Origin of the sequence: Rhizobium sp. SL42 (assembly GCF_021729845.1) — a bacterium.
In the GTDB taxonomy this organism is placed as follows: domain Bacteria; phylum Pseudomonadota; class Alphaproteobacteria; order Rhizobiales; family Rhizobiaceae; genus Allorhizobium.
This window is the reverse complement of sequence record NZ_CP063397.1, coordinates 1,681,020-1,737,739: the sequence shown is the minus strand read 5'-3', so window position 1 is coordinate 1,737,739 and position 56,720 is coordinate 1,681,020. Positions and strand designations below refer to the sequence as shown.

General features: G+C 59.6%; 55 protein-coding genes and 1 tRNA gene (2 of these 56 cut by a window edge). 27 read left to right on the top strand and 29 right to left on the bottom strand.

Annotation, left to right across the window (positions count from 1 at the left end; all coding sequences use genetic code 11):
• From IM739_RS08085 to IM739_RS08050, 8 genes are all read left to right on the top strand, one after another.
• Positions 1–550: the 3' end of a DegT/DnrJ/EryC1/StrS family aminotransferase gene (locus tag IM739_RS08085; RefSeq protein WP_237370664.1), read on the top strand. Its footprint begins 560 nt before the window's first position; only the last 550 of its 1,110 coding nucleotides appear in the window; its start codon lies off the left edge, out of view; the stop codon is at positions 548–550.
• A gap of 110 nt (positions 551–660) precedes the next feature.
• Entirely contained in the window at positions 661–1,944 is a 1,284-nt protein-coding gene (locus IM739_RS08080; protein ID WP_237370663.1) for a hypothetical protein, read from the top strand.
• Between the two features lie 175 nt (positions 1,945–2,119).
• Positions 2,120–3,274 (top strand): glycosyltransferase, encoded by a 1,155-nt coding sequence (locus tag IM739_RS08075; RefSeq protein ID WP_237370662.1) that lies wholly within the window; start codon positions 2,120–2,122, stop codon positions 3,272–3,274.
• 16 nt (positions 3,275–3,290) lie between these two features.
• Entirely contained in the window at positions 3,291–4,379 is a 1,089-nt protein-coding gene (wecB, locus tag IM739_RS08070) for a non-hydrolyzing UDP-N-acetylglucosamine 2-epimerase (RefSeq protein ID WP_237370661.1), read from the top strand.
• Positions 4,376–5,593, top strand: a complete 1,218-nt coding sequence (locus IM739_RS08065) for a glycosyltransferase family 4 protein (protein ID WP_237370660.1) — start codon at positions 4,376–4,378, stop codon at positions 5,591–5,593. Before wecB ends, IM739_RS08065 begins: the two co-directional genes overlap by 4 nt.
• Positions 5,594–5,895: 302 nt before the next feature.
• The gene (locus IM739_RS08060) at positions 5,896–6,897 is read left to right on the top strand and encodes a hypothetical protein (RefSeq protein ID WP_237370659.1); all 1,002 of its coding nucleotides are present in this window, start codon (positions 5,896–5,898) and stop codon (positions 6,895–6,897) included.
• A complete protein-coding gene (locus IM739_RS08055; RefSeq protein ID WP_237370658.1) occupies positions 6,894–8,168 on the top strand; it encodes a DCC1-like thiol-disulfide oxidoreductase family protein in 1,275 nt (424 codons plus the stop codon). Before IM739_RS08060 ends, IM739_RS08055 begins: the two co-directional genes overlap by 4 nt.
• A gap of 195 nt (positions 8,169–8,363) precedes the next feature.
• A complete protein-coding gene (locus IM739_RS08050) occupies positions 8,364–10,301 on the top strand; it encodes a hypothetical protein (RefSeq protein WP_237370657.1) in 1,938 nt (645 codons plus the stop codon).
• A 12-nt stretch (positions 10,302–10,313) separates the two neighbouring features.
• Here IM739_RS08050 and IM739_RS08045 read toward each other — a convergent pair whose 3' ends face one another.
• Genes IM739_RS08045 through IM739_RS08005 form a run of 9 tightly spaced genes read right to left on the bottom strand, consistent with a single transcriptional unit; the run spans position 10,314 to position 20,630 of the window.
• Positions 10,314–11,645, bottom strand: coding sequence for a hypothetical protein (locus IM739_RS08045; RefSeq protein WP_237370656.1), 1,332 nt, complete (start codon positions 11,643–11,645; stop codon positions 10,314–10,316).
• Positions 11,642–12,619 carry a lysylphosphatidylglycerol synthase transmembrane domain-containing protein gene (locus tag IM739_RS08040; RefSeq protein WP_237370655.1) on the bottom strand — a complete coding sequence of 326 codons (978 nt, stop codon included), beginning with the start codon at positions 12,617–12,619 and terminating at the stop codon, positions 11,642–11,644. The genes IM739_RS08045 and IM739_RS08040 overlap by 4 nt, the downstream gene beginning before the upstream one ends.
• A gap of 20 nt (positions 12,620–12,639) precedes the next feature.
• Positions 12,640–13,227 carry a formyltransferase family protein gene (locus IM739_RS08035; protein ID WP_237370654.1) on the bottom strand — a complete coding sequence of 196 codons (588 nt, stop codon included), beginning with the start codon at positions 13,225–13,227 and terminating at the stop codon, positions 12,640–12,642.
• Positions 13,224–14,000, bottom strand: coding sequence for a class I SAM-dependent methyltransferase (locus tag IM739_RS08030; RefSeq protein ID WP_237370653.1), 777 nt, complete (start codon positions 13,998–14,000; stop codon positions 13,224–13,226). Before IM739_RS08030 ends, IM739_RS08035 begins: the two co-directional genes overlap by 4 nt.
• Positions 14,001–14,022: 22 nt before the next feature.
• Positions 14,023–14,880: a class I SAM-dependent methyltransferase gene (locus IM739_RS08025; RefSeq protein ID WP_237370652.1), complete on the bottom strand. Its 858-nt coding sequence runs from the start codon at positions 14,878–14,880 to the stop codon at positions 14,023–14,025.
• Positions 14,877–16,055, bottom strand: a complete 1,179-nt coding sequence (locus tag IM739_RS08020; protein ID WP_237370651.1) for a DegT/DnrJ/EryC1/StrS family aminotransferase — start codon at positions 16,053–16,055, stop codon at positions 14,877–14,879. The genes IM739_RS08025 and IM739_RS08020 overlap by 4 nt, the downstream gene beginning before the upstream one ends.
• A complete protein-coding gene (locus IM739_RS08015; protein WP_237370650.1) occupies positions 16,052–17,599 on the bottom strand; it encodes a hypothetical protein in 1,548 nt (515 codons plus the stop codon). Before IM739_RS08015 ends, IM739_RS08020 begins: the two co-directional genes overlap by 4 nt.
• Positions 17,599–19,506, bottom strand: a complete 1,908-nt coding sequence (gene asnB / locus IM739_RS08010; RefSeq protein WP_272911334.1) for an asparagine synthase (glutamine-hydrolyzing) — start codon at positions 19,504–19,506, stop codon at positions 17,599–17,601. Before asnB ends, IM739_RS08015 begins: the two co-directional genes overlap by 1 nt.
• A complete protein-coding gene (locus IM739_RS08005; protein WP_237370648.1) occupies positions 19,506–20,630 on the bottom strand; it encodes a glycosyltransferase family 2 protein in 1,125 nt (374 codons plus the stop codon). The genes asnB and IM739_RS08005 overlap by 1 nt, the downstream gene beginning before the upstream one ends.
• A 217-nt stretch (positions 20,631–20,847) precedes the next feature.
• Between IM739_RS08005 and IM739_RS08000 the strand changes: the two genes are divergently transcribed.
• Entirely contained in the window at positions 20,848–22,083 is a 1,236-nt protein-coding gene (locus IM739_RS08000) for a lipopolysaccharide biosynthesis protein (RefSeq protein ID WP_237370647.1), read from the top strand.
• 136 nt (positions 22,084–22,219) lie between these two features.
• Here IM739_RS08000 and IM739_RS07995 read toward each other — a convergent pair.
• Positions 22,220–22,294: transfer RNA gene (locus tag IM739_RS07995), tRNA-Gln, on the bottom strand.
• 171 nt (positions 22,295–22,465) lie between these two features.
• Here IM739_RS07995 and IM739_RS07990 point away from each other — a divergent pair.
• The 3 genes from IM739_RS07990 (at position 22,466) to IM739_RS07980 (ending at position 25,623) form a co-directional block, all read left to right on the top strand.
• Positions 22,466–23,026, top strand: a complete 561-nt coding sequence (locus IM739_RS07990; protein WP_237370646.1) for a type 1 glutamine amidotransferase domain-containing protein — start codon at positions 22,466–22,468, stop codon at positions 23,024–23,026.
• Between the two features lie 265 nt (positions 23,027–23,291).
• A complete protein-coding gene (locus IM739_RS07985; protein WP_237370645.1) occupies positions 23,292–24,533 on the top strand; it encodes a hypothetical protein in 1,242 nt (413 codons plus the stop codon).
• Between the two features lie 145 nt (positions 24,534–24,678).
• Positions 24,679–25,623 carry a DUF1499 domain-containing protein gene (locus IM739_RS07980; RefSeq protein ID WP_237370644.1) on the top strand — a complete coding sequence of 315 codons (945 nt, stop codon included), beginning with the start codon at positions 24,679–24,681 and terminating at the stop codon, positions 25,621–25,623.
• A 21-nt stretch (positions 25,624–25,644) separates the two neighbouring features.
• On the opposite strand, the gene IM739_RS07975 is transcribed toward IM739_RS07980, so the two are convergent.
• Both IM739_RS07975 and IM739_RS07970 read right to left on the bottom strand, forming a co-directional pair.
• Positions 25,645–26,595, bottom strand: coding sequence for an MBL fold metallo-hydrolase (locus IM739_RS07975; RefSeq protein ID WP_237370643.1), 951 nt, complete (start codon positions 26,593–26,595; stop codon positions 25,645–25,647).
• Positions 26,592–26,888: a cupin domain-containing protein gene (locus IM739_RS07970; RefSeq protein WP_237370642.1), complete on the bottom strand. Its 297-nt coding sequence runs from the start codon at positions 26,886–26,888 to the stop codon at positions 26,592–26,594. Before IM739_RS07970 ends, IM739_RS07975 begins: the two co-directional genes overlap by 4 nt.
• Positions 26,889–27,105: 217 nt before the next feature.
• Between IM739_RS07970 and IM739_RS07965 the strand changes: the two genes are divergently transcribed.
• Both IM739_RS07965 and IM739_RS07960 read left to right on the top strand, forming a co-directional pair.
• A complete protein-coding gene (locus IM739_RS07965) occupies positions 27,106–27,573 on the top strand; it encodes a MarR family winged helix-turn-helix transcriptional regulator (RefSeq protein WP_237370641.1) in 468 nt (155 codons plus the stop codon).
• A gap of 56 nt (positions 27,574–27,629) precedes the next feature.
• Positions 27,630–28,031 (top strand): DUF1398 domain-containing protein, encoded by a 402-nt coding sequence (locus IM739_RS07960; protein ID WP_237370640.1) that lies wholly within the window; start codon positions 27,630–27,632, stop codon positions 28,029–28,031.
• 76 nt (positions 28,032–28,107) lie between these two features.
• On the opposite strand, the gene IM739_RS07955 is transcribed toward IM739_RS07960, so the two are convergent.
• The 3 genes from IM739_RS07955 to ppdK all read right to left on the bottom strand — a co-directional run bounded on the left by IM739_RS07955 (position 28,108) and on the right by ppdK (position 33,734).
• Complete coding sequence (locus tag IM739_RS07955) at positions 28,108–30,450, bottom strand: hypothetical protein (protein ID WP_237370639.1); 2,343 nt, start codon at positions 30,448–30,450, stop codon at positions 28,108–28,110.
• A gap of 216 nt (positions 30,451–30,666) precedes the next feature.
• Positions 30,667–30,954 carry an addiction module antidote protein gene (locus IM739_RS07950; protein ID WP_237370638.1) on the bottom strand — a complete coding sequence of 96 codons (288 nt, stop codon included), beginning with the start codon at positions 30,952–30,954 and terminating at the stop codon, positions 30,667–30,669.
• A gap of 113 nt (positions 30,955–31,067) precedes the next feature.
• On the bottom strand, positions 31,068–33,734 hold the full coding sequence (gene ppdK / locus IM739_RS07945; protein WP_237370637.1) for a pyruvate, phosphate dikinase: 2,667 nt from the start codon (positions 33,732–33,734) through the stop codon (positions 31,068–31,070).
• Positions 33,735–34,002: 268 nt separating this feature from the next.
• On the opposite strand from ppdK, the gene IM739_RS07940 reads away from it, so the two are divergent.
• From IM739_RS07940 to IM739_RS07930, 3 genes are all read left to right on the top strand, one after another.
• Positions 34,003–35,001 (top strand): VOC family protein, encoded by a 999-nt coding sequence (locus IM739_RS07940; RefSeq protein WP_237371007.1) that lies wholly within the window; start codon positions 34,003–34,005, stop codon positions 34,999–35,001.
• 162 nt (positions 35,002–35,163) lie between these two features.
• On the top strand, positions 35,164–36,330 hold the full coding sequence (locus tag IM739_RS07935; RefSeq protein ID WP_237370636.1) for an MFS transporter: 1,167 nt from the start codon (positions 35,164–35,166) through the stop codon (positions 36,328–36,330).
• A gap of 29 nt (positions 36,331–36,359) precedes the next feature.
• The gene (locus tag IM739_RS07930; RefSeq protein WP_237370635.1) at positions 36,360–36,509 is read left to right on the top strand and encodes a hypothetical protein; all 150 of its coding nucleotides are present in this window, start codon (positions 36,360–36,362) and stop codon (positions 36,507–36,509) included.
• Here the strand turns inward: IM739_RS07930 and IM739_RS07925 are convergent.
• From IM739_RS07925 to IM739_RS07910, 4 genes are all read right to left on the bottom strand, one after another.
• Positions 36,470–36,886, bottom strand: coding sequence for an Ivy family c-type lysozyme inhibitor (locus tag IM739_RS07925; RefSeq protein WP_237370634.1), 417 nt, complete (start codon positions 36,884–36,886; stop codon positions 36,470–36,472). The two genes, IM739_RS07930 and IM739_RS07925, sit on opposite strands and share 40 nt — an antisense overlap.
• 1 nt (position 36,887) lies before the next feature.
• Entirely contained in the window at positions 36,888–40,352 is a 3,465-nt protein-coding gene (locus IM739_RS07920) for a chromosome segregation SMC family protein (protein ID WP_237370633.1), read from the bottom strand.
• 315 nt (positions 40,353–40,667) lie between these two features.
• Positions 40,668–41,348, bottom strand: coding sequence for a DsbA family protein (locus tag IM739_RS07915; protein ID WP_237370632.1), 681 nt, complete (start codon positions 41,346–41,348; stop codon positions 40,668–40,670).
• A gap of 167 nt (positions 41,349–41,515) precedes the next feature.
• On the bottom strand, positions 41,516–42,010 hold the full coding sequence (locus IM739_RS07910) for a DUF721 domain-containing protein (RefSeq protein WP_237370631.1): 495 nt from the start codon (positions 42,008–42,010) through the stop codon (positions 41,516–41,518).
• Positions 42,011–42,103: 93 nt separating this feature from the next.
• Here IM739_RS07910 and mutY point away from each other — a divergent pair, with 93 nt between their 5' ends.
• The 3 genes from mutY (at position 42,104) to IM739_RS07895 (ending at position 44,391) form a co-directional block, all read left to right on the top strand.
• Positions 42,104–43,210: an A/G-specific adenine glycosylase gene (gene mutY / locus IM739_RS07905; protein ID WP_237370630.1), complete on the top strand. Its 1,107-nt coding sequence runs from the start codon at positions 42,104–42,106 to the stop codon at positions 43,208–43,210.
• 3 nt (positions 43,211–43,213) lie between these two features.
• Complete coding sequence (locus IM739_RS07900; protein ID WP_237370629.1) at positions 43,214–43,828, top strand: HAD family hydrolase; 615 nt, start codon at positions 43,214–43,216, stop codon at positions 43,826–43,828.
• A gap of 200 nt (positions 43,829–44,028) precedes the next feature.
• Positions 44,029–44,391 carry a nuclear transport factor 2 family protein gene (locus tag IM739_RS07895; RefSeq protein WP_237370628.1) on the top strand — a complete coding sequence of 121 codons (363 nt, stop codon included), beginning with the start codon at positions 44,029–44,031 and terminating at the stop codon, positions 44,389–44,391.
• A 136-nt stretch (positions 44,392–44,527) separates the two neighbouring features.
• Here IM739_RS07895 and IM739_RS07890 read toward each other — a convergent pair whose 3' ends face one another.
• Positions 44,528–45,658, bottom strand: a complete 1,131-nt coding sequence (locus tag IM739_RS07890) for a site-specific DNA-methyltransferase (RefSeq protein WP_237370627.1) — start codon at positions 45,656–45,658, stop codon at positions 44,528–44,530.
• Positions 45,659–45,895: 237 nt separating this feature from the next.
• Here IM739_RS07890 and IM739_RS07885 point away from each other — a divergent pair, with 237 nt between their 5' ends.
• Complete coding sequence (locus IM739_RS07885; protein ID WP_237370626.1) at positions 45,896–46,489, top strand: DUF6680 family protein; 594 nt, start codon at positions 45,896–45,898, stop codon at positions 46,487–46,489.
• 28 nt (positions 46,490–46,517) lie between these two features.
• Here IM739_RS07885 and IM739_RS07880 read toward each other — a convergent pair whose 3' ends face one another.
• The 7 genes from IM739_RS07880 to IM739_RS07855 form a co-directional block, all read right to left on the bottom strand.
• Positions 46,518–46,904 (bottom strand): MmcQ/YjbR family DNA-binding protein, encoded by a 387-nt coding sequence (locus tag IM739_RS07880; RefSeq protein ID WP_237370625.1) that lies wholly within the window; start codon positions 46,902–46,904, stop codon positions 46,518–46,520.
• A gap of 44 nt (positions 46,905–46,948) precedes the next feature.
• Complete coding sequence (locus IM739_RS07875; RefSeq protein ID WP_237370624.1) at positions 46,949–47,428, bottom strand: DUF1284 domain-containing protein; 480 nt, start codon at positions 47,426–47,428, stop codon at positions 46,949–46,951.
• Positions 47,429–47,435: 7 nt separating this feature from the next.
• Entirely contained in the window at positions 47,436–48,026 is a 591-nt protein-coding gene (locus tag IM739_RS07870; RefSeq protein ID WP_237370623.1) for a biotin transporter BioY, read from the bottom strand.
• 230 nt (positions 48,027–48,256) lie between these two features.
• Positions 48,257–48,925 (bottom strand): GntR family transcriptional regulator, encoded by a 669-nt coding sequence (locus IM739_RS07865; protein WP_237370622.1) that lies wholly within the window; start codon positions 48,923–48,925, stop codon positions 48,257–48,259.
• A 13-nt stretch (positions 48,926–48,938) separates the two neighbouring features.
• Complete coding sequence (locus IM739_RS24035) at positions 48,939–49,067, bottom strand: hypothetical protein (RefSeq protein ID WP_272911333.1); 129 nt, start codon at positions 49,065–49,067, stop codon at positions 48,939–48,941.
• Positions 49,060–49,404 carry an antibiotic biosynthesis monooxygenase family protein gene (locus tag IM739_RS07860; protein ID WP_237370621.1) on the bottom strand — a complete coding sequence of 115 codons (345 nt, stop codon included), beginning with the start codon at positions 49,402–49,404 and terminating at the stop codon, positions 49,060–49,062. The genes IM739_RS24035 and IM739_RS07860 overlap by 8 nt, the downstream gene beginning before the upstream one ends.
• Positions 49,401–49,730, bottom strand: a complete 330-nt coding sequence (locus tag IM739_RS07855; RefSeq protein WP_237370620.1) for an NIPSNAP family protein — start codon at positions 49,728–49,730, stop codon at positions 49,401–49,403. Before IM739_RS07855 ends, IM739_RS07860 begins: the two co-directional genes overlap by 4 nt.
• 142 nt (positions 49,731–49,872) lie before the next feature.
• On the opposite strand from IM739_RS07855, the gene IM739_RS07850 reads away from it, so the two are divergent.
• From IM739_RS07850 to IM739_RS07835, 4 genes are all read left to right on the top strand, one after another.
• Positions 49,873–50,559 carry an ArsR/SmtB family transcription factor gene (locus IM739_RS07850; protein ID WP_237370619.1) on the top strand — a complete coding sequence of 229 codons (687 nt, stop codon included), beginning with the start codon at positions 49,873–49,875 and terminating at the stop codon, positions 50,557–50,559.
• A gap of 154 nt (positions 50,560–50,713) precedes the next feature.
• Positions 50,714–51,058 carry a DMT family transporter gene (locus IM739_RS07845; RefSeq protein ID WP_237370618.1) on the top strand — a complete coding sequence of 115 codons (345 nt, stop codon included), beginning with the start codon at positions 50,714–50,716 and terminating at the stop codon, positions 51,056–51,058.
• 1 nt (position 51,059) lies between these two features.
• Positions 51,060–51,635, top strand: a complete 576-nt coding sequence (locus tag IM739_RS07840) for a TetR/AcrR family transcriptional regulator (protein WP_237370617.1) — start codon at positions 51,060–51,062, stop codon at positions 51,633–51,635.
• 135 nt (positions 51,636–51,770) lie between these two features.
• Positions 51,771–52,460, top strand: coding sequence for an HAD family hydrolase (locus IM739_RS07835; protein WP_237370616.1), 690 nt, complete (start codon positions 51,771–51,773; stop codon positions 52,458–52,460).
• An 85-nt stretch (positions 52,461–52,545) separates the two neighbouring features.
• Here the strand turns inward: IM739_RS07835 and IM739_RS07830 are convergent, their stop codons facing one another.
• Together IM739_RS07830 and IM739_RS07825 are read right to left on the bottom strand one after the other, a co-directional pair.
• Positions 52,546–53,466 (bottom strand): diacylglycerol/lipid kinase family protein, encoded by a 921-nt coding sequence (locus IM739_RS07830; protein ID WP_237370615.1) that lies wholly within the window; start codon positions 53,464–53,466, stop codon positions 52,546–52,548.
• Between the two features lie 147 nt (positions 53,467–53,613).
• The gene (locus IM739_RS07825; RefSeq protein WP_237370614.1) at positions 53,614–54,210 is read right to left on the bottom strand and encodes a hypothetical protein; all 597 of its coding nucleotides are present in this window, start codon (positions 54,208–54,210) and stop codon (positions 53,614–53,616) included.
• A 302-nt stretch (positions 54,211–54,512) separates the two neighbouring features.
• On the opposite strand from IM739_RS07825, the gene thrC reads away from it, so the two are divergent.
• Positions 54,513–55,919 carry a threonine synthase gene (gene thrC / locus IM739_RS07820; RefSeq protein WP_237371006.1) on the top strand — a complete coding sequence of 469 codons (1,407 nt, stop codon included), beginning with the start codon at positions 54,513–54,515 and terminating at the stop codon, positions 55,917–55,919.
• A 20-nt stretch (positions 55,920–55,939) separates the two neighbouring features.
• On the top strand, positions 55,940–56,720 hold the 5' portion of the coding sequence (locus IM739_RS07815) for a M16 family metallopeptidase (protein ID WP_237370613.1). It continues 518 nt past the right edge of the window; 781 of the gene's 1,299 nt are visible here — the first part of the coding sequence; it begins with the start codon at positions 55,940–55,942; the stop codon falls past the right edge of the window.

The window sequence follows — 56,720 nt, the reverse complement described above, 5'->3', positions numbered from 1 at the left end:
GAGCAAGCCGCTTGGATGTTACGGCGATGGTGGCGCGATCTTCACAAATCGTGAAGATCTGGCCAAGATCATGCGACAGATCCGTGTTCACGGTCAAGAACGTCGCTACTACCATACGCGGATCGGAGTCGGCGGGCGCATGGATACGATCCAGTGCGCCGTAGTTCTGGCAAAGCTGGAGCGTTTCGAGTGGGAGGTGGAACGCCGCATTGCAATCGGACAGCGCTATATAGAATTGATCGCCAGCAATAACCTAGTCCGTCCGGTAACCGTCCGTGCGGAACGTACGTCGGTCTGGGCACAATTCACGGTGATCAGCGAGCAACGGGAAAAGCTCCTAGACGCCCTGAGCGCCAGCGGCATACCGACCGCCATTCATTATCCAACACCGCTGCACCGGCAGCCTGCATACAAAGATCTCTGTCGGATCTCCGGAAGCCTGACCAATACCGAATATCTGTCGGATCGGGTCTTCAGCTTGCCGATGCACCCTTATCTCACCAGCGATGATCAGGCGCATATCATAAGCGCAATGGACAAGGCTTTCTGAGCGGCGCAGAAAATCGCACCGAAGCTACATAAGGATCCTTCTTTGGATCTATCCGCACGTCAATGCGTTGACTTTCCTCAATTCAATTGCGCACCTACAAGGCTATCGAAATGATGAAGGCAGAGCTTAGACCACGATTGATTATTCTTTCGGCATCCTATCTGATGCTAATGTCTTTAGTCTGGATAGTCGCGCTTTCAGTCGGCGAATACGTGCGGCCTGAGCATTTCCTGACGCATTTTTTGGGCTTCTGCGTCACCATCGTCATCCTGCTTGTGATCGTTCATCGCTTAGCACCCACGAATTACTCTATATTCACAGGTCTGAATATTGAAAAATATGCCTGGGTCTTGGTTTTAACTCCCGTCGTTCTGCTAGCGACATACGTAATACTACTCGGCAACGTTCCTCTGATCGACGCAATTCGGGCGAATGAATACTACGCCGTCACCAGAATACGAACAGACATATCAAAATCCGGTTTCCCCGAATCCTACATTCCGGCACTTGTCACTCGATCGATTGCGCCGGCCATCATTGTCTACTTTCTGCATCAGAACAAATTCATGACAGCCTTTTTCGTCTTCCTCTCCGCGGCAGCCGTGGGGCTCCTGACCATCACGAAAGGTCATGTTATTTTCGCAACCTTTCCGGTTATTCTATATTGCGCACTAACCAAACGATTTCTCCAGGCAGGTCTGTTTCTGGTCACAGCTGGTGCCATTATCTACGCCGTAATGGTCGTAACGAATCCCGCTGCCAACGCGGCTTGCAAATTTTCCACCAATACGTCGGATCCTGCTTGCCAAATGATCGTCGAACCGTTGCCTGACGATATTGAGGGCGTGGAAAAGGCTCCCGCCGCGGAACGGCTGGCAAGGGCGCTTGTCAGACGCGCGTTCCTTGTACCCGGTCAGGTAGTAGCAGAATGGTTCGAAATCTTTCCGGCGAAAGTTCCATTCGAACAGGGCTGCGGCTATCGGTTTCTGGCCCCCATAGTCGGCTGCAAATTCGAGCAGAACGCACGCCTTGTCTATGCTATCCAGTACCCAGATCGAGTCGCTCAAGGCATACGCGGCAGTAAAAACGCTGCACATTTCATGGAAGAATATGCCAATTTTGGACTTCCCGGCCTGTTTCTGGCCGGCGCGCTCGCTGCCATGGTAATCAGCGTCGCGACGCTATTGATGAGCAAAGTCAGCCGACCGGCATTTCTCTCCATCAATCTTATATTCATCCTAATGATGGCATCGACTGCGCTGCATACCACACTTTTGTCAGGCGGGTGGCTCATGGCAATGATCACATCTGCATTTCTGATCGGAGGGACAGGCCTTTCACAGCTCGACCTGAAATCGTCTCCCGACCCGAGGTCTCAGCCCGTAACGAGATAAATTCACCGCCACATGGCTCTGTTCCACACCCGCCTTCACCCATGAGCACGGTGAAGCGGGCAATTGGCGAGGGTGAATATCAGATCGATGAAGGACGTTTTACATTGAAAAAAAGCGAGGAATTCATCGTTATCTACCGCGGACATTTGTCCGCAGCCTGAACTGGAGACACATCTTGCCCACGACCCGCACAGTTGACGATACCAGTCCGGTGATCATTCACTTCACTACCGTGCATCCACGCAGTGACACCCGTATTCGCATCAAGGAAGTAACCACGCTCGCGCGTGAATGGCCCAATGAGATTGCACTATTCGTGCAGGACGGCAAAGGTGACGAGGTGGATGCTGGTAACGGATTTTGTGTCCACGATACAGGCTCCGTAGCGCAAGGCAGGCTTCGGCGCATGACATTCGGAGCATGGAAAATGTACTCGGCCATCCGCGCCGCGCGTCCGAAGATTGCGCATTTCCACGACCCTGAACTTTTGCCTTGGGCTGCGCTTTTAAGGCTTTCCGGAATACAGGTTATTTACGACGCTCATGAAGATCTGCCGGCCGCCACCTTGAGCAAACCCTATATCAAGCCTGCCCTGCGAAAGCCGCTTGCGGCCACCGTTGCGATAGTTGAAGGATTTTTTGCAAGACTGTGCACCAAGGTTGTGGCTGCAACCCCTGCAATAGGCCAGAATTTTTCCAACTTGAACCCGAAGCTCGTGCAGAACTTCCCGCTCCTCGACGAACTCCAGATCGACGAGGTAACCCAGGGCACTCAACTGCCACATCACTTCGCATATGTCGGCGGAGTCACCCGCATTCGCGCAGCTGTTGAGATGGTAAAGGCAATTGAACTCGTTCGCGACGAGACAATCCGACTACAGATGGCTGGCACGTTTTCAGCTAGCTTGGGCCAGGAGCTAGAGCGGATCGAGGGCTGGAAACGTGTCGATCTTTATGGCTGGGCTGACAGAACAACAGTATCAAAGGTGCTGGCGCAATGCAGAGCGGGCCTCGTCCTCTACTATCCTGAACCCAACCATATACGTGCACAGCCCAATAAACTGTTTGAATACATGTCCGCAAGTCTGCCTGTGATTGCTTCCGATTTTCCGCTCTGGCGCGAAATCGTTGATGGTGCGGGCTGCGGCCTGCTCGTTGATCCTAGAGATCCACAGGCAATTGCTGGCGCGATGCAATGGATCGTTGACCATCCCGCTGAAGCGGCCGAAATGGGCCGACGTGGCCGCATGGCTGTGGAAGAGCGTTACAACTGGGATGCGGAGAGCGAAAGCCTGATCGCGCTCTATCGAGACTTGTTGCCGGCCACTTGATACTGGAGACACTTTAATGCCCCAAATCCTCACCGTCATCGGCGCTCGCCCACAATTCATCAAGGCCGCGGCGGTCTCTCGCCAGATCGCAGAGACTCAAGGACTCAATGAGATGTTGGTCCATACGGGACAGCACTATGATGCCAACATGTCGGATGTCTTCTTCGACGAGTTAGAGATACCGCATCCAGCGCATCATCTTGGAATCGCCGGTGGCGGACACGGTGCCATGACCGGGCGAATGCTCGCGGCCATTGAAACCTTGTTGCTTGAAGTACGTCCTGACATCGTGATGGTGTATGGAGACACAAATTCCACTCTCGCCGGCGCGCTTGCGGCAGCAAAGCTGCACATTCCGGTCGCGCATGTGGAAGCAGGACTGCGTAGTTTCAACAAGCGCATGCCGGAGGAAATCAACCGTATATTGACAGACCAGTGCTCGGACTTGCTGCTCACGCCGACGGCAACAGCCACACAGAATTTGCTGCGCGAAGGGGTTCCAGAAGCACATATTGTAGAATGCGGCGACGTGATGTTCGATGCTGCTCTGCATTTCGGCAGGAAGGCAGAAGCAGATCATGCCGGGCCGGCCCGTTTTGGCCTAACGCCCGGACAATATGCGTTGGCAACGGTTCACCGTCAGGAGAACACCGATGATCCGATTCGTCTTGCCGCCATTCTCGATGGGCTGGCAGCGGTGACTCGTGATCTAAAGGTCGTGCTCCCCCTGCATCCGAGGACACGGGCCCGCATTGACGCGGCAGATCTTACAGACAGGCTCGAAGCGCTCCACATTATTGAGCCTGTAGGCTACCTCGATATGGTTGCGCTCGAGAAGCATGCCGCTGTGGTCGCGACCGATTCAGGCGGCGTGCAAAAAGAGGCTTTCTTCTACGAAGTCCCCTGCATCACCTTGCGCGACGAAACCGAATGGGTTGAGCTGGTCGAGGCAGGATGGAACCGTCTTGTCATCCCGAATGATCCGTCAGCAATCCATCAGGCAATTCTTGAGGCCCGTGGAACAAGGGGGTTGGACATCGCGCCGTATGGCAGCGGCAATGCCTCAGGGATCATCGTGGATAGACTTGAAAGGATGCTGGGTTGAGCCGCATCTGGTTGATAAATCCCTACTCCTCAACACCTTCGACAGGAATGGGCGGGCGGCACCATTATCTGGCAAAGGCGCTCAGCCGACTTGGACACCAGGTAACACTCGTCGCGGCAAGACGGCATCATCTGCTGCGTCAGGATGTGGACGCAGACAGACTGCCGACTGAAGAAATTGTCGACGGCTATCGCTTCGTGCGGATCGATGTGCCGCGCTACTCCCATGCGCATGATAAGCGGCGAATCCTCGCCTGGTTCGTTTTTGCTGCACGGTTGCTTCAACTGCGCCGCCGGCTAGGCGAAAAGCCTGACGCGGTGCTGTATTCATCGCCGCATCCCGTGGGATATCTGGCAGCCGAAAGGCTCGCACGTCGCTGTGGAGCGCGACTGGTGTTCGAAGTTCGTGATATCTGGCCGCTCACCCTGGTCGAGGTCGGCGGTTACAGCCCCCGCCATCCCTTCATCCGCTTTCTGCAATGGATTGAAGATCGCGCCTACAACAACTCCGACAGAGTGGTCTCAAATCTGGAGGGGGCAGTTGGGCACATGACATCGCGCGGGATGAACGCCAGCAAGTTTACCTGGGTGTCAAACGGTATCGCTCTTGACGAAGTTGCAACTCCGGCCCCCTTGCCAGCAGAGGTCACCGCGCAAATCCCTAAGGACGGCTTGCGCATTGCCTACACCGGCACGCTGGGAGCGGCAAATGCACTCGAGACCCTGCTCAACGCGGCGGCGATGCTGAACGATCTACCGGCTGTGCATTTCATCCTCGTAGGGCAAGGCCGCGAACGCGCATTTCTGGAATCAAGACGAGACGAACTCGGGCTGAACAATGTGCATTTTCTAAACGGCGTACCGAAAAAACAGGTCCAGTCTGTGCTGGGCGCTTGCGACGCCTGCTACATCGGCTGGCTAAATTCGCCACTCTATCAATGGGGAATTGCCGCTAACAAGATTCCTGAATATCTGTTTTCAGGAAAGCCCATTGTTCATAGCTTCAGCGGCGGAAGTGATCCCGTCATGAAATTCGACTGCGGCATCACAGTACCCGCAGAGGAACCAAAGGCTCTTGCCGAAGCCATTCGCCGCCTCCATGGCATGCCTGAGGATGGACGCCGGCGAATGGGCGAAAACGGCCACAAAGCGGCGGTGGAACACTATGACTACGCCCAGCTTGCCCGGCGGATGGAGCAGGTGTTGCTGGGATGAGCAGCAGTGCTTCCACCTTACAGAGCCGTATGGCAGGAAAACCTCAGGGCGCCTTCTCTTTAGAAGCAACTCAGTCTTGGCCAGGCACTATGCAAAGCGTCCCTACGCAAATTGATATCGCCACACCGTATTTTTGGATTTCAATGCGAATATGCCGATCCAATATTGGGGACCGGCCAGTGCGGCCCTCGCCGTCTTTGCCGGGACCTCAATGCAGAAATGCAAATGCAGGCTTTCTTGTCATTTGACACGGGGGCACCAACTGTTCATCTGGAGCCACGAAAACTTTGGAGCAGGACTGCATGCCCAGCGACTCTTTGATTGATCGGGGCTTTTCTCGGTTCACTACAGCCTACAACGCATCAGGATTCGAATTCAACGCGAACGCAGCTCGGCTCATCGTCTGCGCATTCTTCATCTGGAAGTTGTTAAGTCGTGACTATGGATTCTTTGGAACGCTTCCGGAAGAGGTATTTTACTTCTATCCGTACCAAATATACTCAATAAAAGCCGGACCAATATTAACTGGCCTGCCAATCATACAGGAATTACTCACGTTCCACTGGGTTCACTGGTTTCTGCCGCACCCCGGACTGATGCTAATGCGCGTTGTGCAGGGCCTCGCGATCGTAAGCCTGATATGTCTCGCGGTATTTGGTTGCGGCCCCCGGAAATCTATCCTCGTAGTCACTTACGCTCTTCTAATCTATCTCTGGGGATATCTGTTCCTGCTCGGGCAGGAAATCGATGCCGTCGATCTGTATTTCGGCATGCTGCTTGCGCTTGGTATCAGTTCGTATGACGACGTACCGATATGGAAGTTATCGGAACTTTATCATCACCGGCCGTCACGCGATGGTGGGCGCAGCATGTCGAACCTCGTGCTCGTGTTTGTCTTCTACTACTTCGCATCAGGGATCAAGAAGCTCACTGATATCTACCCCAGCGAATGGTTCAAGTACGATCTAGTCGGGGAAATCGAGCAGCATACAATAAGGGCGGCGCATAGCACGCTGGATACAATTTATTTATTTCAATACATGCATGGGCTAGGTTTTTTGAGTTATATTGGACCACCACTGGTCTACATCTCACACCTTTTGGTTCCCATGGTATTCTTTCGAAGAACACTGATACTAAAGTTCTTTCTGTTTTATTGCGCTTTTCACCTCATGACATTCGGGGTCGGAATCAGCTTTACAGGCTACATTTTCGTCTGGGCGGTTCTTTTTCCTTGGCGCCAGATCATAGCGCGACTTGCCGGGAGTAAAGACGACAACGACCTGATTGGTGAAACACCATGAAAATATTCTATGATGGCGACTGCTATTTCTGCACTAATTTTGTCAGATTGCTATCTCTCCGGCATGCTGTTGGCGAGGTGCAACTCATGTCACTCAGAGAGGACAACGAAGATGTCAGGCGAATTCTGTCCTCGGGGCTTAACGTCAATACTGGCTTCGTGGTCGAACATGACGGCAAGGTTCTCTATGGCTCGCATGCATTCCACTACCTGACAACACTTGCGGAACCGCGAAACTTTTTGAGCCGCATGCTGTTCCTGATCGGCGAGCATCCGCAGGCCGCGCGCCTTCTGTATCCGGTCATGGTGTTTGGTCGCTATCTCGTCCTTATCGCCCAAGGAGGGACCTTGATCGAGTACGAGCGTCAGCCTTGGCAAGAATCAACGCAAGAAGGTCTTGGGCCGCGTCTCGTCAGAATGTCGGCGCTACTGCTGACCGTCCTCGGGCTCACTCGGCTTGGGGTCTTCGGATCTTACCCAATGAAGGCGCTTCAGCTACTCCCGGTTCTTCTCCTTACAGTAACCGCCGTAGCCGCCTGGACTCGTTTTTTCTACAAAGCCGCCTATGCCCGCCAGATATACAACCGCATCAGGCAGGCGGACTGGTCAATTGTGATTGCCTATGTTGCCATATTGCTTCTGATCGTGAACACGCTGGATATAGTTCTTTTTCGCAGGCTCGCTGCTTTCATAACCATTCTTCCGCTACTCGCAGTGGCGGTCGATCTATACCGGAAATACGGTGCGGATCCGCAGATTGGGAAAATCCCTGCCATTGTTCCATTCGCGATTCTTGTGTTTGCGTTCTTCCCAGGCCTGTATATGGCTCCGTTTTATGGCGGAATTTTCGGATGGACCGCACACGTAGACCGGTCGCGGCCGATCGTGGTCAGCGGTTACAAGCTGGTAAATCAAGACGGCGACGAGATTTGGTACAATCATGCCTTCTTTCAGCCTGTGACTATGAATGGACGCTTCCGTCGGGCTTTTAGCGACGCAATACCCGAGACCGAAAAATTCGTGCAATTCATGTTCGACAACTACAAACGAATCTATCCCATGCTGGAAACCGGTCGAATGCCGCACGAATGGGCTTTGGGTCGTTTTGCCTATCCATCTCACAATCTATCGGACAACAATTCGCTCGACTATGTCGGGAAATTTGAGCCGAGCAAGATCATAGGCATGGAAACAGTTGTCGAGACTTACAATTTCGATGGCACGTTCCTGGAGGCAAAGAAAGGTGTGCTGATCCCTGTAAATGGCAACTAACCAGCATGTCAGTGGGGATTCAATTCATGGTTCTCGCACGCTGGTGACATTCAGAGAACGGCACTTCGAATATGAGGTTCCCGCGCCGGTGTCATTGGGTTAAGAGTCCAAATTGACAGCGTCGAACACTTTGGTGGTGCGCTGCGATTTCGCAGAAGTGCGATACTTGACAGCCGGCGTGCAGGATCTGACTGAATGAAATCCCTTAAATCGATCTCTTCCTCAACCCCTGTCATTCTATCGGTTCTGGGCTTTTTGGTCGCGGTCGCCATTGCCTGGTTCACCCAGCGCAACGTCGTCCTCTACACAGCGTTGAACGGCTATACGCCAGTCGGCATGATGCATTCGGTCACCGATTTCGCCGATTTCGGAGGGAACTTTCCCAACGGCGAGGCCGAGATGATGAAATCTCTCATCGGCCATGTTTACGAAATGCTGGGGCAGGCAGGGATTTCGGACTTTGCCGGCGCTTTCCTGGTTGTGGTGGCAGAAGCGCTCACCCTTTTTGCAGGGGGCTTCTATTTCGCGCGACGGACCAACCCAGACCTACCGCTCTGGACCGCTTTCGCAGCAGCGATCCTGCTCGGCGCCAGCGGCATTGCCAGCGCTGATTTCGGACGATGGGGACACCCCGTCTACGGATCCGTCTACAATTTTGCATTCGGGCTTGGACTCGCGGCAGTGGCGGCGGCTCTTGGACGGCGTCTGTGGCTCAGCGGCCTCCTTTTGGGATTGGCAGCCACCATTCATCCGATCATCACGCTGTTTTTCGCAATACCCGCCGGGATCGTGGTCCTTGGCAGGCTGCGCAGCTACCATCCTGCCCAGTTCGTCGTATCCGCGCTTCTCGCCACCGGCCTTGCAGGCGCCTGGTTTCTCTTCGCCTACAAGGATACGAACATCTCCGGAGGCGCAATCGATGGCCAGCTATTCGTTACATTGACGCGGCTGATGAGTTCGCATTGGCACCCCGTCTACATCGGCGTCTTCGGCGAACGTGCATGGGAAAGCATCCTGCCGGCATCGGCACTTGGGGCTCTCTGTGCCGTAATGATGGCAATCGCTCCCGCGAACAACCTTCCAGTCGACCGATCGATTGCAACAGCAATATTTGTCCTTCTCCTGACTTCGTTGATCGGCGTTTATCTATCCGACACCTCGCAAAATCCGTTCCTTGTCAAACTGGCGCTCCAACGCGCCAGTTTGATTGCATTCTTGATGGCTGCCGGGCTCAGCATCCCGCGCTTGCTTGTGCTCGCATCAAAAGGACCGATTGGACTTTCAATCTTTGCTGCCGCCCTTATCGCCCTGACATTCGTTAGGTCACATGGTCTACCGATCGGTGGCTTGATCCTGTTTATCAGCCTTCTTCTACTACAATCGCGTAGATTGGTGACTGACCTCTCGGAGATGAGAAGGCGCATCATCTGGCTGTCTCTTTCAAGCTGCGTCGCCGTACCTTTGATCCTATCCGTAAACGGCCATTTCCAACCGTTTGCGTTCGACAGCCTGTTGACGCTCGGGACACTGGCAACGATCGGCTTCATCCTTCCATTCGTGCTCTTGATCCTGGGGCGCATCAGCGGCTCACCGGTCCCTGCAATCGCCGCCATTTGTGTGGGCGCCTTGCTTTGGAGCAAGACAGCCGACCCAGTCAAGAAACCTGCCGATATTGCGTTTGCAGGCGACTTCCTGGACGTTCAGCTCTGGGCACGAAACCACACTGAGCCGGGCTCAGTGTTCATGGTCGAGCCGACGATGTCCTATGGTTGGCGACAGTACTCGCAGCGCCCATCCTTCGGTACCATGCGGGAATGGCTCTATGCCGGCTGGATCTACAAGTCCGACCGTGCTGTACTGACCGAAGGTTTGCGGCGAGCAGCCCTTCTCGGCGTGTCACAGGAAGACTTACAGAAAAATGCCTGGACGATGGAACGGGCGCCAGCATATTTGAGCCTGACAACCAAGCTTAGGTCTACCTACAACAATTTTGATGGGAAAGCGCTGGCGCAACTCAGCCGTGAGAACGGGATTGCGTATTTTGTCTTCAACCGCAGTTTTCGGAGTGAAGTTTCCGGGCTCGACATCGTCTACGAAAATGAGAGTTTCGCGGTTGTCAGACCTGCGCTCTGATGTAGCGAGGCCTTATGACAGCAGTTCCAGAAGTGTCTCGAAACCATTGCCCCAACCGTATACAGGGGTAATGGTGTGGGGATGCCAATTCACCGACGCGATACCTCGGACTGCCCGTACCTCATCCAACCACGGCTTTATCGCCTCTTCTGGGCCAACTCGATTGACGCCGGCATAGTCATAAACGTGCGAATCCATAAGGATCATAGGCACGGTTTCTATCGCCAATGTCGCCTGAGCGGCGCTTGGGGGTGGAGAAACGGAGAGAGCGTGACTTGCGCGAAATCCAGCACGATCATTAAAACCAAGTGTGCTGTCGAACCGTAGGCCCGCATCGTGCTGAGCGGCCCAGGTCTTGGCAAAGGAAAAATGCAGCCAGTGTTGGCGGCAATGGGTTATGACACTTCCTAGTGCCCTCTCGACCCGGCACTTTTCCATCTCCATGGCAGCGGCACTTTCCCAGGCATCAAAAGACTGGTGCAAGCCAACCTCGTGTCCCTCATCCCGAAACCTCCGCAACTCAGCCGCTATCGATTGGACGTCATAAGAAGGATCGATCAGAATGCGCCGAACCGATCCACGTTTAAGACCAGCCTTTCCGCCGTAGACATGCAGAATGCTCGTCAGGCCAGCGGCCCGCTCCATATCCCGTAACCTCCCGAGTGTTCGGAAATCGCCGCGGGAGAAGAGGTAGCGCGCCGCATCGCCCATGCGGCGTAGCGCGGCGGCCGGCTTGGCCGTCGCCAAGGCACGCGCAGCATTAACAGTCTGAAAGGCCCCCTGCTTCAAACGGATTTCGGGTGTCAGCCGGATGGCATCGAGATCATGCGTGAGAAGAATCTGGGCTTCGGGTAAGGGGCCGAACAATGCTTCCTCTGCCAAGCCAGCATCGTGTGCGGCCCAACGCCTTAGAAAGAGGAAGATACGATTGACCCAAGCACGTTCGAAAAGCGGTGCCATTCGGGGAGACAGTCGGAATGCATAGGACAGTGACGGGCCATTCTCAACTTCATGGACCCGCTCCGGAGTCGAAGCCAGCATGTGAAACGCCACCGACAACCAGTCGCAACGTTTCCATTCGGGTGCGTCACCAGTTTCAATCATATCGGCGAATACTAGCAGCGCACCGTTAACTCCGATATCCGCAGCCCAGACGGGCAGCTGCACCTTGAGTAAGCTGGGATCAGCACCGAGAATTCCGGTGGTGGTGGCAATCGGCAATGCTGCGATTTGCCGCCTTCCTGCATATTTTTCACCTTGCGCGCTGTTCAGCCAATATCGGCTACCGCACTCAATGGCCCAGACCCGATCAGCGGGCCCGCAACCAAGTCGAGGCTTTTTCATTTGGTGTCCCTGTTGCGTACTCCCTTGAGCACATCTCCAAGGCTCACGGGACTGATCAAGAGATACCATCCGGCCAATGCAACCACAGGTAGAACAAGAGTAATTCTCAACAAGATAGCGGCAGCTACCGCCTCTGCAGGTTCAGTGCCGAATGCAATCAGCGACAATGCTACCGCCGCTTCAAATGTGCCAAGACCACCGGGTGCCACGGAGACAATCAGCCCCAAGGTGCTTGCAACAAAGACCACGAGGACCTGTGACGGAGCCAATGCCGAACCCAGAGCAATTGATAGGAAGGTCAATAGCACCAAATATGAGGAAATCCACGTCACTACCGAAAGAAATAAGGAAACAACTAATCTTCTGGCATCGGCGATATGAGCAAACTGCCCGACAAGGTGCTCTATCTGAAGGATCAATCTTTGCGACGACAGCTTTCTCGTGAGGCGGCGTAACAAACCGGGGTTTATTCCCACAATGAAGACCACGCCCCCTCCGGTAAATGCAATGGAAGCCAAAATCATGCCACTCCACGCCAATTGCCTGTCAAAAGGTCCGCTGACGAACACCATGGATAGCAGTATCAAAAATGCCAGAACTGCGGCATCTATCAACCTCTCGACTGTGAGCACCGTGAAACCACGCGATAGCGGCAAATCACAAACGAGTAGAAGGCCTACAGGTTTAGCTGCTTCCGAAATGCGACTGGGAACCAGCAGGACCACCAATTGGGCGATCGCATTGACGCCGACGCCAGTTCCCATACTTACTGGCGGGCCACAAAGCCAGGAAAGCCGCAAACCAGCTGTGAGCACCGATACGGCCATAAAGGGCATGCTTAGTACGATAGCCGCTATGGATTCCCAGATCGATATTTCCACTGGCCAGCGATTGCCAAGCCACAATAAAAGGCCAAACAGAAGGATTAACAATATCGCGAATCGGAACAAAGACCTGTCAGAAACAGCTGCCAAGAGCTTTGCTCTCCTCAATCTCATTGCTCGCTCTTAGTTAGAGCAAGAGTGCGATCAAGTAAGCGCAAGCCGGCTTGATATGCGGCATATTCGTTCTTCGCGTAGCTAGACGTACGGTCCAGCAAATAGGGTTCTGTGTCCAGCACATTTCCTTCATCAATTCGATTGGTCACTTCATGAAGTGTCGCGCATTGCTTTACCGCCCCAGCTTTCAAAGCACGCCAGATGGATGCAAGACCGCCAAACCCATTTATATCGGCACAATGCACATTCGTCACTTTATAGCCATCGAGTGTGGTGCCCGATATGATCAAACCGGCACGGAAAAGCACGATAAGCGAAGCTCTTTTGCTGGCCGCAAGATCGCGCAGATCCGGATTGCTCGTGAATGACTGTGATGTATTCGGTCTGCTGGAGGGAAGCGAGTGCGCCGCGGCAAACATGCTGATTGCTGCCGGCAGGGGTATCGAGCCACGCGCGACCAATCTCAACGCCCTGCCAAGCCCACCCGAGCGGTCAACGGCAACACAAACATGGCTATAGGATGCCGCAATTGCCTCTGCTCTCGCGCCCCAATAATCATCGCCGACTGCCAACAGAACCGTCACTTACCTGGCTTCCTAAATACGAAACTGGCAATCAGATTCAGATCAATCGAAGGCACGGCGAGCGGCCAGAATGACAGTGTTTGACGTTCGAAGCGTGCAGTCAGTTGATTCAAGATCAAGTCGGCAAAATTCGGATGCTCCCAACAGATAAGCCTGTCGGGATCGATGGACGTGTGTTTTCTCAACCACCGCCGTGAAGTGAGCATGCGCCCCATGCCCCATGCGAGCCCTCCTTCGCAAGGGATCGCGCCTACGAGTTGGCCTCCGGGACGCAGCACGCGCTCAATCTCGGCAAGGTGCTCGTCGAGCGGGTGGATATGCTCCAGCGCATAGAAGGTGAAGACAGCATCGAAGGAATTGTCCGCGAATGGCAGCTTTTTCGCGTCCGGGTTTGCAAGCACATCGTCGTGGGGCACGCCGGCTTCGTCAATGCGCTTTCCCGCCACTTCAAGAAGGTCGGCGCGGATATCGTAGTTCGTCCAATGTGACGGCCTCCCCGCCCAGTGCTGAATGTGTTCGACCGCGCCGGGACCGATCTCCAGCACGCGCTTGCCCTCGAGATCGGACCGCGACACGACTCTATAACCTGACTGATTTACCGTCATGCCTACGGATGTACGCTGGTTTGCCATGTAGAAATCGAAGTCACGACGGAGCCATTCCTGCCAGGAAGGATCGCTTACGTCCGGCAACTTGCCAAATCGCCGCCGATCACCAAAAAGGCGTTTCGAGATGGCATAAGGCAACTGGTGCCCATAGGCGTTGAAACTCATTTGGCAGACCGTTCCGTTTGCATCAGCGTGCCTCGCGGCGTCTGAGATTGAGATATATCATGAATGGAAGGTGTCGATCGAGGACACGATGGAGAACCGCAGGGATACGAATTGGCAAAGAACGCGCCGGGAAAAAATGATAGTACACTTCAGTGATCTCAAACTGCTCGCGTGCCATGTCCTCAAACTGTTGGCGCGTGTAGGCCTTTCCTACCGGATTGGCATCGCCATCGTAGTGTCGCACAATCTCATCAGCATCTGCTAACGCATAGATGCCTTCGCGGCCTCTACCCCTGAGCCGGCTTCCCAGCACCGCCGCAAACTTTGCCAGAGGTCGAACCAAACTCCAGTGTCTCAGAGCGACGTTGCGATAGTATACTGATACCGAAGCGGTGCCACCAGGACGCAGCACCCTCGCGATTTCGTTGAGTGCCTGTTGTGTGTTCGGCGTGTGATGAATAACGCCCTGGCAGTTGACGTGATCGAAGCTTCCCGTTTCGAAATCAAGTGCTTCAGCGTTTCCAACATGCAGTTGCGCAGACACGTCATAAACATTGCAACGCTGGCGAGCGATTTCCAAAGAATTGTGTGAAAGGTCTACCCCAGTCAGGTTGCGAAAGCCGCGTTCCCAAAACTCCACCAGCCAAAATCCGATGCCACATCCCAGATCCAACACGCGCGCGTCTGCGGCCGGCGCGAAAATGCGGTCATCGACTTGCCCGGCAAAACAGTCGTCTCGGCAGACTCGGCGGTGTTCCTCAAAGAACGGCCTGCTTCCCGGCTCGAAATCGCTCTCGCCAGTCCAAAGGGGATTGCCATTCCAAAAGGCACGGACGCTGTCTATCGTTGGCACGATATCGTGCTTGCTGGTGTCGCTCATAAAATAGCTCCCAAAGTCGCAGCCACCCTTCGTGCAGTTCTTTCGCTCACCCACAAGGGTAGATTGACGACCGATGCATTGAGCCTGCGGGTCTCGTCGAAAGGACCCTGGCTTGCGGCAATTTCCCGATACGCGGGCATATCCGGAACGCAATAGTCGATTATCCGGCCTATCTCAATACCGCGCGCTGCTGCTTCTCGGACCAGCTTTTCGGGGTCCGGCACGCGCAACACATAGTGAGACCATGTTGCCCCCTCGACCATCGGAGGCCGACCTTCCGGATATCGGCTCTCAAGCATCGTATTATAGATTCCGGCGATGTGGCGCCGGTGCTCAACAATTCCGGGGTAGGCTGCGCATTGGCGAACACCGACAGACGCTTCTGCGCGCCCGATCTGGTCCAGATAGTCGGCAGGAATGTCGATCAGAGTTTCATCATAATACCGCACGAAGCGATCAAGCAGTCCAAACCTTGAAATATACCGGACGAAAGAGAATATCGATGGAACAAGCGCAACGGTCGCCGCACCGAGATACAATGCTCGCCCGATGCGACGTCCCCCTGCCCCCTTGATCTGTCTGGCCCGAACGGCACGCAGCTTTTCGGCCAATTCCGTATCATCGGTCGTAATCATTCCACCAAAGATCGACGTCATCAATTTCGAGATGTTCAGGCCGAAAATAGCAGCGCGGCCGGCTCGCTGCACAGGGCTACCCTGCCATTCTGCAGAAAATGAATGGGCACAATCCTGAAGGATAACCACTTCGGAATGTGCCGCTGAAAGCCGTTCCAAACGATCGAGATCGACCGGATATCCATGTATCGATGTTGCAATGATGGCGGCGGTGCGCTCTGTGATCGCAGCTTCAGCCTTGTCCAGATCCATATTGAAGCCACCCGGCTCACTATCTATGAACACCGGCCGATTTCCGGAAAGAACAATTGCATGGGCGACAACCACGCAACTGTATGCTGGCAAGAGAATATCGCGATCCTTGAACCCAAGCGCCTCGATGAGCATCATCTGCGCCGTGCGACCGTAGGGAAACGCGATCGCATGGGCCTGCCCCATAAGCTTGGCGAAAGATCTCTCGAACTCAACGACATGATATCGCCCGACGAACGCTGCGATAACATCAAACAATCCCGTCGCTGGGCGCAGGCGCGGTATCATTTCTGTTCCCCGGCAGTGTCTCCGACTTGCCAATAGCCCGAGCTCGCCATGTGTATGACAGAGAAGGTGCCGAGACAAGGCAGCCGTTGAAGACCGCCATCATGTTCATCCGAGATCGTGAGGGTTTCACCCAGAGTAATGACGCGTCTAAAACGCAGAACGCTCCGTCTACGGGTTCCAACCAGCAGTCTCGCGATAATTTTCTTCACCAGTGCACCCAGCGAGGGTACGCGCATCAAGGTGGTAGCAAGGATCCTCAGAACCAAGAAATTGAAAGGATTGGGCAAGGGCATGACACGCCTGGCAAGGTGTCCCGTGATGATCACCTGATCGCCGTCAATGCTGATGCATGGATCGGGATCACTCTGGCTTGTAAAGACATTCCCTCCGGAATCGGCCAGCGCGACACCCGTGTCGATCAACGGGCACGGTGCGTCGGACCAGTGATAGACGACAGCCTTGCGCGTGGAGATAATGCTGTGGTGGCGGGGCCCAATATCCACCAACAGACCGGCTTGAGGCATGACCACACGGCCCGGCACTACCGGCGAGAGCACTTCAGAATTGTCGGCAGTGGCGTCCTCACACAGCGCCTCCGCATAATTATTGAACACCGGCAGTAGATTCGGCTGATCGATTGCCGAAAGGGTAACCGTTGCATGACGGCGAATGGAATTGCGCATAAAATCGCGGATCACGGCGGCACGATTGAAGCGTGCAGCAAGCCTCTCCATTGCGACCGGATAATAGATTCGCGTCGCCCGGCTTCCGTAGATCCCGCCGAATGACCCATCGGGATGAGCGAAATGCGAGATGAATTCCGTTGCCTTGGCCAAGGCATTCCAGAGACGCGTGCTATCAATCAAAATTGCGGCATCGGCCAAATGGCTCATACACAAGGTCTGGTAGCCCGGATCGGCACCGCCGTATTCCTCGAACCAGCCTTCATCAGATTGGCGGTCGAGAATGCGGGTCAGAAGTAGTTCGGCCTTTGCCAATGCCGATCGATCACCCGTCAACGCGTGAAAGCGCAGCAGCGCAGCGACCGCTGTCGCAAGATGATTTGATATCATGCCATGCGTCTCGTCGCGCGTCACAAGGAAACGGCAGGCGGGAGCCAATCGTGCAGCTTGAGTGCCGGCATCAGGATACAGTCGAGACAGTGCCTGCAAATGATCGTAAAGTACCAGCGCGGTCACGCAATAGGACTGCTCGTACGGCAGAGCTTCCTCAAAACTGCCATCCTTCCGCATGAGTCGGACGGTGGCGTCCATCATCGTCGAAACAAGATTGCGAACAGCCGACGGGTCGATGGACGGACCAAAGGCTTCGGCTTTCAGCAGAGCGGACAGGCCATTAACGCCGCCCTGCAGGGTTCCGTTGGCAAAGTCAATCAGCTTCCAGCCCCAGTATTGCCGGTCGCCCAGTCCGCGCGTGCTGCTCAAAGAATCTCGATCCGCAAGCGCCAATACACGCGGGAGCTGTGCATCAAGCTCCAATGCATAGGCATTGCGGGCCAAATCAGGCCTTAGGAGGCGAAGCATCAGCTTTGCTCTCCATTCGATGGAGGAGTCAGCACTACACCTAACCTGTCGCGATATTGGCGCATGAAGCTCTCCAGCGAAAGCAGCATGAAAATTCGATGGGTGGCGATCTCGTCGAGCGGACGAAACCGGCGCCGCCAAGAACGTAAATATCCGTTTGCCATGGTATCCAAAGCGCCACGATCGAATATCGTGCTGAGAGAGCCATGTGGATCGCACAGTCGCGCTCGCATCCACTCGGACAAGGGACCGCGCAGCCAACTGGCAAGCGGATTTGGAAATCCCCTTTTCGGCATGTCGAAGATTGCGTCCGGCAAGATCCCTCGTGCAGCGGCCCTTGGAATTGCCTTCAAATTATTGCCATGTAATTTCACTGCCGGGGGCAGCGAAAGCGAGAACGCCACCAGTTCGTTGTCCAGCAACGGTGTCCTTGACTCCAACGCGTGCGCCATCGAAATTTTATCTTCAACGACAAGCAGTCCCGGCAAATAATCCTGAATGTACTGACGCATCAATTCGTCAAAACTCATTTCGACGGGATTGACGCCCCCGGATCCGCGCAGTGGACCCAGCACCGCGGCGCCAACTTCAGGACGCAGCAACCTCGACAGCCGCTTCCTACCGAACAGCACGGGCAGGAAGGGCCTGTCTGAGCGACCAAAGATCGCAGAGAGAGTGAAATAGACAATATGCGGTATTTCTGAAATTCTGAGCGAGCGCAGTAGGGGCCAGATATTTCGTCGATCTTTGACGCACGCATTGCGAAGAGCAAGAAATTTAAAAACCGGATACCCGGAAAATAGTTCGTCCCCACCGTGACCGGTCAAAACGACTTTATGCGTTTCCGCAACTTTTTTTGCGACGAGATATTGCGGCAATGCCCCGGTACCCATGCGCGGTTCTTCCAGAGCATAGATCAAATCGTCAAAATTTTCTTCGAATCTGTCTGCATCAATATGAACCAATTGATGGCTAAGCTTCATGCTCGCCGCCGTCAGACTGGCGCCTGTGGCCTCGTCGTACCAACCGCCGCGATCGAAAGTTCCGGTGAAAGCAGCTGGCCCACTCCCCTGCAAACGGGCCGCAGCCGAAAGCGTGACCATGCCACTGTCAATTCCAGCGCTTAGGTAAGATGCGAGCGGCACATCGCTCATCAGATGACGATCGACTGCATCTAAGAAGATGGACTTGAAGTCCGATACCGCCTTGTCAAAAGACCGCTCATGTCGTTCTCCCGCGTCAAGAGGATTGGCGAAGGCCGTGGATTCGAGACCTGATGCGTGGATGCGCAGCATCTCACCGGGGCGCACCATGTGGATGCCCTCCAGCATCGTTTCTCCATCGAAACGATTCTGGTATGTAAGATATTGCTGAAGGCCCGTAGTCGAAAGTGGCCATTGCTTGCGTCCACTGGCTGCGACAATCGCCCGCATATCGGACGCAAAGAGTACTGTGTCCGCGTTGCGCCAGAAGAAAATCGGCTTGATGCCCATCCTGTCGCGGACAAGATAGAGCGAATGGCTTGGTTTGTCATAGAGTGCGATGGCAAACATGCCATTGATCCGCGCAAAGCTGTCCGCCCCCCAAGCGCGCCATGCATGAATGACCGTTTCACTGTCACAATCAGATCGGAAAACATGGCCGAGTGCTTCCAGTTCGCTGCGAAGCGCCTGATAGTTATAGATCTCGCCATTGACCGATATAGCGACCATTCCATCATCGGATATCATCGGCTGGCGACCACGGTCGGAAAGATCGACGATCGCAAGGCGCCTGTGCCCTAGCACAACTCCGTCAGACGCGAAGCTGCCAAAACCGTCGGGTCCGCGGCGCTCCATCAGCGACAACATGGTGTCTACGGAGTCTGACGAAGCTTCCGGCCCATAGATGCCACATATTCCGCACATCAGGCCTCTCTGTCCCGCTGCAACTGCTTAATCTTGTCGTTCATGCGCGACATCAGAATGTACATTTCTTCAAACTGCTTCTTGCTCTGCAGAGACTGGAAATAGAAGGCAATGAATATAAGCAGCAAGACAAGGCTGCCCGCCACCAGACCGAGCGTCAAGCTTCCGTTTAGCAGGGTTTCACGGAGTCCCTCATAAATCGCCGCCAGGATTCCCCGATCCAGCAACTGGTAAGCTCGCATCGCAAAGCTGACCAGCAACAGCAGCAACCCGATTACAACGACAGCTGACAGCGCCGCTACCGGCAAGAACAGCATAGCGCCAGGACGCAATACATAGTTGTACACAAGATGAGCCGCGATAGTACCTGACATCGCAAATAACGGGAAAGAACCACCTTTGCCCACGCGTTTCGCGCGAGACTTATCTCGCCAGTCGAGAACAGCCGGGATTTCCGCGATACGAAATCCGAACAGATTTGCCTTCTGGATAATCTCGATGTGGAGATCTTTGCCCGCACTGACAAGTTCCAGACTTTTCACAACGTCGCGCCGATATGCGCGCACCATGCAGGTCAAAGTGTGAAGTTGGCCACGTACACCAGCGCTCAGTACCTTATTGCCGTAGTACGAAAGCTTGGCCCGGAAAAGCGGCACGTTTCTTACCGTGCCGTCTGGATGGTACGCTGACGCCAGCACGACATCAGCAACATTGGCTTCAAGCGGCGCTATCAGCCTCGGTATATGGTCAGGAGAATAGGACAAGTCCGAATCCAATGTGACCACAAAGTCGCCTGATGAAGCCGCAAAGCCAGTGCGAATTCCCGCCCCCCTGCCCAGATTGCGTGGATGACGCTCTACCTTCAGGTTATCCATCGCCAAACCATCCAACCGATCGGCCATCCCATCCGTCGAACCATCGTCAACCACAATGATTTCAAAGGTTCGCCCTGGCATGGAAGCCCGCATATAGTCATCGAGCTCCTTCACAGTATTGGTAATGATCGCCGCTTCGTTGAAGGCTGGGATTACAAGTGAAATTTCTGGCATTTGACTGCTTTCATTCGCGATCGGCGTTGTCGGCTCGCATGTGGCCCAGCTTTGTTGTGCCAGGGAGAGATTCACTCTTTGCGTTCACGCTTAACCAACGAGGCCAAACCATGCAAGCGCGTGCGCCAAACCCCACAGGAATTGAAGCCACAAAAAAATCCTTTGAATTTGCCATATCCGCCCGTTTTGGGTAATCAGCGCCAGCACAGAATCTTGTCCTCGCGGAGTTCCGCCGACAGAAATTGCTACCGACGAAGGCCTTCCAGCGGCCGGAAAAGCAAAGGCAGCCCGATTGACCGGTGAACGTAGAAGCTACTGGCGCGCAGTCCTGCTCGTGTTTTCAGGCACCGCGGCTGCACAGATCATACCGATCCTGGGTTCGCTGGTCATCGCACGACTTTTCATTCCAGCCGAGTTCGGGATGTTCATGACCTGGTTCGGACTTGTGCAAATCGGAGCCGTGCTGTCGACCGGACGATTTGAAACCGCATTGCCGCTGGAGGAAAATGGCGCGCCAAGAGCGCAGGCTGCGAGCTCCGCCCTGATCACGGCCGCGGCCATATTAAGTGCCGTTGCGATAACCGGTGCATGCCTTTGGCCGCTTTACGCGCCGTATCTCGAAGACGTCCCATCCACACTGATTGCGCTCTTCGTCCCGGCTGTTGCGGCAGCGGCCAGTGTGCTTATCCTGCAGTCATGGGCGGCCTCGGAAGGCCAGTTTCGGGCTCTGTCCATGATGCGGATCACGCAGGCAGCCATCATAACAGGACTGCAAATCGCCGTTGGTTTCGTTCAGCCATCGGCAGGCACTCTCGCCCAGGCACACCTGACCGGCGTTGTCAGCGGCGCTTTGCTGATGGCGTGGAAACTGCGTCCGCCCAGGCTTGCCGAGGGACGCAGAACACTTTTCAACTTTTGGAAACGCTACAGGCGTTTCCCGATTTATGCACTTCCGGCGGGCACAGTGAACACGGCGGCGGCCCAGCTTCCACTCATTCTAATATCACACCGTTTCGGTGCAGACATTGCAGGCTATGTCGCGATGGCATTCCGGATGCTGGGGGCGCCAATCTCACTCCTCGGCTCGGCGGTGCTGGATGTATTTAAGCGGCGCGCATCGGAAAGCTGGCGGGCAACAGGCTCCTGCCGCGGTCCATATCTTGAGACTTTGACGGTTCTTGCTGCCGGCTCCATGGTCGTAACCATCGCGTTTTATCTTGTGGGAGTTGAGCTATTTGTGTTCGCCTTTGGACCGGAATGGGCCGAGGCCGGCAGGGTAGCCTTGATCCTGCTCCCCCTCTTCGCAATGCGTTTTGTCAGCAGTCCGCTTAGCTACACTTTCTTTATCGCAGAAAAGCAACCAATCGATCTTGTGTGGCAGGTCTGCCTCTTCGTAATCACAGTCGTAACACTCACTACCTTTGCGACATACCGGAACACTCTAGCCGCCTACGCTGTTGGCTATGGTCTAATGTATGTGGTGTATCTCTACCTTTCATTCCGATTCAGTGGAGGCCGACCCCGCTGAATGGCGGGCAGAATTCAGTCCGGGTCTGCCTTCGCTTGATGAGACCGCGCTCAAACGAGTGATGAGGCGTGCAACACATTCAGTGTGCGCAACACGCAGCAATTCGTCCAAGGACCGGATTAGACAAATGAAAAAATGGCTGGGGCGCCAGGATTCGAACCTGGGAATGCCGGTACCAAAAACCGGTGCCTTACCGCTTGGCGACGCCCCAACGGGATCCGGGAGACTGGGCTCCCAAATCGCGGTGGCGCCTGATTAGCAAAGCGCAGGGCCAGCGGCAACACCCCTTGCCCGCAACTTGCCAGTTTTTTACCGGAACGATCCTGCGTCTCTCGGGTTTCTCATGGATCCCAAGCGAAAAGAGAAACGAAAGGACATCTCCATGCCTTCCATTCAATCCGCCCATATCCTGATCCTCGCCACCGACGGCTATGAACGCTCTGAATTGCGCAAGCCGCTTGAGCAGCTGAAGGCCAGCGGTGCCAGGGTTTCGATCGCCTCGCTGGCGCCAGCGCCGATCAAGAGCTGGGATCAGAAGGATTGGGGCGATACCGTCGATGTCGACCTGACGGTCGATGCGGTCAAGGTCGAGGACTATGATGCGCTGGTCATTCCCGGTGGCCAGATCAATCCCGACATCCTGCGCAACGACAAGACGGCGGTCGACCTGGTGCGCGGCTTCGTCAAGTCCGGCCGGACCATTGCCGCCGTTTGCCACGGCCCGTGGCTGCTGGTCGAGGCGGATGCGCTTCGCGGCCGCAAGGCAACCTCCTATGGATCGATCAAGACCGACCTGAAGAATGCCGGTGCCATTTGGTTCGACGAACCGGTCGTTGTCGACCACGGCATCATCACCTCGCGCCAGCCTGGCGACCTCGACGCGTTCGTGGCCAAGATCATCGAGGAAGTCGAGGAAGGGCCGCACCAGAGCCGTGCGGCATAGCGTGTAGCCTAGTTTCATTCGATCCGGGTCAGCCCGGAGCGGAGGCTCGTCCAAAATCGGCGGCGGAGTGGCGGCGTCTTTCAGCGCAGTCGCTCGTGCCGCTGTTGCAGATCAGATGGTTTGCCGCATCCTCGCCACGTCCGGCGCTTTGCAAAGTCCAGCGCTGCGCATGGTCGACAGGCGCATGCAACATGGTTGGCGGTGACAAATCTGGCTGAGTGTGAAATAGCCGGAAGATCACAGATCGCGATCGGCGGATTGAAGCATGAGCCAGCGGCGGCTGCAGCAGAGGGCAAACCAGAAGAGCCGGCACAGGCGCACGGACGCACAGTCCGGCGTGGCGGCAGCGGGCGGCACGCCGGATGCCGCCAACAATACCGGCGACAATGCCGGCAAAAAGGCGGGTGGCCCTTCACCTTTGCGCATGCAGTTTGCCCGTGCCGCCGCAACCTCTGCCTTCCGCTGGTCATTGGCGCTGTTCATGGCCGGGGTGATCATCGTGGCGCTCGCCCTGTCGATCCCGCACGAGTTTGCCTTTTTCGAACTCGGCTTTCTGTTCACCCTGTCGATCTACGACCTGGTGCTCGCGATGCTGGGCATTTCGGTGGCCGTCGGGATGGCGGGCCGTCGCGCGGAAATCCTTGTGATCATCGCCTGTTTCCTCGGCGTCATGGCGCCGATGCTGCTGGCCTTCGACCCGATCTTCCACGCCATCCTGCAAAGCCCGCTGGGTGAAGCCCTGTTCCTGATCGCCCCGATCGCGGTGATGCTGGCCGGCGTCGTGCTCTGGCTTCCGGCGCGGGCGCGGCGCATCGGCGCGCCTGTCGCGGCCGGCGTGATCGGCTTTTCGCTGTCGCTGTTCATCGGGCTGGACGATTTCGGCATCGGCATCCAGGAATTTACCCTGACGGCCGTGCTCGGCGCGCTGTGGATCCTGCTCGCGCCCGGCCTGCTGCTGCGAAACTTTCGCGGCCCCTGGCTGACAATCCCGGCGCGTATCATCGGTTCCTGGCTGGTGGTGATCGGCATCATCGTGATGGTTTCGCTCTATGTGCCGCTCGGCAACGATGCGCCGCCGCTTTCCGATCCGAGCATGCCGGACAATGGCCAAAACTGGGGCCAAAACTGGGGCCAAAGCGGGGACCCGATTGGGGGCCAGGATGGAAACCTGAACGGACAGCTGGACGCACCCGCGCTGCCGCCGCTCGATCCGGCCGTCGAGGAAGGGCTTGAAGACGCGCCCGACAGCGGCTTCGAGCTGATGATCCCGGACGATGGTGCCAATCCGTTGCTGAATGGCCGGCCCCTCGATCTCGGCCCGGCTCGAAGGCCGGATGCTTTACCGGATCTTGGGCCGGATCCTGGGCCGTATATTGGGCCCAATCCCGGATCTGATCTCATGCCGGGCATGGGATCGGATCCCGAACCGCAATCTCAGCCGAACGGCCAGTCGGGCAGCCAGTCGACGGGCCAGTCGGGCGCTGGCCAGCCGGGCGCTGACCGTTGATGCTGCCCGGTGATGCTGACCGGTGATGCTGACCGGTGATGCTGACCGGTGATGCTGGCCGGCACTGTGCGACGCTTTGCGGTCGACGCCCCGGCAGGGAGCGGCTACACAGAAGAGCCAACCGCTTTGATTCCGGTGTTTCCGCATGATCGTCCGCTTTGACCGCCCCGTGTCCCGTTCCGCCTTCCTGGCGCGTCGTCTCGGGCTGTTTGCGCTCGGCATGCTGGTGCTGGTGCTGCTGGCACACCGTTTCGGGCCGCTGAAGACGCCGGATTTCGTCGCGTTGGTGCTGATTGCCGCGATACCGGCGATGCTGGCCGTGCCGCTGGCGCTGCTCGGCCTTGCCAGGCTCTGGCAGATCGGCGCGCTGGGCGGGGTTGCCGCCACCTGGGCGCTGATCTATGCCGCCCTGCCGCTGGCGTTGCCCGGCTACGGCCTCTACCGATACCTGACCCGGCCGGCGCTCTACGACGTATCAAGCGACCTCGCCGAGCGGCCGGAATGGCTGTCGGTACCCGATGCACCGCAGCATTTCCTGCAGCGTCCGGCGCCGCCGCCCGGAGCCGCCGCGGCCCAGGGCTCCGCCTATCCGGGCCTCACCGGCCGGCGTTACGAAGGTGCGCTCGACCGCGTCTATGAAGCCGTGCGCAAGGTCGCCGAGGCGAACCGGCTGGTGGTGACGGCAAGCCGGGGTCAGGAATATGCGATGCCGGACCTCGCGCTCCGCCCGACGACGGAAGAGATCGTCACCGCGAATGATCAGGCTCCACCAAGCCTGCCGCCGGCCGACGAAGCCCTGCCCGAAACAGGCCCCTTGCCGACATCGCGGCCGAGCGCCGAGGTGGCCAGCATGCCGCCGGAACCGACGGAGCCGCCGGGCACCGTTCGCCTGCAGCTCGCCACCCGCACGCTGGTGCTCGGCCTGCCCTTCGATGCGGTCATTCGCCTGCGCGAGGAAGAGGAAATGACGCTGGTCGACATGCGGGTTGCCAGCCGCTTCGGGCCGCACGACCTCGGCATGGGCGACGAGATTGCCGAAGCCTTCCTGCATGCGCTCGATGCGGAACTGCTGGGCATTGCCGGCAACTGATCCGGCCCGCGCCTGACCGCCTTACGCGATCCGGTAGGCACCGAGCAGCGAAGGCGGCCCATCGGTGACAACAAGGCCCTTGTCGACCAGATCCTCGAGATGCGCGAGCACCGAAAGGGCGGCTGCGCCATGCAGGCGGGGATCGGTCGAGGCATAGATCACCCGGACCATGTCGGCGATCAGCCTGTCGCCCTGGCGGATGCGCTCGAGCACGGCGCGCTCGCGCATGCGGCGATGGGTGCGCAGGCCGCGCAGGAAGGCGGGGGGATCGGCAACGGGGCCGCCATGGCCGGGGAAATAGATCCGGTCCTGGCGCTCCAGAAGCATGTCCAGCGAGGCCATGTAATCGGCCATGGCGCCATCCGGCGGTGCGACGATCGAGGTGGCCCAGGCCATGACATGATCGGCGGAAAAGACGATGCCGCGGTCATCCAGCGCAAAGGCGCAGTGATTGGCGGTGTGGCCGGGCGTATGCAGCGCGGACAGGCGCCAGCCGTCGCCCTCGAAGATTTCACCATGGGCCAAGGTGACATCGGGGCTGAAATCGCTGTCGGCGCTTTCGGCAAAGGGATTGGTCTCGCCTTCGAAGAGCGGCCGCGCCGGGCGATGCGGCCCTTCGGCCACGACGATCGCGCCGGTCTCGGCCTTCAGCCGGCGGGCAAGCGGCGAATGATCGCGATGGGTATGGCTGACCGCGATATGGGTGACCTCGCGGCCCTTCAGCGCCTGCATCAGCGCCAGGAAATGCGCCTCGTCCTCGGGGCCCGGGTCGATGACGCAGACCGAGCGCTCGCCGACGATATAGGTATTGGTGCCGTGGAAGGTGAAAGGGCCCGGATTGTTGACCGTCAGGCGCGCCACGCCGTCGGCGAGCGGCACCAGCGTTCCGTGGGCCGGCTCGAAACGCGTGACGAATTCCGGGGTCGGCTCATTGCCAGACTCTGGAGAAAGCTCCTCGCTGTCGCTGGTCATTTATACTCGATCTCGATGAAACTCATGGGCTGATCGCCGCCATTGATGACATTGTGCTCGACGCCGGCATCGCGGCGATAGGCTTCGCCGGCGCGGCTCGTCACTCGGCGCTCGCCGGCCTCGTCCTCAATCAGGAAATGGCAATCGGTCATCGGCACCACGACATATCCGAGCCCATGCGTGTGATGCCCGGTGGCAGCACCCGGCTCGAAATCCCAGCGGGTGATGCGGGTGACGGCATCGTCGAGCACGACGGTCGGGATGGCAGGCGGGCGGGCGGAATAGCCGGGCATGAAGGTCTCCGTGGATGGTATGACGGCGGATGAAGGGGAAAAGCGGTTGCGCCATGGGTTGCGCCCGAGGTTATCGCGGGCGTGCGGGGGCGGCAATCCGCAATTGATGAGACGCACTGGTCCGTGACAGGTGGGCTCCCGCGACTGGCCCGCAAAACAGATTGACTAGGAAATCATATTGATCTAGTTTCCTAGTCAATCATAATGGAGCGCAACAATGGCAACCGTATCCGACCTCACCGCCCATACCGGCTATTGGATGCGCATGGTGTCGAATGCGGTATCGCAGGAATTTTCCCGCAAGGTGGCCGGCGAAGGCGTGACCGTTGCGGAATGGGCTTTTATGCGCGCGCTCTACGACCAGGACGACACGGGGCAATTTCACATGGCGCCATCGGCGCTGGCCGACAGGATGGGCATGACCAAGGGCGCCATCAGCAAGCTGGCCGACAGGCTCCAGGAAAAGCGGCTGGTCGGACGCGCCGAAAACGAGCGTGACGGGCGCGCGCACCGGCTGTTCCTGACCGTAGACGGGCGGGCGAAGGTGCCGGTTCTCGCGGCGCTGGCCGACGCCACCGATGCCGACTATTTCGGCGTGCTGACGCCGGAGGAACATGCGCTGCTCAGCCAGACATTGAGAACCCTCGCCGAACGGCGCGGGATCAGGACCATCCCGGTCGACTGACCGTCGACTGACCGTCACCGGACACAGCCAAGCTTTCAAACACAAGGAGAACCGCCATGGACGCGGAAAGCATTTCCATCGCCCAAACCTGCCTGGATGCCGCCCATGACGGCAGCCTCAGCTTTCCCGAGATCGTCGGCCGACTGATCGCCGCCGGCTTCGAGGGTTATACCGTCGACTACCGGCGCGACAGCCAGACATTTTACCTGCCCGATGGCGACAGCACGGTGCTGGCCATGCCCGCGCATGCCGGCGCGATCGGCGCGGCTTTCGACGCCAACGAGATCGAACGGCTGGTGCGCTGGGCGCAATCGGGTGCGGACGACTACAGCTACCAGGCCTTCAGCGCCGAGGCGAAGGGGGCGGGTTGTGCGGGGTATATCGTGTCCTTCCTCGGACGGCGCGTGGTGTATTTCGGGCGCACGGCCGAGACGCATGTGGAGGTGTTTCCGGGGTGATGGGGTGTGAGCGGCGGCCGTGGGGTAGGAGGCGTTGGAGGGCCGAGTTAGGGCAGCTTGCTGACTGGCCGGTTCGTCACGGATGATCACGAGAATTGGACACTGATGCATGTCGGGGGGCACATCTCTCTTCCGTCTGAGCAGCTAGCCTTTCGTCGTCGTGCTGTGCCATCAGAACCGCCTCGTATGGCGCGGTCAGCCTCTCCGCGCATTTGCCGAAGATTACGCACAGTTTCGCATCTTCTCGCTCAAGAGCCTCGGAGGCAAGGTGCTCCATCGCCGCGCGACGGCCCGATTTTTCGGCGTCTGGGTACACGAAAAATCCAACAGTCGCCTTTCGGTCTAGCGGCGGGATGATCGCCATGAAACATTCGTGGCCCTGCGGCTTTGATTTCCGCATCACGGATTTTCTCAACCGTTGAAGACCTCGCTCAATCTCCTTCTGCTCCTCGGGGCTCGCCGAATTTAGCAGATGCATTCCGATGGTCGTCCAACCGTTGGGCTTTCGCTCGCATAGGCGTTCGACGATGTCGCTGTATACCGGGTGCAGCCGCGCTTTCGGCTTGGGAACAGACAAACCTGCGTCCGTGCCATCATAGAAGCGGTCTATCGGCGCCGACATTCCGCTGATGATCATGCGCCGGAAGTCTTCACGTTTGGCCCCCAAGTTGAACCCCGTGGAGAGATAAAGCCCGAGGAAATCCAGTTCGTCACCGAGAAGGTCGAACTGCTTTTGGAAGTGAAAGCGTTCCGAAAAATAGTGCAGGAACAGGATCTCGTTTTCCAGCATTTCCTGGATGCAGATCAGGTCGGCAATATGCAGCGAGGGAGCAAGGCTATGCCCCGCTGGCATCCAGCCCGCCTCAGTCAACTCCTCCTCGGCGGAGCTAAGAACAGATAGATCATCCAGCGTGACGGAAACCCGAATGATCGTATCTATTTTTCCAGCGTCGATACCGAGCCTGCCTACGATAGGCTGGCTGTCGGTATCGCCAGCACGGGCGGCAATCGTCAGTTTCGCCAGCCGCTCTGATTGAATTGATGGGTTGATGACGAGATCAACCAGATGTCGCTTGAGCCTGTCCGGGGCGCCACGCAAACCCTGTGGCGTGATTCTATGGGATTTCGCCTCCGCGATAATCAGCGTTCTGTCCACAATGACGATAGCGTCCGTCTCGAACTGCTGCCCCCCCAAGGTCCATTTCGCATTAGGTAATATCCGCGCCGTTGGAAGTGCGGCCTGCAACGTCTCGATCATCTTGGCTTCAAGGTAGGCCGCTCGGCGGTCTGCCAGGACCGTTTCGAGCCGTGCCGTTTCGGCGAAACCTCTCATAATCTCGTTTATATGGCTGAATATGGATTGGGGTGCCGCAAACAGGTAGCCGCCTCTCAGATTCAGACCGGGCTTGGCCCAAACTGGGTTCGCTAGAAACAGATGCCGGACATCTTTTCCCACTAGTTCACCGGGCAACAGTGAGAGCGCGGACAAAATGCCTTCCGCCACCTCCTTCGGCTTGCCCGATAGGCCTGCGACTTCCTCAGCAGTGAAAGACATCAGGTCGAAGTGCCGCAGGTCCATGTGCGACATTATCCAACCCAACACACCCTCCCGCGTCGTTCCGGGCGGGATGATTTCCATCAACTCCTCCGGTGTGCCCTGCAGGTCGGCCATATGCTTGAAATATAAACGAACGAGTTCCTTCGAGTTCTTGCCGTGCGATATCTTCCTTAAACGGGTGATATGCTCGCCCGAACGACGCTCGACTTCGGACACGAGATTTTCGGCGATGTCGATCACGTCAGTTGCGGTAAAGCCGAGGGTAGCGGCAAATTTGCCATCCAATGGCGAGTACAGTTCCCGGCTTAGCCGAATTACTTCGTTGTAATATCCCCAATTGCGAACCGCCTGTGTGTGGAGGCGGATACTTTCTTGCAGCGACGAAATCGCCCGCTTTTGTAAATCGGGCTCCTTTTCTTTTTCGAGCAAGCGCATCTGAAAAAACGTGTCCGCCAGCTTCGGCATGATATCGAACACCTGCTGCATTATACCGCCGTGGGATGGCCCACTGCCCCAGTCTTTCAGCGGCAGCGTAAGGATCAAGGCTTGCAGTAGCTCGATATGGTGCTGCTCAATGTCCTTGGTCAGCGATCGGGTTGCCCCGTCAGAGCCGATAGTGGCTCGCGCGCCATAGAATCCGAAAGTCGCTAGAATGCCCTCCGGCGTTGTCTCCCGGAATATCTCTTGAAGCGTTTCGATCAGATTAGGAAACTCGGCGACGTTCTTTCGCGCTGCGCTTAGGATCGCGTCTTTGAATTCCTCGTGCCTTTCTTCTCCTATTGAGAAAGTGTCGAACGCGGCGCCGCCCACTCTTGGCGTCGTTTTTCTAACAGGCTTTTTCCGGCCACGAGATTTTGGCATGCGATGAGCTCTACATTCTCAGATTTCAACTTCTACCAGTGAGAATAACATCTACTCGCGTCGGCCGCGACGTACGAATTTGTCTCGAATTTGACATGCCTCGCGATTTGCTTAGGCGAGCCGCTGCTTTTGGTATTTGACGGGTTGCCGCCCATCTACCGAAACGAGGGCGCAAAGCAGCCTCCATCTCACGTCTCGCTTTCAACTTGGGCGCCCTCACCCCAGCACATCCGCCGTCAGCGAAATCCCCAGCGCCTTCATCACCGCAAGGGTGGTCTTGAGCGTCGGATTGCCCTCGCTGCTGAGCGTTCGATACAGCTGCTCCCGCGAAAGCCCCGCCTCCCGCGCAATCCCCGCCATGCCCTTGGCGCGAGCCACAACACCGAGTGCATGGGCGATATAGGCGGCATCATCCGTCTTCAGCGCCGCGTTGACGAAAGCGGAAATGGCTTCCCCAGAGTCCAGGTCTTCGGCCGGATCGTAGTCGGTGAGACCTTCAGTCATCGCTCTCTCCAAAAGCCGCCCCCCTGAAGCCGACGCGCCATTTCCGGAAAGTCTCGTGCTTTAACTCGAACAAACTGTCGTCTAGAAACTACAAATGCGCAAGCCTGGCGCCCTCACCCCCGCGCCTTGATGGCCGCCTGAGCCGCAGACAGCCTCGCAATCGGCACGCGGAACGGGGAACACGAGACGTAATCCAGGCCGACATCCTCGCAGAAATGGATCGAGGCGGGGTCGCCGCCGTGTTCGCCGCAGATGCCGAGCTTCATGTCGGGCCTTGTCCGGCGGCCGCGTTCGGCGGCGATGCGGATCAGTTCGCCGACGCCGTCGAAATCCAGCGAGATGAAGGGGTCATGCACGATGATGCCCTTCTTCTGGTAGGTCGGGATGAAGGCGGCGGCGTCGTCGCGCGACATGCCGAAGGTGGTCTGGGTCAGGTCATTGGTGCCGAAGGAGAAGAATTCGGCGGCCTCGGCGATGATATGGGCGCGGATGGCGGCGCGCGGCAGCTCGATCATCGTGCCGACGAGATAGGAGATCTCGAGCTTTGCCTCGGTCATCACCTCGCGGGCGACGCGGTCGATGACGGCCTTCACATAGTCGAGCTCGGAGCGCAGGCCGACCAGCGGCACCATGATTTCCGGCACGACCGGCGCGCCGGTGTCGCGGGCAGCGGCAACGGCCGCCTCGAAAATGGCGCGGGCCTGCATCTCGGCGATCTCCGGATAGGAAATGGCAAGCCGGCAGCCGCGATGGCCGAGCATCGGGTTGAACTCGTGCAGGGCGTCGATGCGGCGGCGCATGAAGCCTGGCTCGAGGCCCATGGCATCGGCGACTTCGTCGATCTCCTCGTCAGTCTTGGGCAGGAACTCGTGCAGCGGCGGATCAAGCATGCGGATGGTCACCGGCAGGCCGTGCATGATGGTGAAAAGCTCGGTGAAATCCGAGCGCTGCATCGGCAGCAGCTTTTCCAGCGCCGTGCGGCGACCGGTCTCGTCTTCGGCGAGGATCATCTCGCGCATGACATGAATGCGGTCGCCTTCGAAGAACATGTGTTCGGTGCGGCAGAGGCCGATGCCTTCCGCGCCGAAGGAGCGGGCGGCGCGGGCATCGCCCGGCGTGTCGGCATTGGTGCGCACCGTCATGCGGCGCGTGCGGTCGGCCCATTGCATCAGCTGGGCAAAATCGCCCGACAGTTCGGGCTGGAGCATCGGCACCTCGCCTTTCAGCACCTGGCCGGCGGAGCCGTCGATGGTGATGATATCGCCCTTTTTCAGGGTCACGCCCATGCCGATCAGCTGTTCGTTGCGCAGGTCGACGCGCATGGTGCCGGCGCCGGAGACGCAAGGAATGCCCATGCCGCGGGCGACCACCGCCGCATGGCTGGTCATGCCGCCGCGGGTGGTCAGGATGCCTTCGGCGGCATGCATGCCGTGAATGTCCTCTGGGCTGGTCTCGACGCGAACGAGAATGACCTTGCGGCCCTCGGTCTCGGCCTCGACGGCCTCCTCGGCGGTAAAGACGATCTCGCCGGTGGCAGCCCCCGGCGAGGCCGGCAGGCCGGAGCCGATGATGTGGCGCTGGACGCGCGGGTCGATGGTCGGGTGCAGCAACTGGTCGAGCGAGGAAGGCTCGATGCGCAGCACGGCGTCTTCCTCGGTGATCAGGCCTTCCGCGACCATGTCGACGGCGATCTTCATCGCCGCCTTTGTCGTGCGCTTGCCGGAGCGGGCCTGCAGCATCCAGAGCTTGCCGCGCTCGATGGTGAATTCGAGATCCTGCATGTCGCGGTAATGGGCTTCCAGCCGGTCGCAGATGCGGCCGAATTCGGCGAAGGCTTCCGGCATCAGCTTTTCGAGCGACGGCTTGTCGGAGCCGCTGTCGATGCGGGCCTCCTCGGTGATCGACTGCGGCGTGCGGATGCCGGCCACCACGTCCTCGCCTTGCGCATTGACGAGAAACTCGCCGTAAAGCTCCTTTGCACCGGTCGAGGGATTGCGGGTGAAGGCGACGCCGGTGGCCGAGGCCGAGCCGAGATTGCCGAAGACCATGGCCTGTACGGTGACCGCCGTGCCCCATTCCTGCGGAATGTTGTGCAGCATGCGATAGGTGACGGCGCGCGGGTTCATCCACGAGGAAAAGACCGCGCCGATCGCGCCCCAGAGCTGGACATGCGGATCCTGCGGAAAGGGCTGGTTCAGTTCCTGCTCGATCGTCTCCTTGTAGAGCGAGACGACATGCTGCCATTCGACGGCCGACAGATCAGTATCAAGGTCGTGGCCGAGACGGCCCTTCTCGTCTTCGAGGATTTCCTCAAAGACCTCGTGGTCGAGGCCCATGACGACATCGCCATACATCTGGATGAAACGGCGATAGCTGTCCCAGGCAAAACGGGCGTCGCCGGAATGATGGCCGAGCGCCTCGACAGTATGATCGTTCAGGCCGAGGTTCAGCACCGTATCCATCATGCCGGGCATGGAGGAGCGCGAACCGGAGCGCACCGAGAGCAGCAGCGGATGGCTTGTATCGCCGAAACCGCGGCCGCTGATCGCTTCGATCCCCTTGATGCCGGACAGCACTTCGGCCTTCAGATCATCCGGCAGGGTCTTGGCATTGCTGTAGTAGAAACCGCAGGCATCGGAAACGATGGTCAGCCCGGGCGGCACCGGCAGGCCGAGGCTCGCCATCTCCGCGAGATTGGCGCCCTTGCCGCCCAAATGGTCGACATCGGCCATACGCCCCTCGGCTTTCCCACCGCCGAAGGTGTAAACCCACTTCCTCATTGCCCTCTCCACCCAAACAGGCTTGTTTTTCCATCGTTTACAGCAAATGTGACGGAATGAAAACGCCAAGCCCAGATGTTTATGCTGCATTGCATCATAATTGCGGCAATGAACATAAACAGGTTCACGCCAAAGTGAGATTGCCGGTGCAGTCGTGACAGGCGAAACCAGAGCGTCCGGTGTATGCGAAATCGTGATCGGAATCACGATCCCAGGGGGATCTGAACGACACGTTTTGGGGCGATGTATTTTGGGGCGACACATGCGGATGGATGTAACCAGACGACGGCTTTTGACACTGGCGGGCACGGCGACGCTGTCCGGCGCGATGGCAGGCGCGCTCAAGGCGGAAGGCTTGACCGCAGACCAGGCAAGCGTGACGGCAGCACAATCGACCGCCCCGCTCTTCGCGCTGACGCGGCCGGTGCATGTCGGCGCGGTCTGCCTGCGGGCCCGCGACATGGGCTTGCTCAAGGACTACTACACCGGCATGCTGGGGCTTGAGCTTCTGGCCGAGACGAAGGACGAGGTGACGCTCGGTGCCGGTGGCGTGGCGCTCCTGCATATCCTCAGCCGTCCCGACGCGACACCGGAGGCCAGCGGCCAGGCCGGTCTCTACCACACCGCCTTCCTGATGCCGTCGCGACCCGATCTCGCCCGCTGGCTGGTGCATGTGGCGCGCAGCCAGTTCCCGCTGGTCGGCTTTGCCGATCACAGCGTGTCCGAGGCCGTCTATCTCGCCGACCCCGAGGGCAATGGCGTTGAAGTCTATAGCGACCGGCCCGTCGATGGCTGGCTGTGGGCCGGCGACCGGGTATCGATGGGTACCAAGGAACTGGATATCGACGACATCTTCATCAAGACGAAGACGCGCACCGATCGCGACGACTACAAGACGGTGCCGGCCGGCTTGAGGATCGGGCATATCCACCTGAAGGTCGGGGCGCTGGAGGCGGCGCGCGGTTTCTACAATACCGGCCTCGGGCTTGACGTGGTTGCGGGCGACGACCAGCGCGGCGCGACATTCATGTCTTCCGGACGCTACCACCACCATGTCGGCGCCAATATCTGGGACAGCCGGGATGCCGGCCAACGCCAGGACAGCATGACCGGTCTCGACTGGTTTTCGCTGAAGACGAAGGACGACACGATCCTTGCCGCCCGAAAGGCGGAGCTTGCCGCCAAGGGTTTTGCGGTCAGCGACATAGACGGCGGTTTCGAGGCGCTGGATCCATGGGGCACGCGGGTGCGACTGGTGAAAGCATAGCGCTGAAGCCCTGTCCCCTCAGCCGCGGAAAGTGGCCCGTGACACTGTGCGCGGGCTCACATTGCCGGCAGATCGAGACCGTCCGGGCGTGATCGCGGCTGGACACTGCGGACGCATGATGTCACTGCCATGACGCCCGTTTCAAACCATTTGAGTCCCGTCATGCCGATGCCCCCGCAGTTTCGTATCTATCTCGCGTTTTTCCTGTTTGCCATGTCGACCGGGGCATTGTTTGCCCGCATGCCGGACCTGCAGGCGAGCCTCGGGCTCAACAAGGCCGAACTCGGGCTGACGCTGATCGGCATGGCGATCGGCACGCTGATTTCGCTGACCGCATCGTCGCCGCTGCTGGTGCGTCTGGGGACGAAAGTTTCGCTGGCAATCTCCCTGCTCGGCATCGTGGCACTGCTGTCCCTCATTCCGTTGATGCCGAACGCGCAAGCGGTGTTCTGCACGCTGTTTTGCATCGGCCTTCTCGCCGGCGCGCTGGAAATCACGCTGAATGTCGAGATCGGCCGGATCGAGGCTCAGATCGGCTTCGGCATCATGAACAGGGCGCATGGCTGCTGGAGCCTCGGCTTCTTCGTCACCGCAATCACCGCCTCGGTCATCCGACAGGCCGGCATCTCGATGCAGCTCCACCTGCATCTGGTGCTCGGGGTGGTCTTCGTGGTCGCCGCGATCATCATCGCGGGGATGAAAAATGCACCGGTCACAGCCATGGCGGACGGCGAGAAAGCGCCGCATTTCGCGCTGCCGACGCTCGGGCTTTTGCCTCTCTGCCTGATCGGCACGTCCGCCTTCCTGATCGAAGGTGCGGGCATCGACTGGTCGGCGATCTACATGGACGACGTGTTTGACGTCTCACCCCTCGTCAGTGGCTCCGGGCTGACGCTGTTTGCCTTCTTCATGGCATTGGCACGGCTGCTGGTCGATCCGGTTGTCGATCGATACGGGCCAAGGCGCGTGGCGCTGGTCTTGCTGGCAACGGCAGCGCTCGGTATTGCCATGGTCTGGCTTGCCCCCGGCCCTTATGTCGCCCTGGCGGGTTTTGCGCTGATGGGCGGCGGCTGCAGTGCGGTCTATCCGATGGCCGTAACGGCCGCCGCACAACGAAGCGACCGACCGGCCGTGGTCAATGTCGCGGCGCTGGGGCAGATGGCGTTTGTCGTGTTCTTCCTCGCTCCGCCACTACTCGGCTTCGTCGCCGAGGCATGGGGCATCCGCAACGCCTATCTCGTCTGCCTGCCGCTGATCCTCGCGTCGATCTTTGCCAGCCGCGCGCTGTCGGAAACGGCACCAGTCGGGCGCGAAGCCGTGGCGGCCTGACTGCCGCCGGAAGAATGCAAGAGGGACAAATGCAGGCCGGCGAATACGGGCGGGCGCTGGCACCGACGCTGACGTTCCAAAGCCAGGTTGGTGGCGCCGCCGAAATCATCGAACAGCACTGGGACCGCGATGACGCGTTCTACAGGCCCAAGGCCCGCATTTCGCCCGACGAGGGCTGACCAAATATCTTTTCGCCCAGCTTCACATCGGAGGCCCGCAACACGGCGCGCTTGCCATCGGCGGAATAGAGCACCCGGATCCGGCTTTCCTCGCAACGCTTCGCCTCGCAGGCCTCGAACACCTGCATCGGCTTGCCGGCAACCTCGACCTGCTTGGAGGCGAGCGCCACGTAACGCGGCTGCCGGACCATGTTTCGAACCCAGGAGGGCAGTCCCTGCTTACCCTTGATCAGGGCCACCAGACTCTCGCGATGCGGCGCGGACGAGGCAATCACGGCGGGCAGGAAATTTCCGGAGAGCCCAGGATCAGGTGATTGAGCATTGGCGAAGGTGGCCATAAACATGGCCACAAGTATCGCTGGAACGGTCGCCTTCATGCTAGACCAGATCCCGCTCGCGCAGCTGTTCTGCCGTCTGCAGATCAACCGACACCAACTGAGACACACCCTGCTCGGCCATGGTAACGCCGAAGAGGCGGTTCATGCGGGCCATGGTGATCGGGTTGTGAGTGATGATGACGAAACGGGTTTCCGTCGACGCGGCCATTTCGTCCATCAGGTTGCAGTAGCGCTCGACATTGTGGTCGTCGAGCGGCGCGTCGACTTCGTCGAGCACGCAAATCGGCGCGGGGTTGGTGAGGAAGACGGCGAAGATCAGCGCCATTGCGGTCAGCGCCTGTTCGCCGCCGGACAGCAGCGTCATGGTCTGCGGCTTCTTGCCCGGCGGGCGGGCGAGGATTTCGAGGCCGGCTTCGAGCGGATCGTCGCTTTCGATCAGTTGCAGTTCGGCCGTGCCGCCGTTGAACAGATGGGTGAACAGCCGCTGGAACTGGGCGTTGACGACGTCGAAGGCAGCGATCAGGCGTTCGCGGCCCTCGCGGTTGAGGCTCTGGATCGCGCCACGCAGCTTGCGGATGGCGTCGATGATATCGTCGCGCTCCTTGATCAGGGCGGTGAGCTTTTCCGACAGCTCCTTCTGTTCTTCCTCAGCGCGCAGGTTGACGGCGCCAAGGCGCTCGCGCTCCATTTTCAGCCGATCGAGATTGCGTTCGACTTCGCGCAGGTCGCCGATTTCGGAGGCGTCCTTGAGGCCGGTCAGGCGGAAAGCCTCATGCGGGGGCACGTTCAGCGCCTCGGCAATGCGGGTCTCGGCATCCTTGCGCCATTCCTTGGCCGAGACGAGGCGCTCTTCGGCGCGGCCGCGCTTTTCGCGGGTTTCAGCGAGTTCGGCGAGTGCTGCCGCAGCCTTCTGGTCGGCCTCGCGCTGGCGGGTTTCCGCCTCGGCCAGCCGGTCGGCGGCGTCGCGGCGCTCCTTCTCGGCCTTTTCCAGCGCCGACATCAGTTGGCGGCGCTTGTCCTCGAATTCGTCGGGCGCCATTTCCAGCGACATGATCTCGTCGCGGGCTTCTGCCTCGCGGTCACGCAGGGTGGCGATATGGTCCTCGGCGCTTCGGGCGCGGGTCTGCCAGCTGGCGCGCTCCTGCTGGATGGCGAGCACGCGGCGGCGGCGCATGTCATCTTCGCGGGCAAGGCCTTCGAAACGGGCGCGCGCTTCTGCGGCAAGGCCACGATCGCGGGCGACAGTCGACTCGGCCTGCGCGAGCCGGGCGTCGAGCTCGGAAAGGTCCGGCGTCTCCTCCATCTCGATGCGGGCGTTTTCTTCCTGTTCGAGGGCTTCCTCGATCTGCGCCTTGAGGCCGTTGACCGCTTCCGCGACCACTTCCCGGCGGCGGATCAGATCGCCGGAGGCGCGCTCGGCCTGAGCCAGCGCGTCGCGGGACTCCGCCAACTGGCGGACCGTCAAGCGCTGACGATCGCGGGTATCGGCAAGTCGGGCTTCCTCGCCACGAATGTTTTCGGCGGCTTCCGCGAGACGATCTTCCGCTTCGATCATGGCGTCGCGCGCTTCCTCAGCCTCGCGTTCGATCTCGGCCAGGCGGTTGCGCTGGGCAAGGCGCAGGGCCGCCGCACTCGGTGCTTCCGAGCCGGTGACATGGCCATCCCAGCGATAGACGGCACCTTCACGGGTGACGAGGCGCTGGCCGGGCTGAAGCCTCGCCATCAGCGCCAGCGCGTCTGCCGCCTCCACGACGCCGATCTGGCGCAGCGCACGGGTGAGCGTAGCGGGTGCACGCACATGGGCGAGCAGCAGCTGGCAACCGCTCGGTAGCGCTGGATCGGAGGTTCCGTCACCATTGCCATGCCAGTGGGCCGGAGCTGATGGATCCAGCGCGCTTTCGAGGTCGTCGCCGAGGGCAGCACCCAGTGCGGTCTCATAACCGCGATCGACGGAGAGTTCGTCGGCGACGGGCGGAAAGTCTCCGGTGGTGGCCGAGGCCAGCATGCGGGTGATGGTGCGGGCTTCGGTTTCAAGCCCGTTGACCTTGGCGCGGGCGGCATCGAGCGGCGCACGCAGCATGGCTTCGGTGCGACGCGCCTCGTTGAGGGCCGCTTCCGCTTCCATGGCGGCACTTTCGGCATCGGCCAGTGCCTGTTCGGCCATCTCGACCATTTCGCGCTTTTCGTCCGGATCGGGAAGCGCGGCGATCTTTGCGGCAACCTCCTCGAGGTCGCGGGCGGCGTCGCCGACCTGACGCTCCAGGCGGCCGCGGCGGTCGGCAAGATCGCGGATCAGCCGTTCGAACTGGTTGCGGCCAGCAGCGGCAGCGGCGCGCTCGGCCGTCAGCGCGGTGAAGGCGCGTTCGCTTTCGGCCAGGCCAGCAGCGGCAGCCTCGAATGCTTCCTTCGCTTCTTCGCCGAAACGGCCAGAATCGGCGAGGATATCCTCGAGCTCGGCTTCCTCGCTGGTCAGCCGCTCGATGACCTCGGCGTTTTCCGCAACCAGGCGCTCTTCGCGGCGGATGTCTTCATCGAGCTGGGCTAGGCGGCGGGTGAGTTCGTCGCGGCGACGCAGAAGGCGGGAAGCCTCCTCATCCAGTTGCGACCTGGCGATCTGCAGGCGCTGCAGGGCGGCGGCGCATTTTGCCTCCTCCTCGCGCAGTTCCGGCAGTTTCAGGCTGGCGATCGCCTGGGTCTTGGCCGCCTCCATCTGGGCATTGGCCTTTTCGGCGACGATCGACATCGCCTGATTGAGCGCGCTTTCCGCCTCGCCTTCCGCCTGCTTGGCCTGCGCCCAGCGGATATGCAGCAGCATGGCCTCATGGCTGCGTATCTCGGCCGAGAGCATCTTGAAACGGTTGGCCTGGCGGGCCTGGCGCTTGAGGCTTTCGATCTGGGTCTCGAGCTGGGCGGTGATGTCCTCCAGTCGCTCGAGATTGGTCTCGGCGGCGCGCAGGCGCAGCTCGGCCTCATGGCGGCGCGAATGCAGGCCGGAAATGCCGGCCGCTTCTTCCAGGAGCTGGCGACGCGCCTGGGGCTTGGCGGCGATCAGCTCGCCGATGCGACCCTGGCCGACCATCGAGGGCGAGCGGGCGCCGGTCGAGGCATCGGCAAACAGCAGCTGCACATCCTTGGCGCGGGCTTCCTTGCCGTTGATCCGGTAGACAGAGCCCTGGCCGCGTTCGATGCGACGGCTGATCTGGATCTCGTCGGCATCGTTGAAGGCGGCCGGTGCCGTGCGGTCGGAATTGTCGAGATAGAGACCCACTTCCGCTGTGTTTCGGGCGGGACGATTGCCGGAGCCGGAGAAGATGACGTCGTCCATGCCGGAGGCGCGCATGTTCTTGTATGAATTCTCGCCCATGACCCAGCGCAGGGCCTCGACAAGATTGGACTTGCCGCAACCGTTCGGGCCGACGACGCCGGTCAAGCCGCGCTCGATGACGAATTCTGAGGGTTCGACAAAAGACTTGAAACCGAGAAGGCGCAGGCGATTGAATTTCATGCCGTCACCGCCGGATGGAGGCAGCTGGCGTCGTGCAAGATCGCCCCCCTCTGCCCTGCCGGGCATCTCCCCCACACGGGGGGAGATCGGAAAGAATTCATGTCGCCGGACATCAAAAGATGTCGTGCGGATGCCGCTTCGAAAAGGTTTGTCGGGTGCGAAGGGTTTGGCTGCAGGCCGATCTCCCCCCTTGTGGGGGAGATGTCCGGCAGGACAGAGGGGGGTAAGCCACGGCCACCCAGCCCCCGCAAATACAAGACCGCAAACGCGGCCGCACCGCGTCGGCCGCTGCCCGTCATGGCGACGAAACGCGGGTCAGAGCAGGCTGTCGATGAGGGCCGACATGGAGTCAACCGACATGTCCCCCGAATAGGCCTTGCCATTGATCAGGAAGGTCGGAGTGGACTGGACCCCGAATTCCTCAGCGCCGCGATCGCGGACTGCCGACACATCACCGGCAAGCTTCGCGTTCGTCAAGCAGGCATCGAAGGTCTCCTGTGTAAAACCGCCGAGTTTCGACAATTGCAGCATGGCGCCGCGCACATCGTTGTCCGCCGGGGCCGCCCAAGTGCGCTGCTGCTTCAGGAACATCGAGACGAAGGGGAAGAACTTGTCTTCCGTCGTGCAGCGCGCCAGCATGAAGGCGGCGAGCGATGCGGTGTCCTGCGGGAACGGGAATTCGCGCAGCACGAAATAAACCTTGCCGGTGTCGACATACTTGGTCTTGATCGGCTCGAAGGTCGTTTCATGGAAATGGGCGCAATGCGGGCAGGTCATCGACATGTATTCGATGATCTTGACCGGAGCATTCGGGTCGCCGAGCGCCATTTCCTTCAATGTACCCGGCTTCAAAGCGGCTTCCATGTCGATGTCACGGTCGGCCGTTGGCATGTCGACCGCCGACGCCGTTGCGGCGCCGAAAGTCATGCCCGCAGTAGCCACGGCAATACCGCCCAGAAGACGACGCTTGGTGATCGAAAGTTCAGAAATCGACATGTCTCTTACCCATTAGGAATGAATTGAACGTGGCCAACCGATATAACGCGAAAGGGTGGCAAACAAGGCGCTGCGGGAACCGAAATATCAAAGTTCCGTGACATTTAGGCGCGGCCGCGATTAAACTTTGTCCATGTTCGTACGAGGCGCGCGCTCAGTTGCGGCGTTCATTTGCGTTTGGCGGAAAACACGCCGGTGCCGAGCCGCTCGATGGCGCGGCGCAGGTTTTCGTTCTCTATGCCCTCCATCATGCCCTCCAGGCGGCGCGCCTTTTCGCCTTCCAGCTTGCGCAGCCGTCGCGGATGGCGGTCAGCATTGGAAACCGGTTTCTGGACGATGCGGATCTGGCCAATCGCCGGATAGCCGAAGAAGCCGTTGATGCGGGCGATCAGTTCGCCCTGGGCATGCGAGAGAAACAGCGCGCGGGCGCCTTCGCAGGCAATGGTAAGAACGCCCGGGCGGTGGCCACCCTCTTCCGGCAGATCGCCCCGACGCGGCCAGGTGATCTTTTCCGGCCGCGTACAATCGGCAAAACTGTCGCCGGCGATTTCATCCCAAGAACCGAGCAAAGCCGTATTGATGCCGGCGCGGCGAGCGAGCACCGGGTCGATAATGCCATTGGCGATCTCAGCGATCTGGGTAACACCCTTGCGTGGTGCCATGGAGAATGGGGATCCCTTCGCTTACGCCCTTCAACAGACTTGAACATGAGGGCGATTTGCACAGATATACGCCATTGACCCCCATTCCAGCAAATGAAGCGCGCGACACTGCCCAAATTTCCCAAAATACAACCGACCGCCGCAGCCCTGCTTGGCTGGTATGACCGCCATCACCGCGAGCTGCCTTGGCGCATTTCGCCAGCCATGGCCAAGCGCGGCGTCCGGCCCAACCCCTACCATATCTGGATGTCGGAGGTGATGCTGCAGCAGACGACGGTCGCTGCGGTGAAGGCTTATTTCGCCAGGTTCATTGACCGCTGGCCGAAGGTCGAGGACCTGGCCCAGGCGCCGACGGAGGACGTGATGGCCGCCTGGGCGGGGCTTGGCTATTATGCCCGGGCGCGCAACCTGAAGAAATGCGCCGAGGCCGTCGCCTTCACGCATGGCGGCGTGTTTCCCGACACCGAAGACCGCCTGCGCGCCCTGCCCGGCATCGGCGACTACACGTCGGCTGCGGTCGCGGCGATCGCGTTCAACCGCCAGGCGGCGGTGATGGACGGTAATGTCGAGCGGGTCATCTCGCGGCTCTTTGCCATCGACGCCCCCCTGCCCGGCTCCAAGCCGCAGATGAAGGCGCAGGTGGCCGCCATGACGCCCGCCGACCGGCCGGGCGATTTTGCCCAGGCGATGATGGATCTCGGCGCCACCATCTGCACGCCTAAACGGCCGGCCTGCGCACTCTGTCCGTTCAACGATGCCTGTCTGGCGCTATTCACCGACGAACCGGAACGCTTTCCGGTGAAGGCGGCAAAGAAGGAGAAGCCGGTGCGGCGGGGGGCTGCCTTCATCGCGGTCGATCGCGACGGAAAGCTGTTGTTGCGCAAGCGGGTGGAGACGGGATTGCTCGGCGGCATGACCGAGGTGCCGACGACCGCATGGACGGCGCGCATCGACGGCGAGACCGGAACCGACGCCGCCCCCTTCCCGGCCGACTGGCAGGCGGCGGGCAGCATCGCGCATGTCTTCACCCATTTCGAACTCAGGCTTTCGATCTTCCGGGCCGGGCCGATCGTAGCGCCACCGGGCGATCACGGTTTCTGGGTGCCCGTCACCGAACTTGATGGACAAGCGCTGCCAACTGTCATGAAAAAAGCAATTGCCGCCGCTATTCCGACCGCCTTTGCCAACACCAAGGAATAAAACATGCCTGCTGAAATCCGCCATATCGTGTTCGACATCGGCAAGGTGCTGATCCATTACGATCCGAACCTGCCCTATTCGCGCATCATCCCGGATGCCGACGAACGCCAGTGGTTTTTCGCCAATGTCTGCACCCATGACTGGAACCTCGAGCAGGATCGCGGCCGCGACTGGAACGAGGCCGAAGCACTGCTGATCACGCAGTATCCGGAACGGGAAGCACAGATCCGCGCCTTTCGCCAGAATTGGGCCGAAATGGTGCCGCATGCCTATGACGACAGCGTCGCGATCATGACTGGGCTGATCGATGCGGGCCGCGACGTCACCATGCTGACCAACTTCGCCGCCGACACATTCACGGAGGCGCGCAAGATGTATCCGTTCCTCAACATCCCGCGCGGCGTCACTGTGTCCGGCGAGATCGGCCTGATCAAGCCGGATGTGGCGATCTACGACAAGCATGCGCGCGATTTCGGGCTTGATCCCGCCCAGACGATCTTCATCGACGACAGCTATGCGAATGTCGAAGGCGCACGTGCGGCCGGCTGGCAGGCGGTGCATTTTACCGGTGCAGATCAGCTGAAGACGGATCTTGCATCCCACGGGATCAAGGTCTGATCCGTTGAAGGGATCCTGGCGCGGGTGAAGTTGGCGGACCTCAACCCGCGCCAGTTCGACCGCAAGCGGTCGAATTGCGAATGAGGGACGACCGGCTTTCCCGTCGTCCCCATCTTTCATGCATCTGGTTATGTGGACCGGCTTGTCCGAAGCTGTCGGCTCGGCAAAGATGGGAGCCTGTTTTCTGGCCAGGAGCCCGCATGACCTTTGACCCCGTGACTGCCGCCCAGCGTTTTCATCACGCCATCAACGATCTCGACTTTGCCGTGATCGACGATTTCTTCGCCGACGACGCCGTCTATGGCTCGATCAAGGTCGGCCAGCTGAGCGGCAAGGCCGAGATCATGGCGGCGTTCCGGCGTTATTTCGATACCTATCCGGACCAGGTGGCGGTCGACGAACTGACGGAAGCGGTGTCGCCGATGGCCGCACGCGCGGTGTGGCGGCTGAAGGCGACGCATGCCGAAACCGGCGAGCCGCTGGTGCGTTTCGGCGAGGAAACGATCACTTTCAACGCGGATGGCAAGATCATCTCGGTCGACGTCACCGACTACAAGGTCTGACGGGGGAAGGGACAGCGAGCCCGCCAAAATGAAGGACGCCCGGTGCGCGAACACCGGGCGTCGGGCTTTCCCCGGCAGGACTAGAGGTACAAAACCGCCGGGAAAAGTTCGTCATAAAACCAGGCTGGATGGATCGTTAGTCCAGCCTGGCCATTCCGTTGCGGATGACCGTGCGCAATTCGTCGATCGGGCGCAGGGTCTTGCCGTCTTCATAGTGCCAGAACGTCCAGCCATTGCAGGCATCAAGGCCCTGGACCTTTGCGCCGAGGCGATGGATGGAACCGGCTTCGCCGCCCGACACCAGCGTACCATCGGCACGAACGATGGCAGAATGGCGGCGCTTCTCCGACGTGAGGACCTGGCCGGGCTTGATCAGGCCCGATTCAACCAGCGTGTTGAAGGCGACGCGCGGCTCGGCCTTCTTGCCGGTCAGAACCGTCAGCTCCATCTTGCCAAGCGGTTCGACGGCGGCGATGCGGGCCGAGGCCGCATCGATATAGTCCTGCTCGCGCTCGATACCGACGAAATGCCGGCCGAGGCGCTTGGCCACCGCACCGGTCGTGCCGGAACCGAAGAAGGGATCGAGCACTATGTCGCCCGGCTTCGACGAGGCCATCAGGATCCGGGCGAGCAGCGCCTCCGGCTTCTGGGTCGGATGGACCTTCTTGCCATCGTCGCCCTTCAGGCGCTCGCCGCCAGAGCAGATCGGGAAGAGCCAGTCGGAGCGCATCTGCACGTCGTCGTTCGACGCCTTCAGCGCATCGTAGTTGAAGGTGTAGCCCTTTGCCTTTGGATCCGGCGAAGCCCAGATCATCGTCTCATGGGCGTTCTGGAAACGACGACCCTTGAAGTTCGGCATCGGGTTGGTCTTGCGCCAGACGATGTCGTTGAGGATCCAGAAATTCAGGTCCTGCAGGGTCGCACCGACGCGGAAGATGTTGTGGTAGGAGCCGATGACCCAGATCGTGCCAGTCGGTTTCAGCACGCGGCGGCAGGCGAGCAGCCAGGCGCGGGTAAAGGCATCATAGGCCTGGAACGAGGCGAACTGGTCCCATTCGTCGTCGCAGGCATCGACGAGCGACTGGTCAGGACGATGCAGCGCGCCACCGAGCTGCAGGTTGTATGGCGGGTCGGCGAAGATGACGTCGACGGATTTGTCGGGAAGGGCCTCGAGAGCGGAGACGCAATCGCCCTTGATGATGCTGTCGACCCAGGCGAGCGGGTCGGACGAACGGCGGAGTTCGGCAAGCGGGAATACAGAAGCCATCGGTTACTCACTCTTACGCTGACGCAGCACGGGAATAGAGGCTTATGGTTACCGAAGTTGGTTACTGAAGCGTGAAGAGGGGCTGAGATTTTGTGCGGGGGTGGGATGGGGTGCAGGAGGCGGACGAAGAACCGCACCGAAACTAAGCGCGCGATGGTGCAGTTACGCTTTTCTGATTGCTTTGCTACGACAGTATTCCGACTTACAATTGTGAGCGACGGAATAAGGAATCAGAAATTGGACTGGCTAACCTCTCTAGGCACAACTGATGTAGCCATTATCTGCGCAACTTTGCTTGGGCCGGTTTTAGCTGTACAAGCTCAGAAATTCCTTGAGCGTCGGCGAGAGGTGAAAGAGAGGCGGCTAGCCATTTTTCGGACATTAATGGCGACGCGAGCTGCAATCCTTTCTCCGGCTCACGTCGAGGCTCTCAATGCGGTACCAATGGAATTTTACGGCTCCGGAGCAAAGCTGCGGCAAATAAATGAGTCGTGGAAACTGTACCTTGACCACTATGATGATCGACTAAATTACAATGAGGCTTGGGCGCAGAAGCGGGTAGATCTGTTTATCGATCTGCTGCACCTCATTTCTCAGTTTCTCGGATATGGATTCAGCAAAACGCAGCTTCTGAGAGACATATACTCACCGAAAGCACATGGAGATCTTGAGGCGGAACAAACGATTATCCGCAAAAGATTGGTGGCGCTTTTGCAAGGTGAAATCACGCTACCGCTCGCAATCAAAGAATTCCCAAACACCACTTCTGAGGCCGATAACTTGTCAGTGCCACCTGAAGCAATGGCACCGGAAAGGGTCATTGATTCTTAGGCAGTCAACAACCGCCTGCTCTACCCCCTCATCCGGCGCTGCGCGCCACCTTCTCCCCGCTGGGGAAAAGAGGACCGCGTCCCGCATCCCAGGCCTTTACTACCGCCTTCTTGGCCTGTGCCCGCCAGACGCGGGTGAGGTTTTCGCGCACCCATTCGATGTCGAGGCGGTCGGGACGTGCGAGCACCATCGGATAGGGGCGGTGGTGGTCGGTGGTGAAGAAGGTGTCGGGGTCGATCTCGATCAGGTGGTCGCGCTCCTCGTACGGCACCTTGAACACCGGGCAGTCGTGGGTCGGGTTCCAGAATAGCATGGCCTTGCCGTTGACCTTGAAGGAAACGGCTCCCCAGGAGGTGGTTTCCTCCGTCGTCGGCAAAGCGAGGATGATCTGGCGCAGGTCGTCAATCGTCAGCATGTGCATTCCTCCCACCGGCAGTCTGCCAGAGGCCCGAGCCTTCGTCACGCCTGGCTGCATCCGTGCAAGGCGCTCTGACGGTGCTTGGGTGCGGAGGCTGTGGCAATCGCGATGCGGACGCCGGCATAGCCACCATCAGAGACCGCATCGCACAGGCCGGACCATTCGCAGCCTGCACAGGCGGTGCGGATCGAGCCTGCGGCAAAAGCCCGGCGCAGGCGACCGAGCAGCAAGGCGTTCGGCCTGATCAAAGCGCCAATCGCAACCGGCATGGCCAGAAGCATGGCCACAGCCCCAGCCGCCTTACGGTCGCGCTCAGCGACGCTTTCGCCGAGGCAATGCGGTTGCGCGCCGCAGAGAAGCGGCGCGCAGATGTCGTCAGGCCCGTCGACGATTTCGATCTCCTCGCCCGCCGACAATCGGGCGGCGATCGCCTCGTAGTTGTCGACGAAGGCTGGCGAATACCCCTTGCCGACATAGGTCAGCATGCAGAGCAGGTGATGGGCGCGGAGCCTGACGGTCATGACCGGTTCAGATATCGATGCGGCCGGTGGCGCGGCGACCGATCGCCATCAGGACGGCAGCAGCAAGCGCGGATTTCAGCACGGCGCCGAGGATGAAGGGCGTCACACCGAGTGCGAGGCCTTTTTCCAGCCCGATCAGCCAGGAGAGCCAGGCGCCGCCGATGGCCAGGCACAGGATATTGGCCGAGAGATGGGAGACGAAACTCAAGACAATGCGCTCGCCGGTCCAGCCTTTTTCCGCCAGGAACCCGGCAAGAGCGGCAATCAGCGGGAAGGACACGAGGTAACCTGCCGTCGGCCCGACAAAGGGAGCAAGGCCCGCGCCGCCATTGGCAAGCACCGGCAGACCGAGCATCGCCTCGCCCAGCCAGGCAAGCAACGTCAGGGCGCCGAGCCGCCAGCCATACAGCACACCGATCATCGTGATCGCGAATGTCTGCATGGTGATCGGGACCGGGACCATGGGCACGCTGATCTGCGAGGCGATCGCGAGAATGCCGGTGCCAATGAGGAGAAGTACGGCCCGAATGGCGAGAGAGCGGTGCTCGATACCAAGCGGGTCGAAGCGATGGGCAGGTGCCGTGGTGAAATAAGTCATCGAGTCTCCATTTTATAGATAATTTTCCGCACAGCGAATCTTTTATCTATAATTTTGAACTGAAACAAGCGCGACGCTCACCGACCCGCACCCTGAGAGGCTGCCGGCCTAGCTGCCAAGACCATGATCAGGGAGCCATATCGGTAAATTAACGTGAAAAATCAGAACACACGGAACCGCTGCGGTGATATTGTCCACAGGTCGCAATTTTTTATCTATAATTTTGGAGACTAGCCGACGATGGCAAAGCCTTCATCGTCGCGGACACCGTTCAGCGGCATTGGCGCGCGGCCGATCCACTGCACATGACGCTCGAGAATGCGGCAGGCCTCGCTGGCATCACCGTCACGCAGGGCGCCCAGAATGGCGCGGTGGTCGTGGTCGGTGCGCGCCTCCCAGGCGGCGCGCCAGGCAATGAATAGAAAACGGGCGCTGACAGCGTGCAGGTCGTCGATGACGGTCAGCAAGCGCGGCATGTCGCAGGTCGAAACGATCAGCCGATGGAAGCGGCGATTGGCCTCCTCCCAGCTGCGCACATCCTTGGCATTGTCGGCATCACTTGCAGCCTGCTCGGCGGCATCGAGCACGTCCGCCGTCAGGTTGGGCGCCGCATGCCTGAGCGCCAGAACTTCCAGCGCCGCACGCATTTCAGCGACTTCACGCACCTGCTTCAGATCGAACGAAGCGACACGCACGCCGCGGCGTGGAATGCTGACGACCAGACCCTGCGCTTCCAGCCTTCGAAAGGCCTCGCGCACCGGCACATGGCTCGCGCCGAACTCCTCGGCGATATGGTCCTGGCCGAGACGCGAGCCGGGGATCAGTTCGCCATGGATGATGCGCTCCGCCAAAGCGCGGCTGATGCGGCTTGCAAGGGTATCGTCCCGATCGTTTTCCATGCGTCCTGCATAGTCAGCCGCTCGGCACTTGTCGAGCATGGGAAAGGCCGACTGCGGCTCTGCGCAGCGCCAAACCCGCATGGGCGCGCAGGCGGCGAAGGCGCACCGCCTCGACCCACAGCCAGCCATCGATATCAGCCATGCAGCGAACGGCTGTCGGGCGGCGCTTCGTCGCGCGCGTCCAGGCCATAGTCGCGCAGCACATGGGCGACGCGCAGGCGATAATCGGCGAACACACCGCCCCGGCCTTCAGCTTGTGCCGCGCGGTGCTCATCGGTCTCGCGCCATCTGCGCACCGATTCCTCGTCGCGCCAGAAAGACAGGGAGAGAAGCTTGCCGCGCAGGCTGAGGCTTTCGAAACGCTCGACGGAAATGAAACCGTCGATCTTTTCGAGCTTGCAGCGCAGGTCGCCGGCCAGATCGAGATAGCGATGCCGCTCGCCAAGAAAAGGCGTCACTTCGAAGATGACGGCGATCATGGTTGCACCCGATCGGATGGCAGGTCGGAGACCTTGCTGAGGAAAAGGCGATCCTCCTTCAGGATGAAACGCTCCCTTGCTGCAAAATCGTAGTTGGCCCTGCCGAGCGGATCGGCGGCAAGCCGCTTGCGATAGGCCTCATAGGCCGCCAGATCCCGGACATTGTAGATGCCGTAGGCGGTGGTGGCCGAACCCTCATGCGGGCCGTAATAGCCGATGAGATCGGCGCCGCAGCGTGGTATCGCCTCACCCCAGTTACGGGCATATGTGGCAAAGGCTTCGCGAGCGAACGGGTCGATCTGATAACGGATGATGCAGGTGATCATGGAAGGCTCCTTGGCTCCGGGACGGGAACCCGGACTTGCCATGGCGAAATAGGCTGATGCTTCGATGCGCATCGAAGCATAGGGCAGACGTGCCGGTAGCAGATGCGTTGTGAGACAAGAACAGTTCGACTAGGATCAAACCATGGCTGAAGGTCCAGACATAGCCCGCATCGGGTCGCTGATCGGCGACCCCGCCCGCGCCAACATGCTGCTCGCCCTCCTGGGCGGCAGGGCATTGACGGCAACGGAACTGGCGGGTGTTGCCGGTGTCACGCTGCAGACGGCCAGCTCGCATCTCTCCAAGCTTGAAGATGGCGGATTGCTGCGGCAACGCAAGCAGGGACGCCATCGCTATTTTTCGCTTTCCGATGATACCGTCGGCGGGATGATCGAAGGGCTGATGGGCTTTGCCGCGAGCCGGGGGCACCTGCGTCATCGGCTCGGACCGAAGGAGCCGGCCCTGCGCAAGGCGCGTATCTGCTACGATCACCTGGCGGGCGACTATGGCGTGCGCATGCTCGACAGTCTTGTGGGCCAGGGCGCGATCGAGGTCGAAGGCGACGCGCTGCGGGTCACGGCGTCCGGCGAACACCTGCTTGGGCAGCACGGCATCGAACTTGCGCCGATGCGGGCGCTGCGCCGGCCGCTGTGCCGTTCCTGTCTCGACTGGAGCGAGCGACGCGCGCACATGGCCGGCAGCCTTGGCAAGGCGCTGCTTTTGCATTTCGTCGAGCCGGGCCATGCCCGCCGGATCGAAGGCAGCCGGGTCATCCAGTTTTCCCCGGAAGGCGACCGGCGCTTCCAGCAGATGTTTCCCATCGTGGATTGAACCACGCGAGGCGGTACGGCCCGCGTAACGGGCTCCACGACCCTTTGCGCGACAGCCACACCGTCCCTCACGGGACCGCATCGATCGCCCTCTTGCAAAGAAACCGTCCATCCGGTATCTTTAAGGCAATTGCCGCTTTCCTGAGAGATCCGCCATGAACCCCTCCCTGCTCGTCTACGGCTCCCTTGCCGCCGCCATCGTCCTGGAGGTGATCGGAACGACATTCCTGCAGAAGTCGGAGCAGTTCAGCAAGCTGGCCCCGACAGCGGCCATGGTGCTGTTCTATGTGGCGTCGTTCTACCTCCTGTCGCAGGCCCTGAGGGGACTGCCGCTCGGCATGGCCTATGCCATGTGGAGCGGGCTCGGCATCGTGCTCACGGCGGCCGTCGGCCTGCTGGTTTTCAAGCAGTCGCTGGACATGCCGGCACTGGTGGGAATGGGACTGATCATTGCCGGCGTGGTGGTGATGAACCTGTTTTCCAACTCGGTCTCGCACTAGGATGGCAGAGGCCCACCATCGCAAGAAGCAGCCGGAACAGGTGCGGCGCGCCCTGCTCGATTGCGTGGCGGCCATAGCCACGGAACAAGGGCTTGGCGCACTGACCATCCAGGCGGTTGCGGATCGTGCGGGCGTGACGAAAGGCGGCCTGCTGCATCATTTCGACAGCAAGCAGGCGCTGATCGAAGCGGTGTTCGCCGACCTGCTGGAACAGCTCGACCGCCAGATAGACATCGCGATCGATGCCGACCCGCAACCGACAGGCAGCTTTACCCGCGCCTATATTCGCGCCTGCTTCGCAGACCGGACCCAGGGCAGGCAAAGCCTCTGGGCCGCACTTTCCGTCGCCACCATTTCCGAGCCCGCGCTGCGGGCGATCTGGTCGGGTTGGCTGGACGACCGGCTGGCGCGCCACCGCGACACCGACACCATGCCGACGCTGACGATAGCAAGGCTTGCCGCCGATGGCGTATGGCTCGCCGACATGCTGGAAAAAGAGGCCGGGTTGAAGCGCTATCCGCAGGAACTGGAGGCGCAACTGCTGGCCATCGCATCGGGTCCGACAAAGGCCGGCTAAGCGGCGCCCGTCGCAAATTATCCCTTTCAGTTCGTCCCCACGCCGCTCGGCAGCCATGCGTGCGGTGCGGATTGTCCTTGCCGTCTTATTCGTGTAGTCAGGCCGCCTCCCTGGACGACAAACGGATTTCCCCACATGAGCGGTTTCGACCTCATCCTCTTCGACTGCGACGGCGTGCTCGTCGATTCCGAGATTATCGCCGCCAAGGTGGAATCCAAACTCCTCAGCGAAGCCGGATATCCGATCTCCGTCGAAGAGATGGGCGAACGCTTTGCCGGCATGACCTGGAAGAACATCCTGCTGTCGATCGAAAAAGAAATCGACATCCCCTTGTCGGCCAGCCTGATCGACAAGTCGGAAGAATTGCTCGACCAGCGGCTAGCCCGCGAAGTCAAGGCGATCGACGGCGTGGCCTTTGCGCTGGCGCGGCTCAAGGGTCCGCGCTGCATCTGCTCCAACTCCTCCTCCTCGCGACTCGACATGATGCTCAGCAAGGTCGGTCTCAAGGAGCATTTCGCCCCGCACATCTATTCCGCCAAGGATCTGGGCGCGGACCGGGTCAAGCCGAAGCCGGATATTTTCCTGCATGGCGCTGCCCAGTTCGGCGTTGCGCCGGGCCGTTGCGTGGTGATCGAGGACTCGGTGCACGGCGTGCATGCGGCGCGCGAAGCCGGCATGCGGGTGATCGGCTTCACCGGCGCCTCGCATACCTATCCTTCACATGCCGACCGGCTGACGGATGCCGGCGCGGAAACGGTCATTGCCCGCATGGTCGACCTGCCGGCAGTGATTGCCGCGATGGAGAACTGGGTCGGCGCCATCTGAGGCGCCGCAGCTCAGCGACAGCTGCTCATTCTTGACGGCTTCATCAAATCGATACGCTCAGAGCGGTGTCGGCAGATGCATGTCGTCAAATTCGAATCGTCAGGGCGCCTGGCTGTATTTCGGCAATGAACCCGCCCTGGACGAGGGTTTCACCATCGACTTCCACCGGAAAACGTTTGGGCACGAGCGGCTGGAATTCAACCTTGCGGCCGCGATGAAAGCTCAACTTCGGATGGCCGATATGGCTTGCCGAATACAGCCTGCCGAGCAGGTCGAGCAATCCCAGGACCGTATCCTGACGCATGATGGCGACATCGAAAAGGCCATCGGCCAGATCCGCCTGCGGCACGCAATGCATGCCGCCGCCGAACCAGCCGCCATTGGCGATCGCCGCAATGGCCAGCGGCCCCTCATAGATCAGCGCCCCGTCGATCCGGACCGCAAACATGTAGGAACGGAAACTCAAGATCGCGCGGATGGAATGGTAGAGAAACCGGGCCGGGCCGCCGAGTACCTTGCGCTTGCCCGGCGCATTGACCGCCTCGACGATCTCACCTGAAATGCCAGCGCTGGCGATGTTGGCGAAGTACCGCGACACGGTCTCGCCACTGGCGGTCCTGCTGGTAATGCGGCCGGCATCGATGCGACGGCTGGAGGCATTGGCGATGCGCTCGGCGAGCGCGACCGGGTCCTTGGGCAGGACGAAGTTGCGGACAAAATCGCAGCCGGTGCCGAGTGGCATCAATGAAATCGCCGTTTGCGGTCGCGTCGATTTCAACACACCGTCGACCACTTCGTTGATCGTGCCGTCTCCGCCTGCAGCGATGATGATATCATAGCCCGCGTCGGCCAGTTCGGTGGCCAGACGGTTGACGTCGCCAGGGAAGCGGCTCTCTCGGATGTCGATGCCGGGGAAACGGCTGACAAAGGCATCGCGCGCCGGGTTCCAGAATTTGCTATTCTTCCCGCCGCCTGCAGCCGGATTTCTGATGATGGCGATCTTCACGCGGCGCTATCCCCTGCCCTGTTCTGGCGTGTCCTGTGCTGAGCTGTGCCGACCTGTCCTGGGCGGCGAAATCCGGCTCGGCAGATCCCGGGCGAGCCTCCCGATGGAGAGGCGCCCGGTTGCGGGGATGACACTAGAGCAGCAGGGTTACTTTTTCTTCTTGTCTTCAAAACCGACATAGACGCGGGTCGCGCCGGATACGTCAGCCGGCACGGTGACCTGATTGCTGAAGACGAATTGCGTCGGCTGGTTCACGTCGGCCAGAGTGACCGGATGCTGCACGACTTGCGAGCTGACTTCTTTTTCGCCATCGAGCACGGTGACGCGGATCGGCAGGTTGAAGGTCCCGGTCTTGCCCTGCGGCCCGGCAACAAGTCGGCCCTGCAAGACGGCGGTGATGGTCAGCGTGGTGTCGGTGCGGGCGCAGGCACGCGTGCTGTCGGCGAGCGACGCCTGGTAGACAACCTGCTGCGGATCGTCCTGCTTGCCGCCAGCATAGCTGCGATGATAGGCCGTGCCGTCACGCAGGACGACGGCCGGGCAGAAGCCCTGGACGACGGCGCCGGCTTCTGCTGTCGTCGCGACAGGAACCCGGGTGTAACGCGTGGCCGGGTCTCCGGTGCCCTGCATAGGGTCAGGCTTGCCCACCAGGACAAAATCGCCACCTGGATTGCCGGAGTTGCATCCGGCAAGAAGCATCATAAGCGAAACGGCCACTACACCGCGCGACACCAATACAGACACGAGACTCTACCTTCCGCATGCTCGGCTCGAAGAGCCGCAAAACTGTCGAACTTGAGGCTTTTCAGCGCCCTTGCGGATGGTCTATACCAGCGGCGCTGACAAAAATCGATTGGGTAGCCGGCGTTTTGATTCAAATTTCACCTCATCTCCAATGTCCGCCATTCAGGACGGGGAAGCTCCATCTGCGTGCTGCTGCCGGGCTTGCGAAATTGAGCCGCCAAGTCTGGCGCAAAATGGCAAACCTCTTTATCGAAAACGCCATAGTCTCCGGGGCAAGCACTCCCCGCTTCTACTGATCAAGGATAATGCTCGTGGAATATATCTCGACCCGCGGAGAGGCGGAAAGCCTCGGTTTCTGTGACGCATTGCTGGCCGGCCTTGCCCGTGACGGCGGCCTCTATGTCCCGCGCAGCTTTCCGCAGCTGTCGAAGAAAGCCATTCGCGGCTTGCGCGGCAAGAGCTATCAGGACGTTGCCTTCGAGGTTCTTTCGCCGTTTGTCGACGGCGAAATCGAGCCGGACGTGTTCCGCAAGATGATCGACGAGGCCTATGCCACGTTCCGCCATCCGGCCGTGGCTCCGCTGGTCCAGACCGGGTCGAACACCTATGTGCTGGAACTCTTCCACGGCACGACGCTCGCGTTCAAGGACGTGGCGATGCAGCTGATCGCCCGCCTGATGGACCACGTTCTGGAAAGCCGCGGCGAACGCGCCACCATCGTCGGCGCCACCTCTGGCGACACGGGGGGCGCCGCGATCGACGCCTTTGCCGGCCGCTCGCGCACCGACATCTTCATCCTCTTCCCGCATGGCAAGGTCTCGCCGGTGCAGCAGCGCCAGATGACGTCCTCGACGGCCAGCAATGTCCGGGCCATCGCCATCGAGGGCAACTTCGACGACTGCCAGAACCTCGTCAAGGCGATGTTCAACGACATCGCCTTTCGCGACCGGATCAAGCTCTCGGGCGTCAACTCGATCAACTGGGCACGCATCATGGCGCAGGTGGTCTACTACTTCACCGCCGCCGTGTCGCTCGGTGCGCCGGACCGCAAGATCTCGTTCACCGTGCCGACCGGAAACTTCGGCGACATCTTCGCCGGCTATGTCGCCAAGAAGATGGGATTGCCGATTGACAAGCTGGTGATCGCCACCAATGACAACGATATCCTGGCGCGCACGATGAAGACCGGCCGCTACGAGATGAAGGGCGTGGCCGCCACGACGTCGCCGTCGATGGACATCCAGATCTCGTCGAATTTCGAGCGTCTGCTGTTTGAAGCTTACGGACGCGACGCCGCGTCGATCCGGTCCGCGATGGAAGGGCTCAAGCAATCCGGCGCGTTCGAAATCAAGGACGAGGCGCTGAAATTCATCCGCAAGGATTTCCGCGCCGGCCGTGCGACGCAGAAGGAAGTCGCCAAGACAATCAAGGCGGTACTGGACGAAACCGGCTATCTTCTCGATCCGCATACCGCCGTTGGCATGCATGTGGCCAAGAAGTTCGAAAAGCCGCAAAGCCCGATGGTGGTGCTGGCGACGGCCCATCCGGCGAAGTTCCCTGCCGCAGTAAAATCAGCATCCGGTATTGACCCCGCGCTTCCATCGTGGCTTGCTGATCTGATGGACAGGGAGGAGCGTTTCGATATCCTGCCCGCGGACCTTAAAGCCGTCGAAAGTTTTGTCGGCTTACATGCCCGGGCGGATAAATAAGAAACGCAGAAAGACGGACCATGAATGTTGAGTGCACCCGGCTGCCTTCGGGGTTGACGGTCGTAACAGAGAATATGCCGCATCTCGAGAGCGTGGCGCTCGGAACCTGGATCAAGTCCGGTTCACGCAACGAGACGGAGGCCGAACATGGCATCGCGCATCTTCTCGAGCACATGGCATTCAAGGGCACGAACCGACGTGGCGCCCGGGAAATCGCCGAGGAAATCGAGAATGTCGGCGGCGAACTGAACGCCGCCACCTCCACGGAAACCACGTCATACTATGCCCGCGTGCTGAAGGACGACGTGCCGCTGGCCGTCGATATTCTCGCCGACATCCTGACAGAATCGGTCTTCGACGAGGAAGAGCTGGCCCGCGAAAAGCACGTCATCCTGCAGGAAATCGGCGCGGCCGACGACACGCCGGACGATGTCGTGTTCGACCGCTTCTCCGAGCGCGCCTTCCAGAACCAGACGCTCGGCCGCAGCATTCTCGGCACGCCGGAATCGGTTCTGTCGTTTTCCAGCGACGAGATCCGCGCCTATCTTTCGCGCAACTACACCACGGACCGGATGTTCGTCGTGGCGGCCGGTGCCGTCGATCACGACGCATTCGTCAAGCAGGTCGAACAGCGCTTTGCCGGCCTTCCGACCCAGCCGTCGGCCGCGCCGGTTATGGATGTCGCCCATTACACCGGCGGCGAGGCGCGCGAAGAGCGCGACCTGATGGATACGCAGGTGCTGCTCGGCTTCGAGGGCAAGGCCTACCACATGCGCGACTTCTACTGTTCGCAGATCCTCG

What these genes read in the sequence shown, in the direction of transcription:
- IM739_RS08080 (WP_237370663.1), top strand. Translation starts at nt 661, where the DNA reads ATGATGAAGGCAGAGCTTAGACCACGATTGATTATTCTTTCGGCATCC.
- wecB (WP_237370661.1), top strand. Translation starts at nt 3,291, where the DNA reads ATGCCCCAAATCCTCACCGTCATCGGCGCTCGCCCACAATTCATCAAG.
- IM739_RS08060 (WP_237370659.1), top strand. Translation starts at nt 5,896, where the DNA reads ATGCCCAGCGACTCTTTGATTGATCGGGGCTTTTCTCGGTTCACTACA.
- IM739_RS08055 (WP_237370658.1), top strand. Translation starts at nt 6,894, where the DNA reads ATGAAAATATTCTATGATGGCGACTGCTATTTCTGCACTAATTTTGTC.
- IM739_RS08050 (WP_237370657.1), top strand. Translation starts at nt 8,364, where the DNA reads ATGAAATCCCTTAAATCGATCTCTTCCTCAACCCCTGTCATTCTATCG.
- IM739_RS08045 (WP_237370656.1), bottom strand. Translation starts at nt 11,645, where the DNA reads ATGAAAAAGCCTCGACTTGGTTGCGGGCCCGCTGATCGGGTCTGGGCC.
- IM739_RS08030 (WP_237370653.1), bottom strand. Translation starts at nt 14,000, where the DNA reads ATGAGTTTCAACGCCTATGGGCACCAGTTGCCTTATGCCATCTCGAAA.
- IM739_RS08025 (WP_237370652.1), bottom strand. Translation starts at nt 14,880, where the DNA reads ATGAGCGACACCAGCAAGCACGATATCGTGCCAACGATAGACAGCGTC.
- IM739_RS08020 (WP_237370651.1), bottom strand. Translation starts at nt 16,055, where the DNA reads ATGATACCGCGCCTGCGCCCAGCGACGGGATTGTTTGATGTTATCGCA.
- IM739_RS08015 (WP_237370650.1), bottom strand. Translation starts at nt 17,599, where the DNA reads ATGCTTCGCCTCCTAAGGCCTGATTTGGCCCGCAATGCCTATGCATTG.
- asnB (WP_272911334.1), bottom strand. Translation starts at nt 19,506, where the DNA reads ATGTGCGGAATATGTGGCATCTATGGGCCGGAAGCTTCGTCAGACTCC.
- IM739_RS07990 (WP_237370646.1), top strand. Translation starts at nt 22,466, where the DNA reads ATGCCTTCCATTCAATCCGCCCATATCCTGATCCTCGCCACCGACGGC.
- IM739_RS07985 (WP_237370645.1), top strand. Translation starts at nt 23,292, where the DNA reads ATGAGCCAGCGGCGGCTGCAGCAGAGGGCAAACCAGAAGAGCCGGCAC.
- IM739_RS07980 (WP_237370644.1), top strand. Translation starts at nt 24,679, where the DNA reads ATGATCGTCCGCTTTGACCGCCCCGTGTCCCGTTCCGCCTTCCTGGCG.
- IM739_RS07975 (WP_237370643.1), bottom strand. Translation starts at nt 26,595, where the DNA reads ATGACCAGCGACAGCGAGGAGCTTTCTCCAGAGTCTGGCAATGAGCCG.
- IM739_RS07970 (WP_237370642.1), bottom strand. Translation starts at nt 26,888, where the DNA reads ATGCCCGGCTATTCCGCCCGCCCGCCTGCCATCCCGACCGTCGTGCTC.
- IM739_RS07965 (WP_237370641.1), top strand. Translation starts at nt 27,106, where the DNA reads ATGGCAACCGTATCCGACCTCACCGCCCATACCGGCTATTGGATGCGC.
- IM739_RS07960 (WP_237370640.1), top strand. Translation starts at nt 27,630, where the DNA reads ATGGACGCGGAAAGCATTTCCATCGCCCAAACCTGCCTGGATGCCGCC.
- IM739_RS07955 (WP_237370639.1), bottom strand. Translation starts at nt 30,450, where the DNA reads ATGCCAAAATCTCGTGGCCGGAAAAAGCCTGTTAGAAAAACGACGCCA.
- IM739_RS07950 (WP_237370638.1), bottom strand. Translation starts at nt 30,954, where the DNA reads ATGACTGAAGGTCTCACCGACTACGATCCGGCCGAAGACCTGGACTCT.
- ppdK (WP_237370637.1), bottom strand. Translation starts at nt 33,734, where the DNA reads ATGAGGAAGTGGGTTTACACCTTCGGCGGTGGGAAAGCCGAGGGGCGT.
- IM739_RS07940 (WP_237371007.1), top strand. Translation starts at nt 34,003, where the DNA reads ATGGATGTAACCAGACGACGGCTTTTGACACTGGCGGGCACGGCGACG.
- IM739_RS07935 (WP_237370636.1), top strand. Translation starts at nt 35,164, where the DNA reads ATGCCGATGCCCCCGCAGTTTCGTATCTATCTCGCGTTTTTCCTGTTT.
- IM739_RS07930 (WP_237370635.1), top strand. Translation starts at nt 36,360, where the DNA reads ATGCAGGCCGGCGAATACGGGCGGGCGCTGGCACCGACGCTGACGTTC.
- IM739_RS07925 (WP_237370634.1), bottom strand. Translation starts at nt 36,886, where the DNA reads ATGAAGGCGACCGTTCCAGCGATACTTGTGGCCATGTTTATGGCCACC.
- IM739_RS07920 (WP_237370633.1), bottom strand. Translation starts at nt 40,352, where the DNA reads ATGAAATTCAATCGCCTGCGCCTTCTCGGTTTCAAGTCTTTTGTCGAA.
- IM739_RS07915 (WP_237370632.1), bottom strand. Translation starts at nt 41,348, where the DNA reads ATGTCGATTTCTGAACTTTCGATCACCAAGCGTCGTCTTCTGGGCGGT.
- IM739_RS07910 (WP_237370631.1), bottom strand. Translation starts at nt 42,010, where the DNA reads ATGGCACCACGCAAGGGTGTTACCCAGATCGCTGAGATCGCCAATGGC.
- mutY (WP_237370630.1), top strand. Translation starts at nt 42,104, where the DNA reads ATGAAGCGCGCGACACTGCCCAAATTTCCCAAAATACAACCGACCGCC.
- IM739_RS07900 (WP_237370629.1), top strand. Translation starts at nt 43,214, where the DNA reads ATGCCTGCTGAAATCCGCCATATCGTGTTCGACATCGGCAAGGTGCTG.
- IM739_RS07895 (WP_237370628.1), top strand. Translation starts at nt 44,029, where the DNA reads ATGACCTTTGACCCCGTGACTGCCGCCCAGCGTTTTCATCACGCCATC.
- IM739_RS07890 (WP_237370627.1), bottom strand. Translation starts at nt 45,658, where the DNA reads ATGGCTTCTGTATTCCCGCTTGCCGAACTCCGCCGTTCGTCCGACCCG.
- IM739_RS07880 (WP_237370625.1), bottom strand. Translation starts at nt 46,904, where the DNA reads ATGCTGACGATTGACGACCTGCGCCAGATCATCCTCGCTTTGCCGACG.
- IM739_RS07875 (WP_237370624.1), bottom strand. Translation starts at nt 47,428, where the DNA reads ATGACCGTCAGGCTCCGCGCCCATCACCTGCTCTGCATGCTGACCTAT.
- IM739_RS07870 (WP_237370623.1), bottom strand. Translation starts at nt 48,026, where the DNA reads ATGACTTATTTCACCACGGCACCTGCCCATCGCTTCGACCCGCTTGGT.
- IM739_RS07865 (WP_237370622.1), bottom strand. Translation starts at nt 48,925, where the DNA reads ATGGAAAACGATCGGGACGATACCCTTGCAAGCCGCATCAGCCGCGCT.
- IM739_RS24035 (WP_272911333.1), bottom strand. Translation starts at nt 49,067, where the DNA reads ATGGCTGATATCGATGGCTGGCTGTGGGTCGAGGCGGTGCGCCTTCGC.
- IM739_RS07860 (WP_237370621.1), bottom strand. Translation starts at nt 49,404, where the DNA reads ATGATCGCCGTCATCTTCGAAGTGACGCCTTTTCTTGGCGAGCGGCAT.
- IM739_RS07855 (WP_237370620.1), bottom strand. Translation starts at nt 49,730, where the DNA reads ATGATCACCTGCATCATCCGTTATCAGATCGACCCGTTCGCTCGCGAA.
- IM739_RS07850 (WP_237370619.1), top strand. Translation starts at nt 49,873, where the DNA reads ATGGCTGAAGGTCCAGACATAGCCCGCATCGGGTCGCTGATCGGCGAC.
- IM739_RS07845 (WP_237370618.1), top strand. Translation starts at nt 50,714, where the DNA reads ATGAACCCCTCCCTGCTCGTCTACGGCTCCCTTGCCGCCGCCATCGTC.
- IM739_RS07840 (WP_237370617.1), top strand. Translation starts at nt 51,060, where the DNA reads ATGGCAGAGGCCCACCATCGCAAGAAGCAGCCGGAACAGGTGCGGCGC.
- IM739_RS07835 (WP_237370616.1), top strand. Translation starts at nt 51,771, where the DNA reads ATGAGCGGTTTCGACCTCATCCTCTTCGACTGCGACGGCGTGCTCGTC.